We start from the raw sequence: 57,671 nt of genomic DNA on the forward strand, positions 1-57,671 counted from the left end.
GTTCCTGGCTTAAGAATGTAAACTATACCTGTACTATTATCTACATAAATTGTACTGTCTGCATTGATTCCTGAAGCTCCCGGTGTTCCCGGTGCTCCTGTACCTCCGGCTATTCCGTTATTCTCACCTGATACAACAATTCTATTCCATTTATTTTCATACCAATAGTAGTATCCTGGCTTAATGTCAGCTACAGTAGCTGTATTAAAAACCAACAAACTATTTATATTTCCATTGGCAATTGTGGTAACGTCAGTAGTATTCTTTAATTGGATTCTAGGAATTAATACTCCCTTATCTTGGGCTACAACTTCTAATTGAGAAGAAGAATTTGGCATCGTTGTTCCTATACCAACCTGAGAATACGCTGAGTAACTCGATAGTACAAAAAATAATGGTAGTAATTTATTCTTCATAAGGTTTTATTATTATTTTATGAGTTAATTTTTTTATAATCCTTAAAACTTAAATAGTAAGTTCACTATTCTAGTAATTATCAATTAATCACCTACTTACAAACCCGCTTTAAATTTTGACAAAATTACAATCTAAGTCTCTTCACGAGCTACCACATAAACCTCTAAAATCAGCATAAAAAGTCAAAAAAACACAATAAACAAGTACAAACCAATGAATTACACGCTTTTAGAAACTAAAAAAAGTCTAAAAACCAATAAAGACAAATCTTTTATTTAACAAAAAAAGGGCTCGACTTTAATTAATAAGTCAAACCCTTTTTTCTTTCTAATTCAAATTTATCAGTTCTGTTCTTTTATAATAATAATAAATTCTGAACGTCTGTTTAATTCATGCTCTACTTCAGTACATTTTACACCATCACTGCATTTATTAATAAGCTGTGATTCTCCGTACCCATCACCCCTGACTCTATCTCGAGAAATTCCACCTTCTAGAACAATATAATCTGTGGTTGTTTTTGCTCTATTTTTGGATAATTTCATATTATAATCGTCTTTACCCCTACTATCAGTATGCGACCTAACTTCTATAGAGAGACTTGGACGACTCTTCATTAAATTAATTACTTTATCCAATTCTATTTTAGAAGATTTACGTATTATATATCCACCATAATCAAAATAGATAGGATTTAGTCTGAGTTTATTAGTAAGATCATCCCCATCTTTAAGCATTACCACTTTATCATCAACGATGACCGTCAACTCATTAAATAAAGCCACTGCTAGATCTTTTCTTTCTCCCATTTTCAGCCCTTCTACGAACAATTTTTCTAATGTATATCCTTTTTTCTTAAATACAAAGCTATAATTTTTCAATGCTGGTAAGTCAAACAAATACTTTCCAGATATGTCTGTAACTAATGTTTTAACAACTTCGTTAAGATCATTATAAACTGTTATTTCAACATTATCTAAAGGCTTCCCGCTTGCGCTGTCTTTTATTGTTCCAAAATAATCTGGCCTCAATTTAAAAGGAAAAGCTATTGGTTTTATCTCTAAAAACTTATACAAATCATCATCTCCAGTTCCACCTTTTCTATTAGATGAGAAAAATCCTTTTTTGGATTCATTATCAATAACGTAAGCAAAATCATCACTCACGGAGTTAATAGGTTCACCAACATTAACAACTACATATTTACCATCACTTCCCTTTACGGCTGCAAGAACATCTAAACCACCTAGACCAGGATGCCCATCTGAAGAAAAATATAATATTCCGCTATCGTCAACAAAAGGAAATGTTTCACGTCCGTACGTATTTATATCCTCTCCTAAAGATTCTGCTCTAGTAGCAAATCCTCCACTTTTCTTTCTATCTATCACATATAAATCAGTGTCATTCATTTTCTTCTTCCTATTAGACACAAAATACAACTGATCGTCATTTGGACTTAATGCCGGATGTGCCGATGAAGTCCCATCTACATTTATGGGATGAGGAAGCTGTTTTAAATTAGTCCATTTACCATTTACTTTTTGAGCCTGATAGAGCTTTAGCTGTGCAATTGCTTTTTTATTCTTTGCTTTATTTATTATTTTATCATAAGGTACCAATCGTGTGAAATACATCGTTAAACCATCTTTTGTAATTATAGGTGTACTTTGATCGTACTTTGTATTGATATCTCCAGACAGTTTTTTTTCATTCTTTAATTCCCCAGCTTCATCAATTTGTGCTGAATATAGCTTAAGAAAAGGTTTATCATTCCAATTATGTTTTCGCTTAATCAAAAATCCAGAATCCTTGGCTGTAGCATAAATTACTTCTTTGTACTTAGGAAGTTTATCCTCTTTTTTTACTTCGATATCTTCTTTAACAATTTCCTTCTTCTTCTCCGATAACTCCTCTTTTGTACCAAGAATATTACGATTGTCTTTTCTTCTTTTCTCCTCATTTTCTCTTATAGCTCTCGCTTTTTTCCGCTTTTCAAATTTAGCTATCTCAATAGCTTGCTTAATCGCTTCTTCATTAGGTACGAATGCTGTTCCAAAATCTGAAAGCGCTGAATTTATCCCTGCCTCACCCACCTCATCATATCTATCCGATTGTTGTGCAATGGCTTGTAAATATACTATTGGGTCCCATTTTTTAGCTTCCTCTTCTTTTCCTGCCTTCTCATAATGACTAGTAATTATTGAAAGCGCCTCCTCAGGATTGTCAGTTGCTCTAAGACAAACAGAATACCTATAAAAATACTCTGGTAAGCTATATTCCCCATCTTCAAACAACTTTGAATACCATTTTAAAGCATTGGAGTAATCCGAATTAAAAAAATAAGTATCTCCTAAACGAGCATATATTTCTTTAGAATTATATCCTTTTTCAACCAATCGTTCATATAATTTTCCTGCTTTTACAAAAGATAATTCTTCATATTTAGCATTTGCTTTTTCAAGTTCTTTATCTTTCTTTTGAGAAAAACTGATCGTACTGCTTAAACAAAAAAACAAAACAAGCACTTTGTGTATTTTTATTCCCATAATTAATTTAATTAGTTTTATTTAGAAAAATCTTGGCGACATCATTCTTGATTTGGATCTGCCTAATACTTCAAATCTTAAGAAGATTTCATGAGATCCTGAGTTATAATTTGCAAGTTTCGTTGTTTCAGCATCATACGCATAACCTACAAACAATGAATCTGAAACCTGGAATCCTGCAATACCACTTACTGAGGCACTCCAACGATAGGCAAGTCCAGCTGTAAACTTTTCATTAAACAAAAAATTTGCTGAAATATCTGTTTGTAATGGCGCTCCTTCCACAACCTTTGTAAGAAATGACGGTTTGAACTTTAAATTGTAATCTAAGTCAAAAACATATCCTGCGATTAAATAATAATGCATGCGCTCTTTTACAACATAATTTTGTGACTCATCCTTAGCTGATTTATTATAATGGCTATTTTCTAACATATTAGGAATTGAAAGCCCTAAATATGATTTATTTGAATGCAGGTATACTCCTGCTCCAATATTTGGAGAGAATTTATTATCAATATTATATTGAAACCTTGGATCTGCAGGATCATAAATATTCAATTTAGTAAAATCAACATTTAATAAATTTGCCGTTCCTTTTAATCCAAAGGACAGCTTATAAAATGGTGACACATCCAGAGTATAAGCTAAATCTACAGAAATATTATTTTCTGTAGATGGTCCTATATTGTCGTTTATCACCGACATTCCTAATCCCATGTTAGGACTAATCGGTGCATTAATTGATAATGTATTTGTTTTTGGTGCTCCATCTAATCCTACCCATTGTGTTCTATGCAATCCTAAAATGCTAATTGCACCACGAGAGCCTGCATAAGCAGGATTTATATTGATTGTGTTATACATGTATTGTGTGTATTGAGCATCTTGTTGCCCAAACATCACACTTGAATAACTGCACAATATAACTGCTATAAATAATTTTAATCTTTTCATTTTCATTCTATTTATTAAAAATATGGTGCAAAATTATAGCATCAGCCTTTCTAATCACTACCACATAAATTCATAAAATCATCATGAAAAGGTATATGAGGAAATATGGTTATTAAAGAAAATTTTTAATGACTTTAGGCTCCTGAAATAAGCTAGAAGACTGAATTTTGAAAATGAACATTAACTAACTTATTGCATTTATCTTAATTTATTAGCGTCTTTATTCAAACATTACTTAATCATGAAAATTTGGTTATTATTTGTTTATCTATAAATAGAGCAAATACTCTATTTGTTTTTTCTTGTCCTTACTTCTTTGTTTCAATTCTAAAAAACTCAAGATCTTTAATTTTCCAAATAAAAAACCCGACCACTTTACGCAATCGGGAAAAATAAATATAAAAAAATCACAAATATATTACTAATCCGTAGGAGGGTGCAATTATTAAAAATTACTATTAAAATCATTATAAAATCCGTCTTTTAAAGAGGTAAAATCAATATTACTACTTAAAAAATTAGCCAATAACTTATAAGAGATACCTTTTAAATAGTAATCAAAAGAGGCATTAAATATCGATTTTTTTTTCAAAGAAAGAATTAGCATCAAACTATTACTATCTATACAACTATAATAGCAACCATCACTATTGTTGAGTTTTTTATTAATAGATCCATGGTTTAGCATTTTACCTACAAACTCTTGCATTATTTTTTTATCAATAAATAAAATAAAACCAAATATTCTCTCATTTACTGTTGGCTCATAAAGATTTTCAACTTGATTATTAAAAATAGAGAAATCTGAATTTATAATGTTATCCTTTTCATAATTTGCAACATGAACTTCACTCGGATTGTAATGTAAAATATAAAATTCTTCCTTAGATATAAGTTTGTTTAACCTAATCGGGCTTCTTAGAGTATAATCTTTAAAGAGAATCGAAATACCTCGTGTAACCTCTGTAAAATAAATATATCCTGTACCTAGTATTTCTGGAATAATTATTATTTTATTATCAATAATTTCCGCTCCCATTTCTTCCGCAAAACCTTGTTGCCATTGAGGACTTAATGAATAAAAATGTGCTATTTTTTTCATACTATATATTTTACAAAGCATTTCAAACTGCTTCAGAATTTGCATAATTTTTTTAAAACCCACTAAATAATCTGTGGGATAAAATTAATATATACCTATCCTGAAATAGTTCAATTTAAATTAAAAAAACAGCAAAAAAAAACTATAATTACTCTTAAGAGTTTAATTAATACTATCTAAAATATAAGCAATTACGTTAATCTAATTTTGCCTTAAATACAGTATGTGGCAAATCTCCATGGTGTTTTTTATATACCTCAGAAAAATAAGATATTTTATTATATCCTAATTCATAAGCAATATCACTAATTAATTTAAAATTTCTACTTTCTAATAGCTCTTTTGCCAATATTAATTTTTCATTTTTAAAAAAAGATGCTGGACTCATACCAAATACGTTCCTGTATAAATTTCTATATTTTGAAATCGACATATTAGCAATTTCAGATAATAATTTTAAACCTGGAAAAGGCAACAAAAGATTAGATAATAAATATTCTTGGGTCTTCATAATAGCATTTAAATCTTTTTCTAAAAATAACCCTCTACTTTGTGCATTAGAGTTTAATCTTTCAACAAAATATCCAAAGAGTTTATGAACTGTACTTTTTAATAAAAATTCATAATTTGTATCGTTCATACTCTGCTGCTTCAAATTGTATAATGCGACTTTACTCCTACTATCTATATGTCCGTAATAAAACATTCTCCCTTTTTCATCATCAAAAATATTTTTAAAATCTTTTTCCAAAGTAACATCTTGAAAATAACTTTTAACAAACGACTTACGAATACACAGTCGTAAAGAATATACTCTTTCTCCAACTGAAGAAACATACGTGCTTTCATGATGACTATCAATGATCGCAAACCCAAGTTTTGATTTATATCCTGTTTTGTGTTTTACACCGTCAACGAAATGCTTACTATAGTTGTCGCTCATATCATAATAAACAATCCAAAAATCCTCCTCAGATGGCATTCGTGTAAAACGCATTGGTTCATTTAATACTAAATCAACAATAAATACAGATACAGCTCTGGAAATTTTTACAAAATAACCAGAACCACTAGCCATTCGCTCTGGAAAGTCAATTCGCTTATTATCAACCACTGTACAATCCAATCCTTGTATAAAATCTTGTTGCCATTCAGATTTTAATGATATAGTATGTTTAAATTCTGGTATTGTTATATCCATTTGCACTTTTTTAAAATAAATTTTGATACTCTTTAGGATAGATTCCATACATCTCATTAAATCGTTTTGCCAAATAAGAAACATTTGCATAATTTAATTTGTGAGCTACTTCATTAACAGTAAATTTTCCTGTTTCAAGCAATTCTTTGGCTCGATTTAATTTATTATTATAGAAATAAGTTCCAGGGTTTACTCCCGAGATTTTAGCAAAAAGTATTTTATATTTTGAAGGCGACATAGCAACTTGTTCTGCTAAAAAGTTAACTCCAGGAAAAGGTCCTTCTATACTGTTTTGCAGCATCGTTTTTGAAGCTATAATATTCTTTATATCTGCTGTAATTGTTTTATCAATAATAATTTTTTTATTATTTAACTGTTCTAAACAATTACCAATTAATCCATATACAAGACCTTTAAAATATACTTTGTACAAGGAACTATCAGAAGATATTTTTCTAAAATCATTTATCAAAATCAAACTCTCCGTGCCCATTCGATCCAAACGAATGACTGTATTCTTTTGGGCATCAAGAATAATATCAGCAATTGGAGTTATCTTGGAGAAATACTTTTTTAATGCTTCTTTATCAAACAAAATACAAATAACAAATAGTCTAGTTCCTTTTTTAACAATATAATCCAAATCTATTGTACAATCTACGATAGATAAATTATAATTTAATTTCCCTAATAAAGTAACCTCATCATCCAGAATAAAATCAATATCCAAATTAGTAAGGTAAAAATGAAACCCAATAAAATTATTATTCTCGTTACGATATTTTAACAATACTTCTTCTTTATAAGTTGTATCAATCAACATAGCAGTAATACCATCTTCTATTGGCAAGAAAAAATGAGTGCCTTTAAACATTTCATTATCTCCTTTAATGAAATTACCTTCAAGACAACCTCCCGTTGCTTCTGCTAATACATCAACCCAATTGAGTGATGAGTTATAATTATATGTTACTGTTTTCATTTTAAAAATCTGGTTTTTATATCCCTAAATTCATTTTAATAAATGCAATCAACACATATTATATATCATTGATAGTTAATTAATAAATTTTAAAATAAGTTGACAACAAATTGTTTAGAGACAAGATCTCTTTTGTAAAAATAGATGCTGTTTTAAATTGATATTTTATTTAGCAAGTAGTTAATTCTCTACATGCTTAACTGTAAATTTTAAATTCGTAAAGTCGAATATGTAGGTCCCTTTATTCTTTAATATTGGCTTTTTAATAATCAATTCTTCATAAACTCTAAAAGCCTCATGCTCTTTAACTGATAAATCATGCTTACATGCCCAATTTCTGAGTGCATCTTTGTATACTAAATGTCCATTGACTGAATACTGCACATGATCTATAATTGGTATTATTGTTATGCTCATTATTTATCTTTACAAATTAGTTTACCTTCCTTGCAACTTCTAACAAAATCAATACTTTGTTAATTTTTTTAGTAAATAATGTTATTAAAAGTACTTTGCAAAAGTATATTACCGCCGTTCTTTCAAACTACCACACACGACCATAAAATCAACATAAAAAGTTACAGATCCCAAGATAAGAGCTATCTCAAGAAACAAAAAAACCCGATTACGTTACATAATCGGGCAATAATATTATTTTCTGCATTTAAAATTCTTTAAGTACGGTGTTGGGCAAAACACCAAAATAATCTTTATAAATGGAAGAAAAATACGCTGTTTTATTATATCCTAGCTCATAAGCTACATCACTAACAAATTTAAAATCGCCACTTTCCAATAATTCCTTTGCCAATAATAATTTTTCATTCTTAAAATATAGTGCAGGACTCACACCAAATATAGTATTATATAAAGTTCTATATTTTGTAGACGACATGTTCGCATTGTTTGCTAGAAGTTCTATTCCTGGAAACGGAACTAAAAGATTAGATAATAAATGTTGCTGACTCAACATAACAGCCTCGATATCTTTCTCCAAATGCGCAACCATACTAGGCATTTTAGAGTTTAATCTTTCTATTAAATATCCTAATAAGGTAAAGGCAGCTCCTTTTAATATAAATTCATAATTAGGATCATCAATCTTATTTTGTTTCAAACTATGCAATATTACCTTACTTCGACTATCAATATGACCGTAAAAAAACATTTTCTTTTTTTTATCATCGAAAACATCTTTAAAATCTTTTTCAAATTCAGCATCTGTAAAAAATGTTTTAATATATGATTTACGGATAAGAAGTCTTAATGAGTAAAACCGCTCCCCAACTGTAGCCAGATAGGAACTTCCTATCTTATTATCTACAATACCAAAATTAAGTTTAGATTTATAACCTATTTTATGATTTACATCCTCAACAATATGCTTACTAAAACTATCACTCAAATCATAATATACAATCCAAAAATCATCATCAGATGCCATTCGTGTTAACAGAATTGGCCTGTTTACGATTGTATCGATAATAATTACAGATACATCGGGAAGTATTTCTAAAAAGAAAGATGAACCTCTAGACCATTTTTCAGAAAAATACATCTTTTCATCAACGATTGTACCCCCTAAATAATTTATAAAATCTTGCCGCCATTCAGGAGTTAAAGAATAAATATGCTTAAACTCTGGTATTAATTCACTCATAAATACTTTTTATAATAAACTCTGGTATTCCTTTGGAAAAATCCCATATTTACTATTAAACCGTTTGGCCAAATAAGAAATATTAGCATAATTCAATTTATCCGAAACTTCACTAACTGTGTATTTTCCAGTTTCCAGTAATTCTTTGGCAAGTACTAATTTATTACTATAAAAAAACGTACCTGGACTTAACCCTGAAATTTTAGTAAATAATTTTTTATATTTAGATGGTGACATACATGCTTGTTTAGCCAAAAAATCTACCCCTGGAAAAATTCCGTCAACAGATTCCAACAACTTAGTTTTAGATGCAATAATACTCTTTACATCATCATTCATTACCTTACTAATAATAATTTTTTTGGTTAATAATTGTTCCAAATAATTACCAATTAACTTATAAATAAGTCCCTTAAAATAAAGTTCAAATAACGGACTATCGTAGGGTATTTTTCTAAAATCATTTATTAAAATTGAGCTATCCATACTCATACGATCCATACTGATAATTGTATTTTTTTTGGCATTAAAAACATCTTTAGATAGCGATTTTAATATTGGAATTTTATCCATATATTCTTTTAATGCACTTTTATAAATAAATATGCACACAACGTACGTATTTACACCATTATCAACAACATAGTCAAAATCTAATAGACTATCTACGATTAATAAATTGTAATCTTGTCTCCCTACTAAAGTGGATTCATCCTTCTGAATGAAATTAATATCTTCTTTAATAACATGAAAATACATTCCCACGAAATAATCAACCCCAGTCCTATATTCTAATAATGCACTTTCTTTATAAGTAGCATCAACTAACAGGGCAGATACTCTATTATCAAATGGCATAACAAAATGAGTGCCTTCGTACAGCTCATTATTTCCTTTAATAAAATTTCCTTCAATAGAACCTCCCATTGCAGGAGCTAATACCTCTAACAAATTAAATTCGGCACCATAACTATATGTTATTGTTCTCATCTAAAAAAATTTATTATAAAAGTAATTAAATTATAAAAAAAAAAAATATTTTTTATTTTAATTTAACAACTAATAAATCAATCTATTAAAAGTGAGACAAAAGAAGTAATTTTAACAATAAATATCTTAACACACAACTATAATTTCAATACATCATTTAACCTACTAACAATAATCAACTTAAAATAGCTGTAAAAAAAATGCATTTTATCTCTTTACATTTTAATTTATTAAGCAATAACTAAAATATTTTTTATTGTTTAGTTAATGCATTCTTATATATTTTTCCGTCTTTTATAATAATTTTAAAATTGTTATCAGGATCTTCAATCAAATGGATGTTTTCAATTGGGTTACCGTCTACTAAGATTAAATCTGCATAAGCACCTTCAGATATTTCTCCTAATTTCCCATCCTGATAGGGATTTCTTTTTCCGCACATTGTCAATAATTGAGCATTATCATATGTAGCCATTTTAAGCACCTCAAAAGGCGTATACCATCTCGTCATTTTTGAAAGTTGCTTCCCCTGTTTCATAGCCAAAGAAGAATCAAATAAACAATCTGTTCCCCAAGCTGTTTTAATCTTATACTTTTTTGCCAATTTATAAGCATTATCGGTTCCTTGTGTCATTTCTAATTGCTTTTTCCTGTTGCTTGATCCAGCTGGAAAAGGAATTGCTTCTTCATCATCCAAAAAAGGCTGCAAACTCCACCAAATTCCTTTTTCAGCCATCAACTTGGCTGTTTCCTCATCAGCTAACTGCCCATGATCAATACATTTTACCCCCGCTTTTATAGCCGTTTTTATTGCTTCCGGAGTATAAGCATGAACTGTGACATAAGTTCCCCAATTTTCAGCAGCTCCAACAGCAGCCTTAAATTCGGCTTCTGTATACTGGGTCACATCCAAAGGATCATAATTGGAAGCCACTCCACCTCCAGCCATTAATTTTAATTGGGTAGCACCTTGGCGTAATTGTTCACGACTACGAAGCAAAACCTGATCTTCACCATCAGCAATTGCAGCCATTCCGTTTAATTCCGGATATGATAACTCTCCTATTTTTCTAGGAACATCTGTAGGCATTCCGAAATCACCATGCCCTCCAGTTTGAGATATAAAAGCACCACTCGCAAAAATTCGAGGACCAATAACAAAACCTTCATCAATCGCTTTATGTAGTACTAAAGCTCCTCCTCCTAAATCTCTAACTGTAGTGAATCCTCTTAACAATTGTTTTTCAGAACCATGCGCTGCATACAATGCCAGATAAGCAAATTCGGAAGTCATTGCCTTTGCTTGCGAAATAGATTCAATCATCATATGTGAATGCGCATCAATTAAGCCTGGAATAACATATTTATCTTGGCCGTCAATGATTTTAGTTTGTCCTCTTTTATCTGTCGCTATAGTTTGCTCAGAAATAGTTTTAATCAAATTATTTTCAATCAAGATATTGCCTTTCTTAATTTTGTTATCTTTTCCGTTGAAAATATTCACATTATTAATCAAAATTTTTGAAGTTTGTGAATTGTTTTGTGCATTTGCAAAAAGCGTAACAGCTATCAATAAGGGGCTTAATATTTTTTTCATACTTAGAGTTTTAAATGAGTTGTAAAAACTTAAAAGCTAATTTAAAATATTTTCCTGAATATCTCTCAAGTAAATTTCATACTCAAACTTGTAAAATATTTTTTATAATCAACTACATATACCTCTACAGAGATACAGTACAGAAACAGATCACATCATTTGAAATACTATAGATTTTGCCCTGATTTTATCAATCAAGAAAAAAAACCATAATTATAGATTTAACAAAACTTACTCTACTGAAATATTAATTACCAAAAACCTATGCATTAATAAATGGTCACTCTCTTTCCAAAGCCTTTTCGCTGCTGCGTTTATCATCAAATAAAAATGTATCGGTAGTCTTTTCAATATTCTCATTAGATTCATATATAAAAATTATAAATTAGGAACCAATGTTTTTCCAATTTCTTTAATAGAGGCTCCATCATTCTCATCAAGCTCAAATATTTTCAACCATACTGACACATAATATGAACCATTATGATCATTAATAATCTGACTTGCTTTTTGCTTTTCCCAGTTATCAATTTGCTCCCATTGAGGCATACGAACTCTATTGTTTTTAACTAAAAGTTTTAACAGCTTTAAGTACTTCTTTTCCCTTTCATTTAAATTACTTTTTGATTGCACACCCCATATTAGATGATTCACGAGCAATTACTCTACAAAAAAGATTTATCATATTGTTTTTTGACCTTAATTAGGTCTTACCTCGAGTATATTCAAAATAAATTTGCACAGTTATTTATATGATATAACCGAGTCTATCAATCATATGTTTTTTTCATAAAATTATTTAATTTGAAAAAATTTACCTACTACTTTTTTTATTACAAAGTAGTAAGAATGGGCATTACAATCTAATTTGTAATTTTTAGTGTTTTATCAGACCATAACAAAAAACTGAATCTATAATTTCTGCGCTGTAAAAATTAGACAGTTCAACATTAGTTTTTAATTACATCTAAACAAAAGATTCTTTTAGCGGTACTAAGCTATTTATTTTAAGCTGTATACTACTTTAAAAAAATGTTATCAAAAGACATAATCATTACATAGTTATTATATGAAAATTAAACTTATCACTACACAAATAGTTGCTTTTATAGTATTTACATCATTTAATTTATATGGTCAGGGTGCCGCTCCATCTAGTCACTTAAATTATTCCGGCGGAAATATGAATTCTGATATATGGATGAATTCAGTAAATGTACCAATCACATCTACTTACACTTACTATTCGGTTATGGGATGGAACACGGGGCAAGAAGGTGGAGGATACTGTGGAATTCAGGACCATCCAGGTGGGAAAGCATTCATTTTTTCTATATGGGATCCTTCCAATCATTTACCAATTGTTGGAGCATATGCTGGTCCTGGCACTAAAATTGAAAACTTTGGAGGAGAAGGAACAGGTCTTAAATCAATGAATTTCGCTTTAGGATGGTCACCAAATACTTGGTATAATTTAGTATCAAGAGTATGGCAATATAATGCACATACTTTTTTTGGATTTTGGTCACAAGATACAAATACAGGCATATGGACACATTTAGTAACAATGGATTATCCTGTTGCGGATGTTTACTTTCGATATAATAATGATGCCTTTATTGAAGACTGGGTTGGAACAGGTGCAAATGTTAGGAAAGTATTACTTAAAGATGCTTGGCAACGAGCTGACTCAGGAACTTGGATACTACAAAAATCAGCTGCTTTTGATTCCAATTATGGTGATGAAATACGAAACGGTATTTATGATCAGGCATTTAATTCAGGCACCGAAGCGGATGCCTTTTTTATGCAAACTGGAGGAAATACTACCCATAGCTTTCCTGAGAGGTTTATCAATTTAAGTATCGAGTCTTCTGCCGAAGCGCCTGATTTGACTATTGGTTCAGTTTCTTCATATGATGCAACTTATCAACCATCAAATCAAACAATCAATATGAATTGGGCCATCTCTCAAACACAAAGCCCTCAATTTTCCTACACTATAGATGTTTTTAATAATTCTTCCTATAAAGGAGATCCAATTTTGACAACCACTGATAAAATTCCTCAACAAAGAACTGCATCAATTAATGCTTCATCCTTAGACAATGGCACATACTATACGCGATTAATAATTAATGACATATATGATCAACCAAGTACGCCCGTTTATTCAACTGTAACTAAAATTGCAGGACCAACTATCGCATTAACATCGCCTATTAATAATGCCTTTTTTTCCTCACCTGCAAGCATCACAATTAATGCTATCGCAGGAGATATTTCTAATACAATTGACAACGTAGAATTTTATAATGGAACTACTTTATTAGGAAGTGTGAATACAGCACCTTATTCATTTACGTGGTCAAATGTAAAATTTGGCAGTTATGCCATTACAGCAAAGGTCATAAATAATATAGGAGTAAGCAGCACTTCCCTACCCGTGACAATCAAAGTAAATAGTACATGTAATACAGAAGGTGTTGCATTCGGAACTTCTCCTGCATATCAAAACGGAACTAGTACTTACGATAAAGTATTTGATGGAAACACAGACACCTTCTTTGATTATGCTATAGGCAATGATGGTTATGCAGGTCTAGATTTTGGAGTAGAGAAAAAAATATTCGTCAATACTATTAGTTTTTTTCCAAGAAGCAGTCACGCTGACCGCATGATAGGCGGTAAATTTCAAGGTTCAAATACTTCGGACTTTTCTTCAGATGTAGCGGATCTTTATACCATTACAACACAACCAACGGATAATACATGGGAAACCGTAAACATCTCTTCTACCAAAGGATATCGTTATGTTCGATATTTGTCACCAAAAGGAGGGTACTGTAACATTACAGAGGTGAAATTTTGTGGAGATTTCTTATTTCCTAAAACAACGCCAACTGTTAGCATGTTAGCTCCTTTGGAGCAAAACATAGTGGCAAATACAGGAAATAATATCCCTTTTAATTTCACTGTGACTGATCCAGATCGCGCATTGTCATCAATTACTATTAAAGATAATGGACAAATCATTGCCACTATAACAAAGGCACCCTATACATTTATTCTTAATAATTTGACCACTGGAAATCACAATATAAAAGTAATTACAACACTCGAAGATAATACTTCATCAACACTCACTAATTTTGACATAATAGGTCTAAATTGTAATAGTACTCTATGGAACAATTCTACAAACTATCTAGTGGGTGATCAAGTAAGCTATCAGAATACTATTTACTGTGCGTTAGCACCTACTACTAGCAAACAGCCAAATTTAAATACAGCCCTTTGGAGAAACATCGGAACCTGTCCTACTTTGTCTATTGAAGATTTTAAACTTAACCCTGAATTTAGTGTATATCCAAATCCATCCGATACACATTTCAATGTCAAACTTACAAAATCTGAAGGAAAGAAGTTCTACTATAGCCTCATAGACATTACTGGTAAAAAAATTATAGAAAAATCTGTGGGCTATATTGGGGATGCTACATTTGAACAAAAAGTGAACGTTGAAAAATTACCTTCAGGAATGTACATATTAATTCTTCATCTTGACGATCAGATAGTCAGAAAAAAAGTTATTGTGAATAAAAAAAACTATTTACATTAAAATAAAAACTATTTTGAACTCTTTTTATGGAGTTTACAAATATACAATCTGAATATTAGGCTCAATCTAATATATCGATTATGCATTTGGTAGCAGTATGTCTTGCTGCACAAGATACATACAAATCTATCCTTAATTATTTCGAAATAGAATACAAGTAATAAATATAAAATCAAAAATTTTTCGATTTATCGTGAAAAATTAGTTAATTTTTATTTTTAAAAAACGAATTATATCGATCATTTTAAACAAGTTAAAACATAAAAATCAGTAAAAAATTGGTATTTTAATTTCGTGCAAAATCGTGGCACAGTAGTTTTGGAATGGGTACCATTTTTGCCACAAAAACTTAAGGCAGTTTTTAAAGCTATTTCACCAGTATCAATTTTGTGGCTAAATCGCAGCACTTGGCTTTTGGAGTTACCCTCTAATTTACCATAAACTTAAGACGCTTCATCTTGACAATATTGAAAAACTATATTCAAGTCTTTAAATAATTTTTATTTGATATTTTTGTTATCGGCAAAAATTAAAAATTTTCATACTATATTTGATTGTATATTTGCCGATAACGGAACTTGTATAAAACATGAAATACCTTTCAGTAGTAGAATTTGCAAAAAAGCTGGAACTGTCCGAAAGGACGGTTCGCAATTATTGTGCTTTAGGGAAATTAAAAGGAGCTTTCTTAACTGGTAAAACCTGGAGTATTCCAGAGGATGCTGTAATTCCTCAAAAAGGAAATAAAAAAGTAAGTAAAAATATTTTACTGAATAATCTGAAAGAGCAAAAGAATATGAAACTGAAAGGTGGTATCTACCACCGAACGCAGATTGACTTGACTTATAACTCAAATAAAATCGAAGGAAGCCGGCTTACACACGATCAAACGAGATATATTTTTGAAACCAATACAGTTGGAGCATCCAAAGAAATTTTAAACGTCGATGACATTATTGAAACCTCTAATCACTTTCGCTGCATCGATTTTATTATTGAAAAAGCAAATGCTAAGCTTACCGAATCCATTATTAAAGAGCTTCATTTTTTATTAAAGTCTGGTACTTCTGACAGTGGAAAAGATTGGTTTAATGTTGGTGAATATAAAAAGATGCCAAATGAAGTTGGAGGTAATGAGACTTGTACCCCTAGTCAAGTTGCTCAAAAAATGAAAGAACTTCTCACTACTTATCATACTATTAAAATTAAAACTATAGAAGACATCATCGATTTTCATTATAAATTTGAAATCATACATCCTTTTCAAGATGGAAACGGTCGTGTGGGTCGGTTAATTATTTTCAAAGAATGCCTTGCAAACAATATTGTTCCATTTATCATTGATGAACAACTTAAACTTTTTTACTATAGAGGACTTCAGGAATGGAACAATGTAAAAGAATATCTTATGGATACTTGTCTTACTGCACAAGATAATTACAAATCAGTTTTGGATTATTTCGAGATTGGATACAAGTAAAAAAAGGACAAATCAATCCATATTCTTTAAATTTACACCAGAAAGAATTACAGCAGAATAAAACAAGTTAAAATACTGAATACAAGCAAATTAAATACTAAAAATTAACAATTTTATTTTCGTGGCAACATCGTGGCAAAGCAGATTGAAAAAACTTAAAAACGCATGATAAATGCGGGTTCTGAGCTCAAAGTTGGAATCCTGCTCTCCTTGAAACAGTTGAAATCGTGTCAAAGCAATGAATATTGAAAGGATTTTGTGTTTTTATTTAGATAACTTATCACTTTGTACTAAATCTTGTTTGATAATGTAAAGGAGTGATATAAGTATTCCTGCTGGCTATTATCCATCTATTTATTTCGATTATGATTATATTTTAATACTTCTGATTCGATTTCCTGTATTGTTTTCTTTTTACCTTTAGAAATCCATTCTAAAAGTTCTTCTTCAAAAAAATACAGCTTTTTACCATATTTATAACACGGAATTTTTCTCTGCCTTACAAGAGCGTAAATTGTAGGCTTTGCTTTTCCGATTAACCGGCTTGCTTCTTCGACACCAATAGGAATACTTTTTTCTTTAGATTCATATACCTGCACATTCTGAATCATAAGTTTAATCTCGGCAATTTCTTTCACTAAATGTGCTACTGCTTTGGGCAGGTTCTCAAAAGAGATTTCATTTACATCCATACCAATTGTTTTTAATAGTTATGGTGCAAATGAAAAAAGTGTTTCTGCTGTGTCTTTCTTCACAGCAAAAACACTTGACAAACACAGTGCTTTATACCTATTGGCATTTAAAAATCTGTAAAATCTTCCATAATCTTTATAAGACCTTTCTGTTCATCATCTTTAAGATGCGTTTTAATACTGTTCTGCTCAACATCTTTTAAAGCCTCAGCAAAAGTCAGCTTTAAAAATTGTACGGCTCTGTCCTGCCTGCTGACTTTAAAGCAATTCCAGATATTCCAGCCAAAATGATACAAATCGAGATTGGACAAATCCTTTACTTTTACCGGCTTAATATTTTCGAAATCTATTTCTTCAGCATATATGATTATATTCTTACCCAATTGTTTCAAATCATCGTCCGATGTATACATCGCAAACTCTTGCTGTGTATAACGGATGGCTATATCAATTCTGGCTTGTTTTTGATTTTTTATCATATTTTGCTGCTCCTCTCTTATCTGCTGAATATCTCTGGCTGATTTTTTATTTTCAGACAATTCGGGCTTAATTAAAATATCCTGCCCCTCCTCTTCCATTTTTTCAAGGTCTTCACTTGGAATCCGGTTTTCAGGCGATTCATTTTTTTTTGCCTTCAAAAAACGATTCAGTAATCTCTCAGCCAAATCGTTAAGAAATAAACTTAGAATTGCAAACATTAAAATTCCAAATCCAGTGCTAATCCAGAAAAAAACGCCGGCTGTATATTCATCAGCACCTTTTTCCAGCAGCATCATTCTTCCGATTATGCCAACAAAAACGCAGACTAAAAAAACAGATAGATAAACTGTGATATATTCAAAGTATTTAATTTTCATTGCGCTTATTTCTTTAAAGATTCCAATTGTATTGCCTGCGAGGCTCTGTTTTTTTTCTCATCTATTACTTTGGCATAGATTTCAGTAGTTTTTACATTGGTATGCCCCAGCATTTTACTGACCGTATATATGTCTGTCCCGCTCGACAGCTGTAGTGTTGCAAATGTATGGCGGAAGCAGTGGAAGGTAATATTTTTTTTAATGCCCGCCAATTCAACCCATTTTTTCAGAGGGCGTGAAATCCACGATGGGTCCGGCAGATCCTCAAAGACAAGCTGTCCGGGAAGCCTCGGTTCTCCACAGAGATCTAAAGCCTGCTCAGAAATAGGCATGTATTCGACACCCTTTGTCTTTTTCTGCGTGAAATGCAGTTTGGCCCTGCCGTCTTCAAGACTTATCTCTTTCCAGCGGAGCTTCTGAATGTCGGAATGCCTCAGACCTGTAAGCGCCGAGAAAAGCGCGGCTCTTTTAAGGACATCTTTTTCGCAGGGCGTTTCGGCCAATGCATTCAATTCTTCAATAGTAAGATATTCGCGTCTTGATTCCTGCTCAGGTATGCCTCTTATCTTTGAAGATAAATCAACGTTTAAATATCCATCAATAAAAGCCTGTTTCAAAGCCGCTTTAAATATGGAAAAATACGTTCCCGCAGTGTTGCGGGAAATGATTCCTTTTTTGCCTCCTCCGAGCGGCGCAGCCAGCAGAAACAGTTTAAAATCTTCCGCCATTCTGCTGTCAATCTGGGAAAACATCAGGCTACCTTTGGAATAGCTCTTTAAAAACTCTCTGGTTCGCTGCCAAGTGATCTGAATGGATTTTGAACTTCGGGCGTGCCTTTTAGCCGCCGTAGCAGCAATGTATTTAATAAAATCCTCTTTTGCTTTTTCTTTCTGCTGAGCCAATAGGTTCTCAGCATCACTGTACAGATCTGTATTATCGTATTCTTTCTGCCGGATATTACGCACTGCGTCAGCATAGAGCATGATCTCACGGTCACTTTCGCTTCTGCAGATTATAATTCCGTTATCGCTGCGTCTGGGTTTATAGGATCTTATACCCTCTGCATCTGTACGGGCAGTTCTTTTCTTGTCCCATTCCACTGTTGTTATGGATCTGTTTAAATATTCACGGATTCTCTGGGGTGTTTTCTTTCCACAAACCTCTACAGGATAGCTCTCTATGTAAACATACCATTCTTTTCGGTCTTCTGCTTTTCGAAGACGCACAGTCACCTTGGTTTTTGCTAATTGTTTCATATAAACTCATTTCCGTTATACAAATTATCAATTTCCATTTTTGGCGCATATACATGCTTTCCAATCTGTCTGGTCGGGATGGAATATTTCCTGATATGATTGTAGACAGAACCTTCAGATATTTGAAATCTCTCAGCTATTTCACCGATGGAATAGCAGTCTTCTTTTTCAAGGTTGTATAATTTTTTCTTTGGTGCGCTTTGAGGCTGTGGCAGGCTGCGGGCTGAACCATACATCCCTTCCATGACGTTGCGCTCTATCCTTACAAGGCGGGTTCCCAGATTAACTGAAGGAATCTTTCCCTGACCAACAAGCCGGTAAAGGGTCCTTTTGGCAATGCCAAAAAGCATGCCAGCTTCAGGGACAGAAATAAATGCCCTAGTCTGGGGTATTTTATCTGCAAGCGCATTAATCTCCGCTTCATTCTTCAGCCGTATCATCTTCTGTTTGTATGCCTTTTTACTGCATATATGTGAGCAGTAAACAGAAGCCACGGTTTTAGGCAGAAATTCCTCCCCGCAGTTAAGACATTGTTTATTTATTCTTTTCATCATCTTTGTCTCCTCATTAAGGTACCATAAGTAGACATAAGTGCCACTTCGTCTCCTTTTAAGTGCCGGTACAAATATGGTACAAATATATGGCAAAAAACGATTAAAAAAGAGCAGAAACGAAAAAGAACAAAAAAGAAAAAACCGCTGTAAACATTTCGTTTACAGCGGCTTAACACTTATTATTAACTGATGTTAATCAGTAATTATTTGACTTCTTCGAATTCAACGTCTTCAACATTGTCTCCTTGAGCTTGCTCTTGTTGTGGAGCTGCTTGTTGACCTTGTTCACCTTGAGCGTACATTGCTTCTGTAGCTGTTTTCCAAGCTGCATTAATGTTGTCAAGAGCAGTTTGAATAGCTGGAATGTCTTGAGATTGGTGAGCCATTCTCAATTCAGTTAAAGCGTACTCAACAGCAACTTTATGATCGTCAGCTAATTTGCTACCTAACTCTTTTAATTGAGTTTCAGTTTGGAAAATCATGCTGTCAGCTTCGTTTAATTTCTCAGCTCTTTCTTTTGCAATTTTATCAGCATCAGCATTAGCTTCTGCATCTTTTTTCATTTTTTCGATTTCTTCAGCTGTTAATCCAGAAGAAGCTTCGATACGGATATCGTGAGATTTTCCTGTTCCTTTATCAGTTGCAGAAACTTTGATGATACCATTAGCATCGATATCAAAAGTAACCTCGATTTGAGGAACTCCTCTTGGTGCTGGTGGAATACCATCTAAGTGGAAACGACCGATAGTTTTGTTATCAGCAGCCATCGCTCTTTCTCCTTGCAATACGTGAATTTCAACAGATGGTTGAGAATCAGCAGCAGTTGAGAAAACTTGTGATTTTTTAGTTGGAATAGTTGTGTTAGACTCAATTAATTTAGTCAATACACCACCCATAGTTTCGATACCTAAAGATAAAGGTGTAACGTCAAGTAACAATACATCTTTTACATCTCCAGATAAAACTCCACCTTGAATAGCTGCTCCAATTGCAACAACCTCATCAGGGTTAACTCCTTTAGATGCTTTTTTACCGAAGAATTTTTCAACTTCCTCAGCAATTCTTGGCATACGAGTAGAACCTCCAACAAGAATAACTTCGTCAATATCAGATGTAGTTAAACCAGCATCTTTTAATGCTTTAGCAACAGGCTCCATAGAACGTTTTACTAAAGAATCAGTTAATTTTTCGAATTGAGCTCTAGACAATTTTTTCACTAAGTGTTTTGGTCCAGAAGCCGTAGCTGTAACGTATGGCAAGTTGATTTCAGTTTCTGAAGCAGAAGACAATTCAATTTTTGCTTTCTCTGCAGCTTCTTTCAAACGTTGTAATGACATTGGGTCAAGACGTAAGTCGATACCTTCTTCAGCTTTAAAATCGTCAGCTAACCAGTCAATAATTTCGTGGTCAAAATCATCTCCACCTAAGTGAGTATCACCGTTTGTAGACAATACTTCGAAAACTCCATCTCCTAATTCAAGAACAGAAATATCAAATGTACCTCCACCTAAATCGTAAACAGCAATTTTTTGATCAGTTCCTTTTTTGTCTAATCCGTAAGCAAGTGCAGCTGCAGTTGGCTCATTGATTATACGCATAACTTTAAGACCTGCAATTTCACCAGCTTCTTTTGTAGCTTGACGTTGCGCATCATTAAAGTAAGCAGGAACAGTAATAACTGCTTCAGTTACAGTTTGACCTAAATAGTCTTCAGCAGTTTTTTTCATTTTTTGAAGAGTCATTGCAGACAATTCTTGAGCAGTATATAAACGACCATCAATATCCACACGTGGAGTATTGTTGTCACCTTTTACTACTTTGTAAGATACTCTTTTTGCTTCATTTGTAGTTTCAGCAAAAGTGTGTCCCATAAAACGTTTAATAGAAGCAATCGTTTTTGTAGGATTCGTTACTGCTTGTCTTTTTGCAGGATCTCCTACTTTAATTTCTCCACCTTCAACAAAAGCGATGATAGATGGTGTAGTTCTTTTTCCTTCTGCGTTAGGAATAACAACTGCTTCGTTACCTTCCATTACAGAAACACAAGAGTTCGTAGTCCCTAAATCAATTCCGATTATTTTACCCATTTTTTTATATATTTAATTTTGATGTATACTTATTTTAACAACTCATGGTGCATAAGTCAATCTTTGTGCCAATACAAAAAATACATATAAATTGTCAGTTTTCAGTATTGACACAGCCTAAACCATATGACAATATGACATTTTTACACCCTGACATCTGCGTCATAACTCAATCTAAGATGTCATTATCAAAAAACTATTCCTGCATTTCTATAGGTTTCGTGACAATGCCAGGAATTTTGTACCAATTCATATATTTTAATTAATTTAGACAAAGAGTTTAAATTTGTAATCAACTACCTTAGCAAGAAAATAATAAATGGTAAAGCTTAACTATAAAAATTATCAAATTGAAGTAATTAACGACAGCAATTATACGATAAACTCAATTGATAATTTAAAAGTTTACGATACTGTTTTCTTTCAAGCCAATGAAGATAAAGATAAGCTTTATTCTACAAGTAAATGTGTAATTATTGTTAAGAAATCTGATACTAAAATTGCAAGCGCTATAATTTGTGAAAGTGGTGGCGTTACTGCAATAACCCAAAAATCATTTATAATCGAAGATGACAGAATCTGGATTTGCGTTTGTAACAAAGTGTATTGTCTCGAAATACCAAGCCTAGATTTAGTATGGCGCAAAGAAATAGATTTTATAACCAATTTTTCAATTCATAAAGTCGAAGAAGATTTTATTATCCACGGAGAACTCGACATTAAGAGAATAACCAAAAGCGGAGAAATAATATGGAGTTTTGGAGGGAGAAATATCTGGGTAAATCCCGAAGGTAAAACTGAATTTAATATAGAAAATAATACCATTCATCTATTCGATTTTGAATCAAATGAATATATCTTAGATTTTAATGGAAATGTGCTTTTAGACAACCCAAAACCAAGTACAGAAAAAAACTGGATGGATGTTCTTAAAATAGCACAAGAAATCAAGAAAAATAAACCACTATAATTTCCTTTTACAAAACCAATGAAAAATACTACCTACCTATTAATACTATCATTACTACTCTGTTCTTGTAACCAAACTACAAAAGAAAAAGTAACCGATAAATCAGAAAAGAATATTGATTCGATTCAAATAGAAAAAAACAAAACAGATTCAATAAAAAAACATCAAACTTTTAATGACTCAATCGATAGTTTAGATCAAGATTTAAAAGCATTTGTACCAAAAGACTATAGCGTAATAAGCATTGAATCTGGAGATCTTAATCTTGATGAATACACCGATGCCATTTTAGTTTTACGAAAAACCAGTGAAGAATCAACATCTAACTATGCCGAAAATAAACCCGACAAAAGACCTATGCTCCTTTTAATAGGACAAAAAGATGGCACTTATAAACTGGCTTATAAAAATAATAATGCAATATATTGTATTGATTGTGGAGGCTTATTTGGAGATCCTTTTACTGGAATAACAATAAAAAACGGTTATTTCTCTATAGAACATGGCGTATCAGGAGGTCATCATTGGGAACATGTTATTACATTTAAATATAATAAATCCAAAAACAATTGGTTTCTCTACAAAGATAATTACATAAACTATAAATTTAATGATAGTGCCGACGAAAATGCCGAAGCCTTAGTTATTGATTATGAGAAACTAAAAACAGTAAAAGACTTTGGAGAAATTTCGTTCGAAAAATTCAATATCTATAATGACAAAGGATATTAAAAATAGTATTAAATTCGAATTACTAAAAGTCAAGTTTTATATTTAATTATTACCCAATGAAACAAACCCTATTCCTATTCTTAAGCTCGATACTATTATTATCTTGCTCAGATAAACAAAAAAAACAAGCAGAAGCAGAAGAAAAAGAAACTACATCTTCAACTACAGAAAACAGAACTACTAGTGGTAAAACTGCCATTTTTAAATGGGATACTGAATTATGCTCAAATACAGGCGAATACGATCCTGAAAAATACTCTGAAGAGGAGCTTAAAAACACATATAATGCATGGGGTATGCATTCAAGTGCTTATTTAAATACAAATACTAACCCAACTTCTGCAGCCGATGCTGAGAAATTAACTCGTGAATTAACTGCAGAATACAACGAAAGAAAAGCTTCTTACAACCAAAAAGTTGTCTCCAATCCGTATTGGGAAAAAGTAAAAGCAGACAAAATGCATGAGTTAGAAGACATATATGAGCTAAAAAAGATAGCTATCGAAGCCTATTCCAATCCTTCAGTTTTACTAAACAACCGATTCTCTAAAAACTGTACCGAATATGCAAAAGCATTAATTTCAAATGATACTATCTTACTGTTAAAAACCTGGAATAATTTAGCCGAAAAACAAAAAAAGAATAATGGTAGCCCAGAAAAATTCATGGAACGTCATTTAGAAAAATACAACTCTAAGGACAGAATACAAAATGCTAGACAAGAAATAATGACATATGGCTGGTGGAATTGTGCCAATGCAGAAGTTTACAGAGTAAACGATGATGGCACAATGGAAAAAGAATTCAATAAACTATTTACAAACGTAGCATTTGAGTGTGACGAACCATAATAATTCAATAATGTTTTAGACCGCTGATATAATTCGCAAAAATCTATCTAACACATAGAAACATAGATATTATACATAAAAAGAATTCAAAAAGAACTACATTTCTTTCGCATAGCTAGCTTTGTGTACTTTAATAAATGAAACGCCTTTTTTGAAAATAAAAACCCTATATTTCTATGTATTAAATCAATTACATCCAACGATTTTTTACAATAAAATCTTTCTACAAAACACAATGAATAAAGCAATATTATTCCTTTTAGTTTTTATCACCTCGTCTTTAATTGCGCAAAAAAACAACCAAAAAGACAAATTTGTTGTTCAAATAAAAAAAGTAAAAGGAGACTTAAATAAAGATAATTTAGCCGATTTGGTTGTAGTAACTCAAGATACTATAAACGAAAAAGCACCATATAAAGTAGAAGTGTTTTTTGCACAGCCTAATGGTGCATTCAAACAAATTGTTTCAACAACAAAAGCTATAGACAATCAATATCCAGAAGGAAAAAATGGCTACTACAACGGAAATTCCTTTTATGACATTACTATCGAAAAAGGGATTCTAACTATTAAAAACGAATTAACAAGAGGCAATTTTGAGCATAAATTTCGCTATCAGAATAATAATTTCGAATTAATTGGTTTTTCAGAAGTATATTCAGATGGACAGGGAACAATGGGAATGGTTGATTTTAATTTATCAACCGGAATACGAGTAAGCTCAACTGAACGTTATGATGATAGTAATGAAAAACCAACCAAAACCCAAAAGAAAATTTTAATACGACCATTACCTAAATTGCAGAATTTCGCACCATTTACAACCGAGTTTTACTAAAAAACAACATCCTAAAATCCATTTATGTTAGTTATACTTTAACTACCGTAGCAATAGCTTTCCAATTTTTATTCGTATTTTCGATTCTTAAAAAAAAATATTTCCCCAAATAATCAATTGATTATTTGCAATACATTGAAAATAACTATAAAATAGAATAAAAATGGTTTCATTTAGTAAAGAATTATCTTTCCGTTGGTCTGATCTAGACCCTAATTTTCACTTGCGTCATAGTGCCTATTATGATTTTGGAGCACAACACCGTATCGAAATTCTAGAACAACTAGGCTTGACTTTAAGAGTAATGCAGGAACAAAACTTTGGTCCTGTACTTTTTAGAGAAGAATGTATTTTCAGAAAAGAAATAAAACTTTCAGATAAAATATTCATCCATACCAAAACATCAAAGATGAAACCTGATGGATCACGTTGGTCAATTATACATGAATTTATCAATGAAGAAGGCAAACTTTGCGCAACCATTACTGTCGATGGTGCATGGATGGATACAAAACTAAGAAAGCTAGCTTCTCCTACTCCAGCGATCGCAATAGAAGCGTTGAGTATCTTTCCTAAAAGTGAAGATTTTGTAGGGCTATAAACCCTAGTAATACCTCATCAATACATATAGGTAAGTCCATATTTTGTGTGGAATTATTATAAGGTTCTTTCTACAATAGTAACAATTTAAAAAACATAATTATGAAAAAAATAATAATCGTTCTAATAACAATTGTATCATTAATATCATGTAATAACCCAAACCCACAAAATATGGATTCTAAAAACACCGAATTAGTCAAACAGTATTTTACCCATTTCAACAATCACGATTGGAAAAAAATGTCCGAAATGTATATTCCAACTGCCGAGTTTAAAGATCCATCCTTAGGCCCCGGAATAGTAAAACAAAGTCGTGCCGAAATAGAAAAAAAATACAGCGAGTTAAACCAAATCTTCCCCGATTTAAAAGATAAAGTAATACAAATATATCCATCAGGAGAAAACCACGTAATTGTAGAGTTTGTTTCTAGCGGAACTGCAGAAGATGATTCGACTTTCGAATTACCAATTTGTACCATCTTTACTATCGAAAACGGATTGATAACAAAGGATTTTACTTACTACGACAATTTCGAAGAACAAGAATAAAACAAATCAATATTACATTCGAAAATGATAAACCTTTTAAAAGACTTTAGATTAATTGTTGCTATTGTAATAATACTAATTATAACAATCGTATTAGCTACTATTATCGATAAGCTTTTTATGCGCTTTATTCGTCGTAGACTAGGCATTAACGATTTTGATAGTACTGGATACAAGTTCTTAAAGCATTTAGTCATTACTATAATATACATACTAGGAATTGCTTTTGCTTTAATTCAAATTCCAGAATTTAAAGTTATCGGGCATTCATTACTTGCTGGTGCAGGAGTAATTTCAGTCATTGCTGGTCTTGCTTCTCAACAAGCATTAAGTAATATTATGAGCGGGATTTTCTTAGTGATTTTTAAACCTTTCAGAATAAACGATAAAATCACAATCAATAATTTTAGTGGTATTGTTGAAGATATTAATTTAAGACAAGTTGTTCTAAAAGACATGGAAAATAACCGTATTATTATTCCAAATTCAGTTATAAGCAATCAGATTATTCTAAATACAAATATGAATGACTCTAAATGCTGTAAAATAATCGAAATTGGTATTGGTTATGATTCAGATATCGATAAAGCATTAGATATAATGAAAGAAGAGGTTGCAAAACATCCTCTTTTTATTGATACCCGGACTGCTGCGAACAAGAAAAATAATGCACCACTTGTTGTAGCACGAGTTGTAGCACTTAAAGATTCGAGCGTAAACCTAAAAGTTTGGGCTTGGGCCAAAGATGCAACCGATGGTTTTGTTATGTATTGCGATTTATTGCACAGTATAAAAAAACGTTTTGATACCGAAAAAATAGAAATTCCGTTTCCTCAACAAGTCATTACATTAAAAAAAGAAGATTAATTTTCAGAATAACAAATAAGCCCTTTTCTCTTTCATTCAAAAAAACAAAAAAACTATGTTTACAATAGAACAAATTAAAGAAGCACACTCAAAAGTAAAAACTGGAGCCGATTTTCCAAATTATATACAAGACTTAATAATTCTAGGCGTAAAAGGATACGATACCAATGTAAAAGATGGTACTGTAGCATATTATGGCGTTAACAATTACAGCGTTGCTACAACTGACAAATACGATGAGATTAAAGTAACTTCAGCTGTCAATAAAGAGCGTTTCTTAGAATGCCTCTTACAACATCAGGATGGACAAACCGATTACATGACATTTTGCAACCAAGCAGGACAATGCGGTATAGCAAAATGGAGAGTAGATATTGTAGAAATGACTTGTACCTACTATGACAAATCTGGAAATGAAATAGTAATAGAAAAAATTTCAGAATAAATTTCCAATTCTTAATCCATAAAAAATGTCAAAGCGATTGTCTCCAATCATAAATCCTGAAGAATTAATAACATTACAAAGATCAGAAATTGTAATTATCGATGCCAGAGCAGGAATTAATGCCAAAGAAAACTATATCACATCTCATTTACAAGGTGCTCGATATGTTGATTTAAATCATGACTTAGCAACTATTTCTCCAGATGCAGCAATTGGAGGGAGACATCCCTTGCCTTCATTCAAAAAGTTTTCAGAAGTTTTATCAAAACTTGGCATAACACCATCAAGCCATATAATTATATATGATGATAAAAATGGTTCAAATGCTGCTGCCCGCTTCTGGTGGATGTTAAGAGCAATTGGTCATGAAAAAGTACAAGTTGTAAATGGCGGATTACAAACAGCTATCAAAGCAGGTTTCCCGATAAACTCGGGAGTTGAAACTTTTACAACTACAACATTATATCCAATTACAAAATGGGAATTAGCTCAAGCAGATATTACCGAAATTGATATAGCGAGTAATGATTCAGATACCATAATCATCGATGTAAGAGACAAAGATCGTTTTGATGGTTTAACTGAACCTATCGATTTAATTGCAGGACATATTCCCGGAGCTACAAATGTTCCATTTAGCAGTAATTTAAATGAAGATGGTACTTATTTATCTCCAGAGATTTTAAAAACAAAATACCAAGATGCAATACGTAATACCAAACCTGAAAGTGTAATTGTGCATTGCGGTTCGGGCGTAACAGCCTGTCATACTATACTTGCTTTCGATTATGCAGGATTACCAATTCCAAAACTTTATGTAGGCTCTTGGAGCGAATGGTCCAGAAATAATAGACCAATGATTACTGCACAAACAAAATAGATTTCTTAAATTGCTCAAATGAATACAATCGAACATTGGGACATACTTTTATCCAATACTGTTAATAAAAAAGCTTTTATTGATACTGTACTTGACGGAAACGCTGAAGGAGAATTAGCTGCTTTTAATTCTTTAAATGGAATTCTGTTTTCTGACATTGCAATTGATAAATTTATCGAAAAAGAATACCAATATGATTTAATTGAAGCCGCTACAGAATCAAATCGAAAACTACGAACGTTTTCCTCTGGCGAACGAAAAAAAGAGTTTTTGAACTATTGCGTAAAGCAAAATCCAGATTATATTATTTTCGATAATCCACTCGATCACTTAGATCATGCCTCACGTATTACATTGGCAAATTCGTTAGAACAATTGGCTAAATCAGTACGAATCATTCAATTGGTAAATCGAGCAGCCGATTTGTTTCCTTTCATTCACAATAAAGCTCAAATTACAGACAATACATTTATTTTAAACGAAATAAAAAGCACTCAAGCAAAATCAAATTCAGTAAAAGTAACTATTCCAGAACCTGCTGAGCCAACAGATTATGATGAAGAGGTGTTAATACACATGAATGGGGTTTCGGTAAGTTATGACGAAAGAAAAATTGTTGACGCCATTACATGGACAATCAAAAAAAATGAATTTTGGCAACTTATTGGTCCAAATGGCTCAGGAAAAAGTACAATTCTGTCATTAATTTCTGGGGATAACCCTAAAGGATATGGCCAAGATTTATTCCTTTTTGGAAAGAAAAAAGGAAGTGGAGAAAGTGTTTGGGATATCAAAAAAAGAATCGGATATTTTTCGACTTCTATGACCGATTTATTTCAAAAAAAACACAGTCTGGAACACATGATTCTATCTGGTTTTTTTGACTCAATTGGCTTATATACCGAACCAACCTCGTTACAAAGACAAATTGTATCGCAATGGCTTGATGTAATTAAAATGAGTCATTTAAAGAACAAAACATTTACACAACTTTCTATCGGGCAGCAACGAGTTGCATTAATAGTTAGAGCAGTTTTAAAACATCCTCCTTTGGTTATTTTAGATGAACCTGTAGAAGGTCTTGATGATGAAAATGTAGCTTTAGTTATCGAACTCGTTAACCTTTTAGTCAAAGAAACAAACATGACCATCTTGTACGTTTCTCATCGTATAGAACCAGGTCTTACTCCTACCTCAATATTCGAATTAATTCCATCGGAAACTGGTTCAATTGGAAATATAAAACTTAATTCATAAAATTTTCACTAACACATAGAAACATGATTTTGTAATCTAAAAAAGCGTTTCACTTATTAAAAATCAAAGCGCAAGCTATGTGAAAGAAATAAGTTTCTTTTTGCGCTCTTTTTTACACATAAATCCTATGTGTCTATGTGCTCAGATTAATAAAAAACAACGGGTTAATCAGCAGTAATTTTATAAGTAGGATCTTCTAGAATATCTACAATAATATTAGCGTTTTTAAGCAACAATCGGCAATCATCACTTAAATGATATAACCGAACCGTTTTATTGACTTTAGCATATCGTTCTGTAATTTTATTTACGGCATCAATTGCACTCATATCAACAATCTTACTTTCTTTAAAATCTATAATTATTTCATTAGGATCATCGTTAACATCAAATTTCTCCGTGAAAGCCATTGCAGAACCAAAAAAAAGAGGCCCGAATATCTCGTAATGTTTAACCCCATTATCATCAACATATTTTCTGGCACGAATGCGTTTGGCACTTTCCCATGCAAAAACCAATGCCGAAATAATAACACCTATTAAAACAGCCAAAGCCAGATTGTGCATAAAAATAGTAATCACAGCTACAACGATTCCAACAAAAATATCATGTTTAGGCATTTTATTAATGATCCGAAAACTAGCCCATTCAAACGTTCCTATCGCAACCATAAACATAACACCAACCAAAGCAGCCATTGGTAATTTTTCGATTACAGGTGCTCCAAACAAGATAATAACAAGAATAGTTAGTGATGCAATAATCCCAGATAAACGAGCTCTAGATCCTGCAGAAATATTTACCAGCGTTTGGGCAATCATAGGGCAACCACCCATCCCGAAGAAAAACCCATTTACAATATTGGCACTTCCTTGAGCAATACATTCACGATTCCCGTTTCCTTTAGTTCCCGTAAGCTCATCAACCAAGTTTAATGTTAACAACCCCTCCGTTAAACCTACAGAAGCCATAATCAAAGAATATGGAAAAATTAGTTGTAGCGTTTCCAAATTCCAATTAATATTAGGCAAATGAAAAGAGGGGAAACCACCGCTTATCGAAGCAATATCGGCAACGGTTTTTGTCTGAATACCTAAACCAAAAACCAAACCAAAGACAACAATAATAGCTACCAAAGAAGCTGGAATAGCTTTAGTTACTTTAGGAAACAAAATTACGATTGCTATAGTTAAAGCAACCAATCCCAACATAATAAACATTGGGCTTCCCGAAAGCCAAACAGTTTCACCATTAACAACAGTTTTAAATTGTTTTAATTGCGACATAAAAATCACAACAGCCAAACCATTTACAAAACCATACATTACAGGTTGAGGAACCAACCGAATGAATTTACCCCATTTAAAAAAACCTACCAAAATTTGCAAAACCCCAGCTAAAGCTACAGCAGCAAAAATATATTCTAAGCCATGAGAATTCATCAAAGCAATCAATACAATTACCGTTGCTCCTGCTCCACCCGAAACCATCCCCGGACGACCTCCAAAAACTGCTGTAATCAATCCCATGATAAATGCAGCATATAAACCAACCAAAGGAGGAAAACCAGCCAGTATAGCAAACGAAAGCGATTCAGGAATCATAGTCATTGCCACAGTTAAACCAGCTAGGATTTCTGTTTTATAATTTACTTTTTGTGTAAAGTCAAATAAGTTAAAATACTGCTTCATTAAATATAAATCTGAAAGATGGGAACTAAAAAATATTATTTTCTACTATTACTATTTTAATAATTAGAAGATATCTTTTTTATAAACCCGACAAAAGTAACTATTTTACAGTGTATATCATCACTAATTCAACTTTACAAATAAGATAAAAACTAGCATTTCTTTTATAAAAGCTATGATTTATTAATGCTATTTGGTAAATTACATCAATCTTTTCAGCCATGTCACATACCAACAATAGCTAAGAGCAATTTTATAAAAAAAACAAAATGAAAATTAAATATTTCACATTATTCTTATTCTCTCTTTTAATTATTTCGTGCTCAACTACAATTGCAACCGTAAAAAAAGAATATAGAATATTGCCCGTTTCTCAACTAAAACCTCATTGGAATTTTGACTCAAAAGAATGGTTTCTAGAAAAAGATACTTTAACCGGAATTGGAGGTTATATGCATTGGGGCGTAATAGAGTCTAAAAAGAATCTTCCTGAAAATTATGAAATCACTTTTAAAGCAAATATGACAAAAGGATCTTTGTTTGAGATTATGCTAAACATTGATAAAGAAAAGTATATTAGAACCTATCTATATCAAATCGAACAAAATATGGTTATCGGAAGAGGTGTTTACCATAAAAAAAGTGATGAATACGACAAACGTGGCGGGAAAAGTTTATTTACCAAACCAATTGAATTACAAAACAACAAATGGTACACCGTAAAAATTAAAGTTCAAAACAATCAATTACTATTCTCAGTAGATAACAACACAATACTGGAATGTGCTCTTGAAAAAAATAATTTGAGCCAACAAGGAAAAGTTGGGCTAATAACAAATGGAGAAGTCAAAATAACAGATTTTGTAATTAAAAATCTATAAACAAAGATTATAAAAACATTAAGAGCCTGTTTAAAATTTAAACAGGCTCTTAGATATTAAGCTTTACACTTAACTTAATTTTCCTCTTCGCTATCAGTATTATGCGATTTAGAGTAATTTCTCCATTTTTCAATACAATCAAGAAAATCCTGCGGAAGTTCAGTATCAAAACGCATCAGTTCACCTGTTGTAGGATGAACAAAGCCTAATGTTTTGGCATGTAATGCTTGTCTAGGCAAAGCTTTAAAACAATTATCAATAAACTGTTTGTATTTCGTAAACGTAGTACCCTTTAAAATCAAATGACCACCATAACGCTCATCATTAAAAAGTGGATGACCTATATGTTTCATATGAGCACGAATCTGGTGTGTTCTACCTGTTTCAAGCTGACATGAAATTAAAGTAACATATCCAAAACGCTCTAGAACTTTATAATGCGTCACAGCAGGCTTTCCTATTTCTGGATCAGCAAAAACAGCCATTTGCATTCTGTCTTTCAAGTGTCTTGCCAGATTTCCTTCAATAGTTCCCTGCTCCTCGGTAACATTTCCCCAAACCAAAGCAATATATTCTCTTTCCGAAGTTTTAGCTTCAAATTGCTTGGCAAGATGCGTCATAGCAGCTTCAGTTTTGGCAATAACCAAAAGTCCCGAAGTATCCTTATCAATTCTATGAACCAATCCTGGACGTTCACTGCTGTTCATTGGCAGGTTATCAAAATGATGCGCCAAAGCATGAACCAAAGTTCCTGTATAATTTCCGTGTCCCGGATGTACAACCATTCCTGGCTCTTTATTAATTAACAATAAAGCGTCATCTTCGTAAACAATGTTTAACGGAATATCCTCTGGAATAATATGGTTTTCATACGGAGGATGTGATAACATTACCGTAACTACATCAAACGCTTTTACTTTGTAATTTGACTTTACAATAACGTCATTTACAAAGATATTACCCTCTGTAGCAGCATTCTGAATCTTATTTCTGGTCGCATTTTGTATTAAGCCCATTAAGTATTTGTCGATTCGTAAAGGCGCTTGTCCTTTAGGAACTTCAAATCTAAAATGCTCATATAACTCTTCTTCTAAATCTAAACTATCGGTATTATTATTGCTCATTTGCTGTTTTTTCATCTTCAGGCACTGCTAGAGAATCTGCCGGTTGACTATCATCTAAATAACTTGCTTTTCCATCGCCCAAAACCAAATCAATTTTTGATGATTTCAGTACACGATCTCCCACTTTTAAATTTCTTCCTTTGTAACGCATCTCCAAAACCATGTCTTTTCCAAGGTTCGGAATATATGTAATTGTACCTTCTTGAAGTCCTAATGCTTTTAAAGTTGGTACAGCCTCACGATATGTCTTTTCAATCAAATCCGGAATACGAACTGATGAAAAACCTGAAGAATTTATTTTAATATAAATCTTTCTTCCCACTTTTACTTTCGTTCCTGGCAAAGGATCTTGCTCAACAACACTATATTTAGGGAAATCACTTTTGTAATCTACACTATCCAAAAGCACGTAATCCAAATCCAGACCGTCCAATTTTGCCTCGACTTGCTCTTCCGTCAATTTTTTCAAATCAGGTACTTCAATTTCATGTCCGTGATCAGTGGTAAATGTCAGCCAATGCATAAACAAATAACCCAAAACTGCAATAATTGCAACAGCAATTAGTATTTGCGTAAAAAATACTCGGCTAGTTAGATACTTACGTAAACTCATAAATTTATTTTTATTTGTGGCAAAGATAAAGATTTCGTTCCAAAAAAAATGATAATTTTGTTTAATAGAAGAAAGCGCCTTAATTGTCATCCTTAAGCCCTCTCTATGATATCCTAAGCGGAGTCAAAGAGTATTATTAGATGAGTAAATCATATATTTTGTCACTCTGAGCAGAGTCAAAGAATCAGGAGCTATTTCCCGCTGTTCGCTATATCTTTTTCCATGCAAAAAAGCATAAAAAAAGGATGCCGCTACCATCGGGGCTAAAAACAAACGTTTTCATAACAACATGCTTTAAAAAATAAGTCCTCTGGAAAAAACTTTAAACCAGAAAAACTTTAAACTAAAATATTTAAAACTTTAAACTAAAATTTAAAATGAAAAACATTGCCATTATCATGGGTGGATATTCTAGCGAATATCAAATATCACTAATCAGCGGAAACGTAGTATATCAATACCTTGATAAAACTAAATACAACGGTTTCCGAATTCATATTTTCAAAGAAAAATGGGTTTATGTAGATGAAAAAGATACCGAATTTCCGATAGATAAAAATGATTTTTCGGTTACAGTAAACGGAAGTAAAATTACTTTCGATTGTGTATTCAATGCCATTCACGGAACACCAGGAGAAGACGGACTAATGCAAGCTTATTTTGAATTATTGCACATTCCGCAAACCTCATGCGATTATTACCAAGCAGCCCTAACGTTTAACAAACGTGATTTACTTTCTGTTTTAAAACCATACGGAATAAAAACAGCTATTTCTTACTATCTAAACAAAGGAGATATTATCAATACTGATGAGATTGTAAAAAAAGTAGGCTTGCCATGTTTCGTAAAGCCAAATAAAGCGGGTTCAAGCTTCGGAATTTCAAAAGTAAAAACTGCAGCCGAATTACCGATTGCAATAGAAGTTGCTTACAAAGAAGACAACGAAATCATCATCGAAAGCTTCCTTGACGGAACAGAAGTTTCTGTTGGAGTAATTAATTACCAAGGTAAAGTTATCGTACTACCAATTACCGAAATAGTTTCAGATAATGACTTCTTCGATTATGAAGCTAAATACGAAGGTAAATCACAAGAAATCACACCAGCTAGAATCTCAGACGAAATGACGCAAAAAGTAAGTGAAGTTGCAAAACGTGCTTACGAAGTCTTAAAAATGAAAGGATTCTCAAGAAGCGAATTTATCATCGTTGACAACGAACCATATATGCTAGAAATGAACACCATTCCTGGTTTAACAACCGAAAGTTTGATTCCGCAACAAGCCAAAGCAGCTGGAATTTCATTAGAAGATTTATTCACAAATTCAATAGAGTTGGCTTTGGCGTAACCAAAAAAGGTTCTGAGATTCTAAGTTGCTAAGGCACTAAGATTAGAAACTCAGAATCTTAGAGCCTTAAAAAAACCTTTGAACCTTTGCCACTCTGAACCTCTGAACCTTAAAAGAAATGAGAAAAGCTATATTCCCTGGATCATTTGATCCAATTACACTTGGACACGAAGATATTATCAAACGAGGGATTTCTCTATTTGATGAAATCGTAATTGCAATTGGTGTAAATGCCGAAAAAAAATACATGTTCTCACTCGAAGAAAGAAAGCACTTTATCGAAGAAACATTCAAAGATGAACCAAAGATAACCGTAATTACTTATGAAGGACTTACTATAGATTTGGCCAAAAAACAAAAAGCTCATTTTATTTTAAGAGGTCTTCGCAATCCTGCCGATTTCGAATTTGAAAAAGCCATTGCACATACTAATAGAAAACTTTCTAAAATAGAAACCGTGTTTTTATTAACCGCTGCCAGCACTTCATATATCAGCTCAAGTATCGTTCGCGATGTATTACGAAATGGCGGAGAATACGAAATGTTAGTTCCCGATGCTGTTAGAGTTCAAAAGTAATACAGTTTAAAAACTATCAAAAAATATAAATTTGCCACCCTCCTAAATTATAAGTAATTTCGCATTTTCAAATAAACTATTAAAAAATGAGCATAGAAAGAGAATTAAGCAAACGTAGTGGATCAAAATGTGAACTTTGTGGTGCAACCGATAACCTAAAAGTATATCAAGTTTTACCTACCAAAAAAGGCGGAATTGATGAAAGTGTAATGGCTTGTAGTACTTGTATAGATCAAATAGAAAACCCAGATAACGTAGATTTAAATCATTGGAGATGTTTAAACGACAGCATGTGGAACGAGAATGTTGCAGTACAAGTTGTAGCTTGGAGAATGCTAAGCAGATTGCGTGCAGCTGGATGGCCACAAGAATTACTTGACATGATGTATTTAGACGAAGATACCCTAGCATGGGCACAAGCAACTGGAGAAGGTGAAGATGATGAAAACAAAATTATTCACCGTGATAGTAACGGAGTAATCCTAGAACACGGAGATTCTGTAGTTTTAATTAAAGACTTAAAAGTAAAAGGATCTAGTATGGTTGCCAAACAAGGAACTGCTGTGCGTAACATCCGTTTAGATCATGAAAACGCCGAATACATTGAAGGTAAAGTAGATGGTCAGCAAATTGTAATTATCACACAATACGTGAAGAAAATATAATTATTTTTTAAGTTACAAAGGTTCAAAGAAGCTAAGGAACAAAGGCTTGTAGCCTCCTCTCAAAAACTTAAAACCCTAAAACTAAACAAAAAAGGCTATTCAAATGAATAGCCTTTTTTAGTATATAGATTTTAAAAAATCTAATTATTTTTGAAACAATTTACTTACTTGGTCTTTAGTTAAAGCTTCAGAAACATTGTTTGCGTTACCTTCTTTATTCGAAACCATAAATTGAACTGTAGGTTTATCAACACTCGCAGTATAATGCAACCAAACGTAATTGTTAGGTAATTCTAATTTGATATCATACAAAGGAGTTGCTGTAAATCCGTTTACGATGATATTGTAAAGATTAAGGTAATCATTATCAATATTTTTAAAAGTAAACTTTCTTAAAGTATTATTTTCATCATCACTTTGAATACAGTTATAAAACACAGTGTATTCATCTCCAATTTTTTGGATATAATTATTGTTTACTTTACCTAATTTTTCAACTGGTACAGTTTCAATAACTTTAATTTGAGCAAAAGATGCAAAACTTAAAAACAAAACAGTAATAGTAATAATTTTTCTCATAATATTCTTTGGGGTTTATTTATTTGATGGCGCAAACATAATAATAAAAATTTTTAACTCCTTTCTTACACAGTTAATTTATTGGCATTAAATCCAAATTAATCTTTATAATTATCCCTTTCCCTCAAAAAACAAACAAGTAACTATTTGTTATTAAACAAATTACTCCTCTTCCTTCTTAATTACTTTTCTTGCTACTTCAATTTTAAATTTTTTGCCTTTCATCTTCTCATCTTTGATGTTTTTAAGCAAATCTTTTACTTTATTGAATTTTACAGCAGCAAACGAAATAAAATCCTTTACCTCAATTAATCCCAAATCACCTTTTTCAAGTTGTCCTTTTTGAGAAAAGAAACCAACAATATCTATTTTGTTCAATTTGGTTTTCTTTCCACCACTAATATATATTGTCTGAAATTCTGGAGGTTTAGGCAAAGTCGTAGCATTATCGACCTTTAAAACATCCATATCATAATTAATATAGTCTAGTTTTTTCTCACTTTCGTGAACGATAATATAAGCTGTTCCCGATGCAAGCATACGAGCAGTACGACCGTTACGGTGTGTAAACTCATCTTCCTTTAATGGCAAATGATAATGGATAACATGATTCATCTCAGGAATATCAAGACCACGAGCAGCTAAATCGGTTGTGATTAAATAACTCACACTTCCGTTTCTAAACTGAATCAAAGCACGCTCACGCTCATCTTGATCCATTCCACCATGATAATATGTCGCGTAAATTCCTTTTTCGTTTAGCGTATCACTAATACGTTCGGCAGCATCACGATGGTTACAAAAAATAATAGCCGATTGCGATTTTAAAGAACAAATCAGGTTAAATAAACTTCCAATTTTATCTTTGGATGGAGAAACCACCATTTTCATCGAAAGATTCGATTTCTCTTCTTCCTCTGGAATAAAATCCAAAATAGTTGGATTAATTACCCTAGTATATTTTGGAATCTCAATGTCAGATGTAGCCGAAACTAACACACGTTTATTTAATTTAGGTAGTTTACCAATAATAAAAGACATTTGCTCATGAAACCCTAATTGCAATGATTTATCAAATTCATCCAAGATTAAAGTCTGAACTTTATCTAAACGGAAAGTACCTCTGTCGATATGATCTGCAATTCTTCCCGGAGTTCCTATTAAAACTGCAGGCGGATTACTTAAATTCTTAATTTCAGTATCGATAGAGTGGCCTCCGTAACAAATATTAACTTTGTAATCGGTTCCCATTTTTTTCCAAACCTGTTCAATTTGCAATCCTAATTCTCTTGAAGGAACTAGAATTAAACATTGTACAGAAAGGATTTCGGGTTGTAATAATTCTAAAACTGGCAGTAAAAAAGCTAGTGTTTTTCCTGATCCAGTTGGAGAAAGTAATAAAACATTATTGTCGTTCAGGATAGCGTCCTGAGCTACTTCTTGCATTTCGTTTAGGCTTTCGATACCTAAATTCAAAAGTATATTATTCGAATGGTGTTTCTTATTCATTTTGCAAAAGTAACTAAAATAGTTGGCAGTGTACAATTTTTAGTTTTCAGTTGCAGTATTCAGTCACAGTTTCTCGTTGCAAAAAAGCTTTGCAGTAAAAAACAACTTAGTTTTAAAATTAACCACAAAACACACAAAAATTTTACGCAAAGAGCGCAAAGCTAATAAAACATAAAGCTTTGCAAACTTTGCGTTTTGTTACATCTTATTTATAAACTCTTTGCGCCCTTTGCGGTAAATCTTTTGCGGTTAAACAACTTAATCTAATTCCTTAAAAATCAACTCTAATTCAGCTATTTCAGTTTCAGTTAATGGCTTCAACGGACTTCTTAAGAAACCTCCATCAATCCCTTTAATTTTCAAACCAGCTTTAATCGTTCTTGGCAAACCTTTGTTTACAATAAATTTCAAAAGATTCAATTGCTTATAAAATACCTTTTGGGCTTCCTTCAAATCATTTTTCTGGATAGCATTATATAAATCAACATTCAGTTCTGGAATTAAATTTGGTGCTGCTGTACACCAGCCAGTTGCTCCAGCCGAAAACGCTGCCAATGCCAACGGATTTGATCCATTAAAAAAGGCAACATCATCTCCTAGTTCTCTTTTTAAATAATGCATTCTTTGCACGTCTCCACTACTTTCCTTAATCATAGTAACATTCGGAATCTCCAACAATCTTTTTAATAATGCTGGCGACATATCTACTCCACCCGTTGCAGGATTATTATACGCCATTATAGGTATCGAAATTTGCTTAGCAACTGCATCATAATGTTGTACAATTTCATCATCAGTCAATTTCCAATAACTCATCGGAATAATCATAACTGCATCTGCACCTGCTTTTTCGGCAAACTTAGCATGATAAATTGTTTTTTCGGTTGTTAGGTTTGATACACCTACCAAAACAGGAACTCTGCCATTAACTTGTTCTATTGTCGCTTCAGTAATTGCTTCTTTTTCTTCATCTGTCAAATACGGCATAACACCAGTACTTCCTAATGGAGCAACGCCATGAGAACCAGAAACAATCAATCTTTCTAATAGCTTTTTATACAATACAATATCTACTTTTTCGTCTTTATCAAACGGGGTAATCGGATAGGCAATAATACCTTTAAACAATGTGTTTTTCATTTATTTTTCTTTTAAATTAAAGATCTCTTCCTTCTTCTTCACGTAATGCAACACCCAAATTTTGAAGCTGAGGGGCATTTTCACAAGCAATATATTTAGCCGATACTTCATTACTTAAATTCTTATGTCTGTGCCAAGCCCAACTCGGGATGTAAACCGCATCACCTGCCTTCCACTCTACTTTTACGTCTTCAACCTCAGTATATCCATGCCCTTCGATTACATACAATACCGTTTCATACGTGTGTCTATGTCTGTTTGTCATTTGGTCTGGCAATAAACCACCAATTGTCATACTTACGTTTTTACTCGGAAGATCTATAAAGAAAACTGGATGCTTTCTTTCGGTAGAAAATTGATTATGAACTCCCTCTTGTTCTACATTTTTGTGTATTAATTTTTCTGGCATCACAAAAGTTGGTCGCGCAAATGTTTCGTGAAAATCTTTTGATGAAAATTGTTTTTTAGTTTCCATAATTATATAATTTATTTGTTTTTGCATTATTGCTTTACAAAATTACCGTAACTTTGGACTACCTGTATAGTACAGTTTAAACACAAATACCTAGTCCAGATGTTAAGACCTTGGCAATTAGAAATTCAGATAAATAATAATTCAGATAAAGCGATTTATCTACAAATCGCCGATGCTATCATAGAAGCCATAAAAACTGGAATACTTAATAGCGGAAATGCTTTGCCAGGAAGCAGACAACTTGCTGGACTACTCAAAGTAAACAGAAATACAGTTATTGAAGCGCTAGATGTTCTCATAGCCGAAGGTTGGCTCGTTACAATGGAAAGAAAAGGAACTTTTGTAGCCGATATACTGCCTATTATTACTGAGGCTACAAATCATAAAAGGAAGATTGAATCTATAACTAAAGAAATAAAACCACTTTTAGTTTTTGATGATGGTATTCCCGACAGCCGAATTGCACCAATGAATGAACTAGCAAGAGCATACAGACAGATTTTTAATCGAAAATCACGTTGGCAAATAATGGGTTATAGCAACGAACTTGGCAATTTAGAATTCAGAAAAGCTATTGTTCAAATGCTAAATTTTAAAAGAGGAATGAATATTACTCCTGATGAAATATGCATTACCCGAGGAAGCCAAATGGCAATGTACCTTGCCTCACATTGTTTGTTTACCAAAGGAGATTATATAATGGTCGAAAATCCAGGATACAAACCCGCTTGGGAAACATTTGAAAATGCAGGAGCTCAATTACTCCCAATATCAGTTGATAAAAACGGATTAGTAATTGATGAGGTCGAAGAATACTTAACGAAATACAAGAATATTAAAGCCATTTACGTTACACCACATCATCAATTCCCTACAACTGCAACACTGAGTTTAAAAAGAAGATTAAGGCTCATAGAACTATCCAATACATACGGATTTACTATTATTGAAGATGATTATGACAACGAATTCCATTTCGGACAAAGACCAATACTACCAATTTCGAGTTATAGCAATGCCAAAAACACGATTTATATAGGTACATTAAGCAAAATCGTTGCACCAGCATTAAGAATTGGCTATTTGGTAAGCAATCCTGAAACCGTAGAAAAAGTAGCGAAACACCGAAAAATAATCGATGTACAAGGTGACAATATAATGGAAGAGGCTGTTTTACAACTTATAAACGAAGGCGAAATAAAAAGACATCTCAAACGAACAACTATCATTTACAAAGCCAAAAGAGATTATTTTGAAACCATTTGCAACAAATACCTAAAAGCCAAAACAATATTTATAAAACCCGAAGGAGGCTTAGCATTCTGGATTGTACCTAATTCTCCTGTAAATATCTTCGAAATTGCAGATAAGCTCCTTTTAAAAGGCATAAAAATCATGACTCCCGAAAAATTTAGTTATGGTAAACCAATATCAGGTTTTAGGCTTGGCTACGCTTCCCTCACTGAACAACAAATCGAAGAAGGAATTATAGAATTGGCTAAGTATTTATGATACGTTTTTAGTGGCAGTCATAAAAAAACTTTGTGCTCTTTGCGTAAAATATTGCGTCCTTGGCGGTTAATTTCAAACTAAATCTTAGTTTTTTTTATCGCAAAGGACGCAAAGCTTTTTATTAAATCCAAAGTAAAGGCGAAGCCTACCGACTTCAGAAGTAGGATATACCTAAATTGATTGTTATTTTTTGTCAATCTTATAAAGTCTTCCGCCATCAGTAACAGCGTATAATGCTCCGTCTTTTCCTTGAGTAACATCTCTAAAACGTTGGTTTTCCGAAGCCAAAAGTCTTTCTTCTCCAACAACTTTATTGTCTTTTATGGCAAGACGTACGATATGCATTCCGCTTAAAGCTCCTATGAAAAGATTATTTTGCCATTCCGGAACACGATTTCCTGTATAAAAAGTCATTCCGCTTGGTGAAACCACTGGATCCCAATAGTAAACCGGTTGCTCTAAACCATCTTGTTGCTGAATTCCCGCTCCAACTTTTTCTCCGCTGTATTCTATTCCGTATGTAATGGTTGGCCATCCGTAATTCGCACCTGCTTTTATACGATTGATTTCATCTCCTCCACGTGGTCCGTGTTCAGCAACCCAAATTTCATTAGTAACAGGATTAAGTGCTAAACCCTGTGGATTTCTATGACCAATACTATATAATTCCGGTAAAGCTCCTGTTTGCGTAAAAATAGGATTTCCAGTTGCGGGTTGTCCCTCTTTTGTTATTCTGACCACTTTACCCAAACCCGTTGCAACTGATTGCGCTAATGGTCTGGTTTCAAGCACAGATCTTTCTCCTGTAGTTACAACAAGAAAACCTGTTTTGTCAAAAAGAATACGCCCGCCATAATGAAGTGGACTTGCATTGGCTGGTTTGGCTCTGTAAATAATGGTTGCACCTTCGATTGTTTTTTCATCAGCTGACAATTTTCCTTTGGCTACTGCTGTATTGTTCCCACCAGTTGTAGCTTCTGCAAAAACCCAGTAAATCATACGATTAGTTACAAATTCAGGATCAATACATAGTCCTAATAAACCACCCTGCCCTGCAGAATTAACAGCAGGAATACCTGTAATTGCGCTACTTACAACTCCAGCCGTTGTAGCGATACGCATTGTTCCTGTTTTTTCGGTGATTAATAATCTACCATCAGGAAGGCTTGTAATTCCCCACGGGCTTGTTAATGTTGTAGCAATAACAACTCCCCCATAAGGTGTATTGGTTTGCACACCGCTAATTCGGGTTTGCCCTTCAAATGCTGGTTTGTAAGTTGTATTGGCAGCATTCCCTTCTACAGGATTTGTTGTTGTACCTGGATTTACATCGACATCTTTATCACTAGAGCAGCTTAATAAACTTATTAGCACACTCGAAACAATAGCAATTTGGTTAATATTTCTCATGATTTTTTGGGGTTTAATAGTTAGAACATATCAAAAGTCTTAATTATAAAATAAAAAAAGTTATATAATTTATGGGAAAGGTTATACGATTATAAGTTTCAAAGTACTGGTTTTATTTTAATGTCAAGTTATTTTACCACAAAGTTCGCAAAGCTTTTTGCATTTGATCTCGAAATACCGCTAAAAAACTAAACTTTAAGGCTTTGCGAAAAATAAGTTAATGTGTTTTTACTGTAAATATGTCAAAGTAACGTTACTCTCATTTCAACTTGAAACTTGAAACAAATAAAACTTTATATTTGATTTTTCTATTAAAACCAAAACCATGAGAATTATTACTTTATGCTTTTTATTCCTAACCTGCGCAACATTTGCTCAGAAAAGCAATAAATACGACACTTATTTCGAAAAAGGAAACGGAAACCAATCGGCTAATTACCAAGAAACCATAAAATACTATACGCTGCTTGCACATGATTTTCCGACTATCAAAATGCAGGAAATGGGACTGACAGACAGTGGTTATCCACTGCACATGATAACTTTTAATCCTGACAAACAATTTGATTTTGAGACAATCAAAAAGAACAAAGCGGTAATTCTTCTTAATAATGGTATTCATGCTGGTGAACCAGACGGAATTGATGCCACAATGCAATTGTTCAGAGATTTGGCTTTAGGAAAAATAAAAGCGCCAAAAAATACAGTAATAGTAACAATTCCAGTTTATAATATTGGTGGCGCTTTAAACAGAAACTCAACAACCAGAGCTAATCAGGATGGTCCAGAAGAATATGGCTTTCGCGGAAATGCCAGAAACTATGACTTAAATCGTGATCTAATTAAATCGGACACTCGCAACACAAAAAGTTTTGTTGAAATTTTTCATAAAACAAATCCAGATATTTTTATCGATAATCACGTGAGTAATGGTTCTGATTACCAATACAAACTGACTTATATTATGACACAACATAATAAATTAGGTACCGTTTTAGGCGATTATCTAAATCAGGAAATGATGCCAGCATTGGTAAAAGATTTACAGAAAAAGAATCTGGAAACAACTCCTTATGTCAATGCCTTTGAAGAAACTCCCGACAATGGTTTTATTCAGTTTTCGGATAGTCCGCGCTACACAACAGGTTATACATCTCTTTTTAATACCATTGGTTTTGTAGTCGAAACACATATGCTTAAAAATTATGCTGATCGTGTAAAAGCCACCTACGAATACATGACATCTACAATTGATTTTACAGATGCCAATTATAAGAAAATAAAGGAAATGCGTTTGAAAAACGAAGCACAATACGCTCCTAAAAAACCATATACCATTAAATGGGAAATTGACAGCACAAAAATGACAACCTTTTCATTTCTGGGATATGAAGCAAGCCACAAAAAGAGTGAAGCTACAACAGGAGACAGATTATTCTATGACAGAACAAAACCATACAAAAAAGACATTCCGTATATAAAAGAATTCAAATCGGTTAAGGACATTACTGTTCCTACTGCCTATATTATTCCCAAAGGATTCTGGAATGTTATCGATTTACTCAAAAGTAATGGCGTTACCTTCACGCAACTAAAAAAAGACACTATCATAGACGTTGAAAGCTACAGAATTGCCGATTTTAAAACGACAAATTCCGCTTACGAAGGACATTATTTACACCGAAATACCAAAGTTACTTCTCAAATAACTAAAGTTCCTTTTTACAAAGGCGATTACGTATTCTCAACCCAACAAAAAGCAATTAAATACTTATTAGAAACATTAGAACCTGAAGGTGTTGACTCGTTCTTTAACTGGAATTTCTTCGATACGATGCTACAGCAAAAAGAAGGTTATTCGGAATATGTTTTTGAAGATACTGCGGCTAAACTTCTAAAAGATAACCCGAAATTAAAAGCCGATTTGGAACAAGCAAAACTCAACGACCCAAAATTTGCAAAAAACCCCGAAGCACAATTAGACTGGATTTACAAACATTCTGCGTATTATGAGAAAGCGCATTTGCAATATCCAGTTTATAGATTGTTGTGAGTTTAACCGCAAAGAACGCTAAGTTTTTTTTATTTCCTTGAAATACGCAAAGGTCGCAAAGCAGTTTCGAAAAACCTTTGTCAAAGTTTAAAACCAAGGATGGAAGGAACTTTAGTTTTACACAAAATAACACAAACTTGTCATTTCGACGAAGGAGAAATCTTCGTGAGTAGCTCTACAAAGCTAAGACTCTCGTTGCGAAGTTTCTTGTGGAGATTTCTGCTTAGTCGAAATGACAAAACAGTATGGATAATTGATGTTTATAAAAATTTTGCGCCTTTACAATAAATTCATTCGATACAATATTATAGTTTTTCCCTTAACTTAATGACATTGCGCTAATGTTAGCGAAAGAACAGGACACTCGTAACTGAGACTGAGTACCAGTTAACCACAAACAAAATCCTGCGTGAGGGATAGCAGCAAGCTACCAAAGTAGCGCGTATAGCCCGACAGCATATAAAAAAAGACCCGATGAACGCAATGCTCATTGGGTCTTTTTTTATATGGTGGCACGCCATCATTAAGGTAATAAGTAACTAAGTTTCTGTGATACTAAGTTTTTTTCATTTCACATTTTCCGAAAAATATCTCACATCTTTACTCTTTTACAATAACCTTATTCTCTTCTTCGAATAATAACTTGATGTTTTCGTAAGAGTTTTTTAGTGCTTCTTTTATTTGTACGGGATTTAACCAAGCTACTTTTTCAATTCCTTCTTCTAATTGTCCTTGTGGGGTTCCTTTAAAATCAGATTGCATTTCGAACCAATGCGTAATTTTTAATTTATACTTACCATTGCGTTTAAAAACGTGATAAGTCTTCTGTAATTTGTTAGTAATTGTTAATTTTCCAACTCCAGTTTCCTCTTCTACCTCACGCATAGCAGTCTCTTCGATTGCTTCGCCTTTTTCAATTCCACCTTTTGGCAAGTCCCATTTTCCATTTCTGAAGATGAATAACACCTCTCCTTTTTTATTATAAACTAGCCCTCCTCCTGCTTTATTGACAGGGATTTTTGACTTTAACGTTTTCATAATCTCCTTCTCATCAGGATGATATAAATAGGCTGCTTGAATTTTATTTTGGAACATTTTGACTATAATTTGCTCTATGTCAATACTTTCCAACAAGAACAATTGAAAATTAGTCTCTTTTGAGATTTCATTTGTCAAAAAAAGTGGTTTGTCGTTCACAAAAACTTTATACATTTGTACTATGATTTTTAATAAAGATACTGCCGAAAAAACAGCCGAATTGCTTTTGCAAATAAATGCAATTAAATTGAATCCAGGAAATCCTTTTACATGGGCTTCGGGATGGAAATCACCTATTTATTGTGATAACAGGCTAATTCTCTCATTTCCAAGCATCAGAAATTATGTTAGAGATGAGTTTGCTAAGAACATTGAAAAACAATTTGGTAAGCCAGATGTAATCGCCGGAGTCGCTACAGGAGCCATAGGTATTGGTATTCTTGTTGCAGAAAGCTTAGGATTACCGTTTGTATATGTTAGACCAGAACCTAAAAAACACGGAAGACAAAATCAAGTTGAAGGTTTTTTACAAAAGGGACAAAATGTTGTTGTAGTTGAAGATTTAATAAGCACAGGAAATAGTAGCTTACTTGCAGTTGAGGCTTTGCGTAATGCAGGAGCCAATATTAAAGGGATGGCTGCAATATTTACCTATGGTTTTGATGTTGCAGAAAAAAACTTTAAAGATGCAAATGTCGACTTATACACATTGAGTAACTATTCGAATTTATTAAACCTTGCTGTTGCTAAAAAATACATTCCTGAAGAAGATTTAATTACCTTACAGGAATGGAACATAAACCCAGCTGCTTGGAAACAAGAATAATTTTTTAAATTTTTAAAATAAAATTTTCTGATTTTTCAGAATAAAAACACAAATAAATATGAACTTAGAAAGTCCAAAAGTTACTGTTCAGAAATCGGCTCAAGAATTATTTGATTTATTGAGTGATGTGAAAAATTTTGAAAAATTAATGCCCGATAACATTGCTAAATTTGAAGTAATTGGCGAAGATGCTTTTATTTTTGGTTTAAAAGGAATGCCGGAAATAAAATTAAAAATGAAAGAAAAAACAGCTCCTAGCAAAATTGTTTTAGGTGCTGCAAGCGACAAATTACCATTTACATTGGTATCTAACATCGAAACGGTTTCAGACACTTCTAGTGCTGTAAAACTTGATTTTGAAGGAGAATTCAATCCAATGATGGCAATGATGATAAAAGGGCCTATCGGAAAGTTTATCGAAACTCTTGCCAATAACATGACAAAACTTTAATTATCGATTCTTAATTGTTAATTACAAAAAAATTATAAAGTCCGATTAGAAATTCTAGTCGGACTTTTTGTTTTTTCTGCCATTCTCGATAGCTATAATTAAAGTGATTTTTTAAAATAGTTTCTCGCAGATTAGGCAGATTAAGCCGATTTTTTTCTAAAAGAATCCAAAAGACTAAGAAAAGACTAAAATTTAACCCGTTGGGTGTAATTACTTCGTCTATTCTCTTTGCTCGGGTCATAAAAGCTTAATTAAACACATAGAAACATAGATTTTATGTGTAAAAAAGAATACAAAAAGAAATACATTTCTTTTGTATAGCTAGCTATGTGTGCTTTAAATAAGTGAAACGCCTTATTTTTAGCTAAAAAAACTATGTTTCTATGTGTTAAAAATAATTATACCCAACAGGTTAAACTTTATTCTTTGCAAAATATTACACAATCTAAAAAACCTCTGTTCCGATAGCTATCGGAACTTTATAAATAAAAACCTTAGCGCCTTAGTTTCTTTACATCTCTGAACCTTTGTCTCTCAAGCCTTAGTACCTCCTAATAAAGCATCTGTATTTCCTTAATCTCAAATTCCGACACTGAATCATCTTCTAATAAGACTTGTAGTTTTCCTATTGGAGAAACTCCTTGGATAATTCCCATGAAATTTTGATTATCTAAGTTTCTGAAAGGCATTGGAACTCCTTTTCTAAACAATTTATTAAAATATTCATCCCAAAATATATCAGATTGCTCTTTCCATAGAAGAATTTTCTCTTTCATTTTCTCTACAATCAAAATAACAAGCTCATCTTTGTTAAATTCGGCGTTACAAATAACAGCAAGCGAAGAAGCATTTGGCAGATTTTGAAAATTTATTTGATTTACATTTAATCCTAATCCAACTACTGACACGATGGTACCATCGCTTTTGAGAGTATTTTCTATCAAAATACCACCTAACTTCTTATTGTATGACATAATGTCGTTTGGCCACTTAATACTTAATTCAGGAATATTTAATTCTTCTAAAGTTTTTATTACCGACAGCGAAATAATAATATTTAAATTAAAAAACTGTTCATTATTAAGCAAGAAATCCTTAACCAACACACTCATTATTAAATTCTTACCTACATCAGAGCGCCATACTGCTCCCATCTGTCCTTTACCTTTTGTTTGGTTTTCAGCAGTAACAACTGTGAAGTTCTCAGGTTCCTGTTGACTACTTAATGATTTTAAGAACTCATTCGTTGAATCTATGGCATCGAGTTTGATTAGTTTCATTTAAATAATTTATATAACTTAATTTAATATTTTGTTAAGGTTCAAAAATAATCACAAAAATTGGTAACTTTACAAACTCATATAAAATAATTCATGGCGAAAAAGACTGTTAATAATGATGTTCTGTTAGCGAACATAATCAAAGGAATCGAAGAAGTAAAAGGAAATGATATTAGTATCTTGGACTTAAGGGAAATAGACGCAGCAGTTTGCGATTATTTCATCATTTGCAACGGAAATTCGAATACCCAAGTTAACGCCATCGTAGGCTCAATTCAAAAAACTGTATCAAAAGAACTAAAAGACAAACCTTGGCATGTAGAAGGAACCGATAACGCAGAATGGGTTCTTATAGATTACGTGCACATTGTTGTTCACGTATTTCAAAAACACATTCGAGAATATTATAATATCGAGAGTCTTTGGGGAGATGCCAAAATAACTACAATCGAAAACAAATACTAAAGAAACTTTCTTCAAATGGCTAAAGATAATAATCCAACCCCGAGTAAATTTAAAATAAGTCCTTGGTTAATTTATACCGCAATACTTTTAATATTTTTATTTATCAGTTTTGCAACCGGAGGATCAAGTTTACAAGAGCCGGCACAATTAACTTCTTCTAAATTTAATGATTTTTTAGAAAAAGGACAAATTGAAAAAGTAATTGTATACAATAAAGCTGAAGCTGAAGTGTATCTTAATGCTGCTGCACTTAAGGATCCAGCGCAAAAAAAAGTATCTAAAGATATATTTGACAGACCAAACAAAGGTCCTCACTATACTTTGGAAATTGGTAACGATCAAATTTTTCAAACTAAATTAGAAAAAGCAGTAACCGAAGGGAAACTGAAAGATTATAATTTTGTACAAAAAAATAACTGGACCGATATTTTAGTCGGCTTACTTCCAATAATTATTCTTATTGGAGTTTGGATTTTCATTATGAGAAAAATGTCAGGCGGCGCTGGTGGCGGTGGCGGACAAATTTTTAATATTGGAAAATCGAAAGCTAAACTTTTTGATGAAAAAACAGATATTAAAACTACATTTAAAGATGTAGCTGGTTTAGAAGGTGCAAAAGAAGAAATACAAGAAATTGTAGAATTCTTGAAAAACCCTGAAAAGTACACTAACTTAGGAGGTAAAATCCCTAAAGGTGCATTACTTGTAGGGCCTCCTGGAACAGGAAAAACATTATTAGCCAAAGCTGTAGCTGGCGAAGCACAAGTACCATTTTTCTCATTATCAGGTTCTGATTTTGTTGAAATGTTTGTAGGTGTTGGAGCTTCACGAGTACGTGATTTGTTTAAACAAGCTAAAGAGAAATCTCCTGCAATTATTTTTATTGATGAAATAGATGCCGTAGGTAGAGCACGTGGAAAAAGCAACATGTCAGGTGGTAATGACGAAAGAGAAAACACATTAAACCAATTACTAACCGAAATGGATGGTTTTGGAACCAACTCAAACGTAATTGTATTAGCTGCAACAAACAGAGCCGACGTTTTAGACAAAGCCTTAATGCGTGCAGGTCGTTTTGACAGACAAATCTTTGTTGACTTACCAGACATTCGTGAAAGAGCAGAAATCTTCCAAGTACACTTAGCTCCTTTGAAAAAAGTAGAAGGTTTAGATTTAGATTTCCTTGCAAAACAAACTCCAGGATTTTCAGGAGCAGATATTGCAAACGTATGTAACGAAGCTGCATTAATTGCTGCAAGAAACAACAAAACGGCTGTAGATAGACAAGATTTCCTTGATGCAGTAGATAGAATTGTAGGTGGTTTAGAAAAGAAAAATAAAATCATTACTCCTGACGAGAAAAAAGCAATTGCAATTCACGAAGCAGGACATGCAACTGTAAGCTGGATGCTAGAACATGCTGCACCACTTATTAAGGTAACCATTGTACCTCGTGGACAAAGTTTAGGAGCTGCTTGGTATCTACCAGAAGAGAGACAAATCGTTAGAACAGACCAAATGCTAGACGAAATGTGTGCTACTATGGGCGGAAGAGCTGCTGAAAAAGTAACTTTTGACAGAATTTCGACTGGTGCATTAAGCGATTTAGAAAAAGTTACACGTCAGGCTCGTGCTATGGTAACCATTTACGGATTGAATGAAAAAATCGGAAATGTTACCTATTACGATTCAACAGGACAAAGTGAATATAACTTTTCAAAACCGTATTCTGATGAGACTGCAAAAATTATTGACCAAGAGATTTCAGAACTAATTGAAGGTCAATACCAAAGAGCAATTAAAATATTAGAAGAAAACAAAGACAAGCTAAATCAGCTTGCTGAAATCTTGATTGAAAAAGAGGTAATTTTCAAAGATGACCTTGAAGCAATTTTCGGAAAACGTACATTTGATAAAAATCTGGAAGAAGTAGTTTCGTAATACTACCCAGAATAATATAATTATTTTTAAAATCTTAATTCAAAAGCCACTTTTGAATTAAGATTTTTTTATCTTTGAACGTTTTCAATTAACACGTAAAGCATTTCAACAACAATGAGTTTTTTCAAAAAATTATTTGGTTCTAGCCATGACGCGTCTGATGAAGAGAATCAAAGTGAATATAGCAATTCACTTTCTGATAATACTCTTTCTATAGATGAGCAATTCATTTTTAATTTTAAAAAAAATGGAGGTAAATTTTTATATTGCGAAAACACTCAGGAAGTAACTGAACAATTTGAAAACATCTTAGAAGAAAATGATTGGTTTGAAAGTGAAGTTTCATGTTTTGAACCAGCCTTATTTCATTTACTTGATGAAAATAAATTAATTTATCAAAGCCCAGCTAACCCTAAATTTTTATTAGCCAGCTGCGAAAACTTAATCGCAGAAGAAGGGTCCATATTATTTTCATCTAAACAAATTAAACAAAACAAACCAAACGAGTTGCCTGTTAACATTGTTATCATTGCAACTACAAGTCAAATTCTTACTGCAAAAAGTGATGGACTAAGTGCCATAAAACGTAAGTATGAAAGAGACTACCCTACCAATATTACCACTATAAAATATTTCGAAAAAGCAAAAGAAGAAGATTTTACGCAATACGGAAGTGTAGCTAAGAACTTATACCTATTGCTCTTAGAAGATCTATAATATGAATGAAACCCTCAAGAGAGCTCTTTCAGGTGCCGTTTATATAGTACTACTATTAACGTCTATCCTGTTTTCAACGGAAAGTTTCATCATACTTTTCGGTGTTTTCCTAGTAATTGCTACTTACGAATTTTGCAATCTAGCCAACATCAATAAAACATTTTCACTTTTATTTGTTTCGCTTTTTTATTCAGCTGTTGCATTAATTAGCTTTTACAAAAATGAAACTGAAAACTATATCAATAAATTTATAAAAGAAGATATTAAATTCACTATTAATATAGACCAACTAAACACTGTATTACTAGTAATTACATTGCTAATATCTGTAAAATGTATTGTCTTCTTATTTGATGATACACAAACTATAAGCAGGACATCTAAATATATCTACTTATTAGGATACATTACGTTGCCCTTTATTTTCATTACCAAAATTTCATTTGGAGTTAAAGATTATAATCCTAAAATCATTATAGGATTATTTATTCTTATATGGACAAATGATACCTTTGCCTATTTGGTCGGAAAATCTATTGGAAAACATAAATTATTTGAACGTATTTCACCCAAAAAAACTATAGAAGGATTTCTTGGTGGAGTTGTTTTTGCTTGTTTTGCAGGCTTTTTAATTTCAAAATTATATATCAAGCCAAATCCTAATTTTAGTGATAAATCTATTTTAATATGGACTATTATCGCTTTAATAGTTGGTGTTTTTGGCACAATCGGCGATTTAATTGAATCAAAGTTTAAAAGAATAGCCGGAGTTAAAGATAGCGGAACAATAATGCCTGGTCATGGAGGTGTTTTAGATCGATTAGATAGTGTTATATTTGTAGCACCAATTGTATTTTTATTTTATCAAATTTTAAATTATGTTTCATAAAGAAGGAACCCAATCCATTTTATTAGGCACTATATTCGTTAGTGTTGTACTTTTATTAACTGATCATTTTATTGATACCCATTGGATCAAAATATTTATTCAGATTAGTGCCCTATTATTTCTAATCATCATATTACAATTTTTTAGAAATCCTAAAAGAACTGTAATCAAAGACATCAATCAAATTATCGCTCCAGTTGACGGTAAAGTTGTTGTGATTGAAGAAGTTTATGAAGGAGAATATTTTAAAGACAAACGTCTTCAAATTTCAATCTTCATGTCACCAATAAATGTACACGTAACTCGCTATGCATTAGATGGAATTGTAAAGTTTAGTAAATACCATCCAGGTAAATTCTTAGTTGCTTGGCATCCAAAAGCAAGTGAAGAAAACGAAAGAACAACTGTTGTAATCGAAAATAAATCTTTCGGAGAAGTTCTATACAGACAAATTGCTGGAGCTTTGGCTCGTCGAATTGTAAATTACGCACAAGAAGGAATGCAAGTAGAACAAGGTACTGATGCTGGTTTTATTAAATTTGGATCAAGAGTAGATATTTTCTTACCTTTGGGTACTCCTATTAATGTAGTATTAAACCAAAAAGCAATTGGTGGTAAAACAATTATTGCTACAAAAGCTTAATGACAGAAAAAGATTTAGACATACGATTTTTAGAGGCTGTCGAAATTGCTTCCAAAATGACGCAAGCCTCACTGCCACAAGATGTGCAATTGAGGCTGTATGCTTTTTATAAACAAGCAACTTTTGGAACTGCAAAATATAGCCAATCTGAAAATTTTGATCTACGAAATGCTTTTAAAACAAATGCATGGATTCAAATTAGCCATTTAAGTATAGATGAAGCTAAAGAAAATTATATAGAAATCATTAATTCACTAATAACTAAATAGATATTTTATGAAAAAATATGGTATTCAATTTTCGTTTTTTATCTTAATTTCGCTTACGATTCTTTCGTGCAATGACAACAATAAGCTTACTGAAGTAGTAGAAGTTCCGTTGCCTTCGAAAGATGAAAAAATAATAATTGGCAGCCCAGATGAAGTAAAAGCAAACCCTGGAGCTTTTCTGCTTGAAAAACTTCCGTATGCTTATAATGCTTTAGCTCCAAATATAAGATCATTAACACTAGAAACACATTACTCAAAACATTATTTAACTTATACAAATAATCTAAATAAAGCCATTGCTAATACAGATTATGTTAATATGACGATTGAGCAAATCTTAGGCAAACTAGATTTAAATGATGCTAAGCTTCGTAATAATGCTGGTGGATACTACAATCATTCCCTTTATTGGAAATGTATGATTCCAAAACCAGAATCTGAGCAAGCTACTGATACATTGGCAAGTGCTATGAATAAAGAATTTGGCTCGTATGCAAATTTTAAATCATTATTTAAAAACGAAGCAAGCAAACAATTTGGCTCAGGATGGGTTTGGCTAGTTGTTGATAAAGCTGGGAAACTTCAGATAACAACAACTGAAAACCAAGATAATCCATTGATGAAAAATGCATTAATTCCTGGAACTCCAATTTTAGCTTTAGATTTATGGGAACATGCCTATTATCTAGATTATCAAAATAGAAAAAATAGCTATGTCGATGCTTTCTTCAATGTCATCAATTGGGAAAAGATAAACGAAAATTATAAAACAGCACTAACCAAAGTTGGTAGAGTCTAAAAAAAAAGTTGATACAAAAATGTATCAACTTTTTTTTTGCTTAAATTTTCTAATTTACCCATTATTTGCAAATCCTTTTTTAAGAATTTAAATTTATAGATTTCATATCTTAACCTATTCCATTTTTAAATTATAATCAATAAAAAAACCTTGCTTATGAATTCGTTCACAAAACAAGGTTTATCTAATTACAGGCTTCATCAAACAGGCTTTAAAACCTATCTGTCAATTTATTACTTCACTTCATAAATAAACGATTCAGATGGCGCTATTTTAACCTTAGCATATCCTTCACCTTTTACCACCTTCAGTTTTATTTTGTCTTTTAAATACAATTGATCCGTTAACATATACATGCCATCTTTCAAATTCCATTTTGAGATAACGTCAGCAGGAATTTTTAACTCAAATACACTCGTTTTATTAGCAGAAAAATTAACAGCAATAATTAGTTTTTGATTATCTGACCAGCGTACATAAGAATAAACATCTGTATCATATCCGGCTGTTTCTTTTCGGTTTACAGTTTGAATTTCTTGAAATCGCCCCATTAACGCTGGACTTTTTATAGAAAAATTCAATAGTCGTTTGTAAAAATCACGCAAATTCTTTTCAGATTGAGTAAGTTGTCCTCCATCAAACTTACCATTATTCATCCATCGCTGATGATTAGGCACCCCAATATAATCAAAAATAGATGTTCTGGAAGGCTTGCCAAATCCAGCATCTTCATTTCCAGCCTCTCCTACTTCTTGCCCAAAATAAACCATCGTTGGCGAAGTACTTATTGTAGTAGAAACAACCATCAACGGTTTTCCTTTCTCTGGCGTTCCTGCAAACTCAGAATTAGCCAATCGTTGTTCATCATGATTATCTAAAAAATGCAACATATTATGTTCGATATCAGACATATTACGCTGAATTCCTGAAAGTTCATCAGGAGACGATTTACCTTTAATTATGTCTTTCAGTTTATCATACGTTTCAACCTTATCATATAAATAATCCATTTTACCCAAATGAATATAGTTACGGTATTCATTTGGATTATACACCTCGGCAAGTAAAAAAGCATTTGGATTCTTAGTTTTTACAGCAGAATTCATGTAACTCCAAAATTCGTATGGAACCATTTCGGCCATATCATAACGAAAGCCGTCAACTCCTTTTGAAATCCAGTATAATGCAATTGATTTAAATTTTTTCCAAGAATCAGGAACGTCTTTATCCTTCCAAAAATCATAATGTTCCTGAAATGATTTCTTATCAAAACCAGCAGGCAATTCAGGAAAGTCTTTAGCCCCATCAGGACGAATACCATAATTTACTTTAACCGTTTCATACCAGTCATTTTGATCTGGTTTTGCCTTACTTGCACCATTACCAGTCCATTTTGCAGGATTTTCGTTAAATTTACCATCTACAAGCAAGTTTCTCTCTCCGTTTAACGGAACAACATTATCTGGAATTTGAAATGGAGTATTTGGTATATAATAAAAATTGTTATCTCGCTTATACACAACAGTTACATCGTCATTAGCACCAAAATCATTTACACCCTCAGGATTATTTTTACCTTCATACTTACGAGCAATATGGTTCGGGACGATATCAATAATAACTTTTAGACCTGCCTTATGGGTACGGGCAATCAAAGCTTCGAATTCCTGTAAGCGATTCGCAGGATTTACTGCCAAATCAGGATTTACATTATAATAATCCTTTACAGCGTATGGTGATCCTGCTCTACCTTTAATCACTTCGGGATCATCATTTGAAATTCCATATGCAGTATAATCACGAACCAAAGCATGATGAGGAACACCTGTATACCAAATATAGGTAACACCTAAATCTTTAATTTCATGTAGTGCTTTATCAGTAAAATCATTAAACTTACCTACTCCATTCTCTTCGATAGTTCCCCAAGGTTTGTTAGTCGTATTTTTATTTCCAAACAAACGGGTGAAAACTTGATATACAACAACTTTATTTTCAGAAACTACCTCTTTTTTGTCTGTATTTAGTTTTATATCCTTTGTTTTACATGCAGTAACCAAAACCATTGCGGTAATCCCTGCCACAAGAACTCGTGCTTTTATCATATTTTTTATAATCTGATTTTATTAATTTTTAATGCTAAAATGCATTATTGATTTTTTAAATTTAATCTATTTTTTAAGACCTAAAATCCGAGATTAAAATTTAACTAAAAAAATGCTTCTACTTTAAACACTACAACGTGTTAGTATGATTATTTGTTGATAACTTAAAAATAGCAACATCTCGAATTTAAGTGTACTTTTGAATTATAAATAAATCCTAATATCTATTAAGGTTGTTTCCTTTTTCATAAATTTGACAAAAATTTAATCAATTGAAGAAATCTCTCTTTTTCATATATAGTTGCTTGCTGATTTTAAGTGTAAATTTAGGAATAGCACAAGCTCCAAAAATTATCAACATCGAACATTCTGATTTTGTAGATAGGAATGAGATCGAAATGCCAGGCGCCATTTTACTTACTGGAAATGTAAAGGTAAACCACGATGGTGTAGTTTTAACATGTAATAAAGCCTATTTGTTTCAGGGAGAAAATTACTTAAAAGCATTTGGAAATGTACAAATAGTACAAGGAGATACTTTATTTCTAAATAGTAAATATGCTGAGTATAGCGGTAATTCAAAAAAAGCATTTGCAACAGGAAATCCTGTTATGAGTTCTCCAGACGCAACATTACAAACAGATACTATTAACTTCGACAGAAACGTTCAGGAAG

Annotated in this window: 53 protein-coding genes and 1 pseudogene (1 of these 54 running past the window's edge); 28 read left to right on the plus strand and 26 right to left on the minus strand. The window is 32.5% G+C overall.

The genetic code is table 11. The features are described 5' to 3' along the window. The 10 genes and pseudogenes from OIU80_RS04665 to OIU80_RS04710 form a co-directional block, all read right to left on the minus strand. Positions 1 to 416, minus strand: a pseudogene (locus tag OIU80_RS04665) (hypothetical protein); the annotation flags it as partial. 342 nt (positions 417 to 758) lie between these two features. Beyond that, complete coding sequence (locus tag OIU80_RS04670; RefSeq protein ID WP_264285893.1) at positions 759 to 2,966, minus strand: OmpA family protein; 2,208 nt, start codon at positions 2,964 to 2,966, stop codon at positions 759 to 761. A 21-nt stretch (positions 2,967 to 2,987) separates the two neighbouring features. Continuing rightward, on the minus strand, positions 2,988 to 3,923 hold the full coding sequence (locus OIU80_RS04675) for a PorP/SprF family type IX secretion system membrane protein (protein WP_264285894.1): 936 nt from the start codon (positions 3,921 to 3,923) through the stop codon (positions 2,988 to 2,990). A 445-nt stretch (positions 3,924 to 4,368) separates the two neighbouring features. Next, the gene (locus tag OIU80_RS04680; RefSeq protein WP_264285895.1) at positions 4,369 to 5,025 is read right to left on the minus strand and encodes a hypothetical protein; all 657 of its coding nucleotides are present in this window, start codon (positions 5,023 to 5,025) and stop codon (positions 4,369 to 4,371) included. Positions 5,026 to 5,221: 196 nt separating this feature from the next. Next, positions 5,222 to 6,226, minus strand: a complete 1,005-nt coding sequence (locus tag OIU80_RS04685) for a helix-turn-helix domain-containing protein (RefSeq protein ID WP_264285896.1) — start codon at positions 6,224 to 6,226, stop codon at positions 5,222 to 5,224. Between the two features lie 10 nt (positions 6,227 to 6,236). After that, positions 6,237 to 7,208: a helix-turn-helix transcriptional regulator gene (locus OIU80_RS04690; RefSeq protein ID WP_264285897.1), complete on the minus strand. Its 972-nt coding sequence runs from the start codon at positions 7,206 to 7,208 to the stop codon at positions 6,237 to 6,239. A 664-nt stretch (positions 7,209 to 7,872) separates the two neighbouring features. Then, positions 7,873 to 8,868, minus strand: coding sequence for a helix-turn-helix domain-containing protein (locus tag OIU80_RS04695; RefSeq protein WP_264285898.1), 996 nt, complete (start codon positions 8,866 to 8,868; stop codon positions 7,873 to 7,875). A gap of 9 nt (positions 8,869 to 8,877) precedes the next feature. Further along, a complete protein-coding gene (locus OIU80_RS04700; RefSeq protein WP_264285899.1) occupies positions 8,878 to 9,858 on the minus strand; it encodes a helix-turn-helix transcriptional regulator in 981 nt (326 codons plus the stop codon). Positions 9,859 to 10,111: 253 nt separating this feature from the next. Continuing rightward, entirely contained in the window at positions 10,112 to 11,455 is a 1,344-nt protein-coding gene (locus tag OIU80_RS04705) for a metal-dependent hydrolase family protein (protein WP_264285900.1), read from the minus strand. Positions 11,456 to 11,833: 378 nt separating this feature from the next. After that, positions 11,834 to 12,109 (minus strand): hypothetical protein, encoded by a 276-nt coding sequence (locus OIU80_RS04710; protein ID WP_264285901.1) that lies wholly within the window; start codon positions 12,107 to 12,109, stop codon positions 11,834 to 11,836. Positions 12,110 to 12,524: 415 nt separating this feature from the next. Between OIU80_RS04710 and OIU80_RS04715 the strand changes: the two genes are divergently transcribed. Both OIU80_RS04715 and OIU80_RS04720 read left to right on the plus strand, forming a co-directional pair. After that, positions 12,525 to 15,077: a DUF3472 domain-containing protein gene (locus tag OIU80_RS04715; RefSeq protein ID WP_264285902.1), complete on the plus strand. Its 2,553-nt coding sequence runs from the start codon at positions 12,525 to 12,527 to the stop codon at positions 15,075 to 15,077. 589 nt (positions 15,078 to 15,666) lie between these two features. After that, complete coding sequence (locus OIU80_RS04720) at positions 15,667 to 16,557, plus strand: Fic family protein (protein ID WP_264285903.1); 891 nt, start codon at positions 15,667 to 15,669, stop codon at positions 16,555 to 16,557. A 350-nt stretch (positions 16,558 to 16,907) separates the two neighbouring features. Here the strand turns inward: OIU80_RS04720 and OIU80_RS04725 are convergent, their stop codons facing one another. The 5 genes from OIU80_RS04725 to dnaK form a co-directional block, all read right to left on the minus strand. Beyond that, positions 16,908 to 17,249, minus strand: a complete 342-nt coding sequence (locus OIU80_RS04725) for a helix-turn-helix domain-containing protein (RefSeq protein ID WP_264285904.1) — start codon at positions 17,247 to 17,249, stop codon at positions 16,908 to 16,910. 107 nt (positions 17,250 to 17,356) lie between these two features. Further along, entirely contained in the window at positions 17,357 to 18,106 is a 750-nt protein-coding gene (locus OIU80_RS04730) for a hypothetical protein (RefSeq protein ID WP_264285905.1), read from the minus strand. Positions 18,107 to 18,111: 5 nt separating this feature from the next. Beyond that, complete coding sequence (locus OIU80_RS04735) at positions 18,112 to 19,362, minus strand: site-specific integrase (protein ID WP_264285906.1); 1,251 nt, start codon at positions 19,360 to 19,362, stop codon at positions 18,112 to 18,114. After that, complete coding sequence (locus OIU80_RS04740; RefSeq protein WP_264285907.1) at positions 19,359 to 19,916, minus strand: helix-turn-helix domain-containing protein; 558 nt, start codon at positions 19,914 to 19,916, stop codon at positions 19,359 to 19,361. The genes OIU80_RS04735 and OIU80_RS04740 overlap by 4 nt, the downstream gene beginning before the upstream one ends. Positions 19,917 to 20,119: 203 nt before the next feature. Next, positions 20,120 to 22,003, minus strand: coding sequence for a molecular chaperone DnaK (dnaK, locus tag OIU80_RS04745; RefSeq protein WP_264285908.1), 1,884 nt, complete (start codon positions 22,001 to 22,003; stop codon positions 20,120 to 20,122). A gap of 319 nt (positions 22,004 to 22,322) precedes the next feature. Between dnaK and OIU80_RS04750 the strand changes: the two genes are divergently transcribed. The 10 genes from OIU80_RS04750 to OIU80_RS04795 all read left to right on the plus strand — a co-directional run bounded on the left by OIU80_RS04750 (position 22,323) and on the right by OIU80_RS04795 (position 29,995). Further along, a complete protein-coding gene (locus OIU80_RS04750; protein WP_264285909.1) occupies positions 22,323 to 22,973 on the plus strand; it encodes a hypothetical protein in 651 nt (216 codons plus the stop codon). Between the two features lie 18 nt (positions 22,974 to 22,991). Continuing rightward, positions 22,992 to 23,705 carry a hypothetical protein gene (locus OIU80_RS04755; RefSeq protein WP_264285910.1) on the plus strand — a complete coding sequence of 238 codons (714 nt, stop codon included), beginning with the start codon at positions 22,992 to 22,994 and terminating at the stop codon, positions 23,703 to 23,705. Positions 23,706 to 23,761: 56 nt separating this feature from the next. Continuing rightward, complete coding sequence (locus OIU80_RS04760; protein ID WP_264285911.1) at positions 23,762 to 24,556, plus strand: hypothetical protein; 795 nt, start codon at positions 23,762 to 23,764, stop codon at positions 24,554 to 24,556. Positions 24,557 to 24,791: 235 nt separating this feature from the next. Continuing rightward, the gene (locus tag OIU80_RS04765) at positions 24,792 to 25,394 is read left to right on the plus strand and encodes a hypothetical protein (protein ID WP_264285912.1); all 603 of its coding nucleotides are present in this window, start codon (positions 24,792 to 24,794) and stop codon (positions 25,392 to 25,394) included. Between the two features lie 163 nt (positions 25,395 to 25,557). Further along, complete coding sequence (locus tag OIU80_RS04770; protein WP_264285913.1) at positions 25,558 to 25,995, plus strand: acyl-CoA thioesterase; 438 nt, start codon at positions 25,558 to 25,560, stop codon at positions 25,993 to 25,995. Between the two features lie 101 nt (positions 25,996 to 26,096). Next, the gene (locus OIU80_RS04775; RefSeq protein ID WP_264285914.1) at positions 26,097 to 26,546 is read left to right on the plus strand and encodes a nuclear transport factor 2 family protein; all 450 of its coding nucleotides are present in this window, start codon (positions 26,097 to 26,099) and stop codon (positions 26,544 to 26,546) included. Between the two features lie 24 nt (positions 26,547 to 26,570). Next, positions 26,571 to 27,413 (plus strand): mechanosensitive ion channel family protein, encoded by an 843-nt coding sequence (locus OIU80_RS04780; RefSeq protein WP_264285915.1) that lies wholly within the window; start codon positions 26,571 to 26,573, stop codon positions 27,411 to 27,413. A gap of 55 nt (positions 27,414 to 27,468) precedes the next feature. After that, a complete protein-coding gene (locus tag OIU80_RS04785) occupies positions 27,469 to 27,858 on the plus strand; it encodes a DUF1398 domain-containing protein (RefSeq protein WP_264285916.1) in 390 nt (129 codons plus the stop codon). Between the two features lie 25 nt (positions 27,859 to 27,883). Then, positions 27,884 to 28,738 (plus strand): sulfurtransferase, encoded by an 855-nt coding sequence (locus OIU80_RS04790; protein WP_264285917.1) that lies wholly within the window; start codon positions 27,884 to 27,886, stop codon positions 28,736 to 28,738. Between the two features lie 18 nt (positions 28,739 to 28,756). After that, complete coding sequence (locus OIU80_RS04795; protein ID WP_264285918.1) at positions 28,757 to 29,995, plus strand: ATP-binding cassette domain-containing protein; 1,239 nt, start codon at positions 28,757 to 28,759, stop codon at positions 29,993 to 29,995. A 164-nt stretch (positions 29,996 to 30,159) separates the two neighbouring features. Here OIU80_RS04795 and OIU80_RS04800 read toward each other — a convergent pair whose 3' ends face one another. Further along, positions 30,160 to 31,686: a SulP family inorganic anion transporter gene (locus tag OIU80_RS04800; protein WP_264285919.1), complete on the minus strand. Its 1,527-nt coding sequence runs from the start codon at positions 31,684 to 31,686 to the stop codon at positions 30,160 to 30,162. Positions 31,687 to 31,955: 269 nt separating this feature from the next. On the opposite strand from OIU80_RS04800, the gene OIU80_RS04805 reads away from it, so the two are divergent. Further along, entirely contained in the window at positions 31,956 to 32,567 is a 612-nt protein-coding gene (locus OIU80_RS04805; RefSeq protein WP_264285920.1) for a LamG domain-containing protein, read from the plus strand. A gap of 74 nt (positions 32,568 to 32,641) precedes the next feature. Here the strand turns inward: OIU80_RS04805 and OIU80_RS04810 are convergent, their stop codons facing one another. Next, the gene (locus OIU80_RS04810; RefSeq protein WP_264285921.1) at positions 32,642 to 33,691 is read right to left on the minus strand and encodes an RluA family pseudouridine synthase; all 1,050 of its coding nucleotides are present in this window, start codon (positions 33,689 to 33,691) and stop codon (positions 32,642 to 32,644) included. Next, positions 33,681 to 34,304 (minus strand): PASTA domain-containing protein, encoded by a 624-nt coding sequence (locus OIU80_RS04815; RefSeq protein WP_264285922.1) that lies wholly within the window; start codon positions 34,302 to 34,304, stop codon positions 33,681 to 33,683. Before OIU80_RS04815 ends, OIU80_RS04810 begins: the two co-directional genes overlap by 11 nt. Before the next feature lie 377 nt (positions 34,305 to 34,681). Here OIU80_RS04815 and OIU80_RS04820 point away from each other — a divergent pair, with 377 nt between their 5' ends. From OIU80_RS04820 to OIU80_RS04830, 3 genes are all read left to right on the plus strand, one after another. Further along, positions 34,682 to 35,653 (plus strand): D-alanine--D-alanine ligase, encoded by a 972-nt coding sequence (locus OIU80_RS04820; RefSeq protein ID WP_264285923.1) that lies wholly within the window; start codon positions 34,682 to 34,684, stop codon positions 35,651 to 35,653. Positions 35,654 to 35,771: 118 nt separating this feature from the next. Then, positions 35,772 to 36,230 carry a pantetheine-phosphate adenylyltransferase gene (gene coaD, locus OIU80_RS04825; protein ID WP_264285924.1) on the plus strand — a complete coding sequence of 153 codons (459 nt, stop codon included), beginning with the start codon at positions 35,772 to 35,774 and terminating at the stop codon, positions 36,228 to 36,230. 86 nt (positions 36,231 to 36,316) lie between these two features. Beyond that, complete coding sequence (locus OIU80_RS04830; RefSeq protein ID WP_264285925.1) at positions 36,317 to 36,895, plus strand: PhnA domain-containing protein; 579 nt, start codon at positions 36,317 to 36,319, stop codon at positions 36,893 to 36,895. A gap of 144 nt (positions 36,896 to 37,039) precedes the next feature. Here OIU80_RS04830 and OIU80_RS04835 read toward each other — a convergent pair whose 3' ends face one another. The 4 genes from OIU80_RS04835 to OIU80_RS04850 all read right to left on the minus strand — a co-directional run bounded on the left by OIU80_RS04835 (position 37,040) and on the right by OIU80_RS04850 (position 40,598). Then, entirely contained in the window at positions 37,040 to 37,474 is a 435-nt protein-coding gene (locus OIU80_RS04835) for a hypothetical protein (protein WP_264285926.1), read from the minus strand. Between the two features lie 162 nt (positions 37,475 to 37,636). Continuing rightward, a complete protein-coding gene (locus OIU80_RS04840) occupies positions 37,637 to 38,983 on the minus strand; it encodes a DEAD/DEAH box helicase (RefSeq protein WP_264285927.1) in 1,347 nt (448 codons plus the stop codon). A gap of 258 nt (positions 38,984 to 39,241) precedes the next feature. After that, entirely contained in the window at positions 39,242 to 40,123 is an 882-nt protein-coding gene (locus tag OIU80_RS04845) for a dihydrodipicolinate synthase family protein (protein WP_264285928.1), read from the minus strand. A gap of 16 nt (positions 40,124 to 40,139) precedes the next feature. Continuing rightward, positions 40,140 to 40,598: a cupin domain-containing protein gene (locus tag OIU80_RS04850; protein WP_264285929.1), complete on the minus strand. Its 459-nt coding sequence runs from the start codon at positions 40,596 to 40,598 to the stop codon at positions 40,140 to 40,142. Between the two features lie 99 nt (positions 40,599 to 40,697). Here OIU80_RS04850 and pdxR point away from each other — a divergent pair, with 99 nt between their 5' ends. After that, positions 40,698 to 42,110, plus strand: coding sequence for a MocR-like pyridoxine biosynthesis transcription factor PdxR (pdxR, locus tag OIU80_RS04855; protein ID WP_264285930.1), 1,413 nt, complete (start codon positions 40,698 to 40,700; stop codon positions 42,108 to 42,110). A gap of 183 nt (positions 42,111 to 42,293) precedes the next feature. On the opposite strand, the gene OIU80_RS04860 is transcribed toward pdxR, so the two are convergent. Beyond that, positions 42,294 to 43,520 (minus strand): PQQ-dependent sugar dehydrogenase, encoded by a 1,227-nt coding sequence (locus OIU80_RS04860; protein ID WP_264285931.1) that lies wholly within the window; start codon positions 43,518 to 43,520, stop codon positions 42,294 to 42,296. A gap of 325 nt (positions 43,521 to 43,845) precedes the next feature. Here OIU80_RS04860 and OIU80_RS04865 point away from each other — a divergent pair, with 325 nt between their 5' ends. Beyond that, positions 43,846 to 45,573, plus strand: a complete 1,728-nt coding sequence (locus OIU80_RS04865; RefSeq protein WP_264285932.1) for a M14 family metallopeptidase — start codon at positions 43,846 to 43,848, stop codon at positions 45,571 to 45,573. 600 nt (positions 45,574 to 46,173) lie between these two features. Here the strand turns inward: OIU80_RS04865 and OIU80_RS04870 are convergent. Then, the gene (locus OIU80_RS04870) at positions 46,174 to 46,785 is read right to left on the minus strand and encodes an NUDIX hydrolase (protein WP_264285933.1); all 612 of its coding nucleotides are present in this window, start codon (positions 46,783 to 46,785) and stop codon (positions 46,174 to 46,176) included. Positions 46,786 to 46,792: 7 nt separating this feature from the next. Here OIU80_RS04870 and pyrE point away from each other — a divergent pair, with 7 nt between their 5' ends. Together pyrE and OIU80_RS04880 are read left to right on the plus strand one after the other, a co-directional pair. Next, positions 46,793 to 47,437, plus strand: a complete 645-nt coding sequence (gene pyrE / locus OIU80_RS04875; RefSeq protein ID WP_264285934.1) for an orotate phosphoribosyltransferase — start codon at positions 46,793 to 46,795, stop codon at positions 47,435 to 47,437. A 58-nt stretch (positions 47,438 to 47,495) separates the two neighbouring features. Then, positions 47,496 to 47,888: an SRPBCC family protein gene (locus tag OIU80_RS04880; RefSeq protein WP_039112984.1), complete on the plus strand. Its 393-nt coding sequence runs from the start codon at positions 47,496 to 47,498 to the stop codon at positions 47,886 to 47,888. Positions 47,889 to 48,439: 551 nt separating this feature from the next. On the opposite strand, the gene OIU80_RS04885 is transcribed toward OIU80_RS04880, so the two are convergent. After that, positions 48,440 to 49,168, minus strand: coding sequence for a biotin--[acetyl-CoA-carboxylase] ligase (locus OIU80_RS04885; RefSeq protein ID WP_264285935.1), 729 nt, complete (start codon positions 49,166 to 49,168; stop codon positions 48,440 to 48,442). Positions 49,169 to 49,261: 93 nt separating this feature from the next. Here OIU80_RS04885 and rsfS point away from each other — a divergent pair, with 93 nt between their 5' ends. The 7 genes from rsfS to OIU80_RS04920 all read left to right on the plus strand — a co-directional run bounded on the left by rsfS (position 49,262) and on the right by OIU80_RS04920 (position 54,891). After that, complete coding sequence (rsfS, locus tag OIU80_RS04890) at positions 49,262 to 49,633, plus strand: ribosome silencing factor (RefSeq protein ID WP_129538068.1); 372 nt, start codon at positions 49,262 to 49,264, stop codon at positions 49,631 to 49,633. A 15-nt stretch (positions 49,634 to 49,648) separates the two neighbouring features. Further along, positions 49,649 to 51,574 carry an ATP-dependent zinc metalloprotease FtsH gene (gene ftsH / locus OIU80_RS04895; RefSeq protein ID WP_264285936.1) on the plus strand — a complete coding sequence of 642 codons (1,926 nt, stop codon included), beginning with the start codon at positions 49,649 to 49,651 and terminating at the stop codon, positions 51,572 to 51,574. 114 nt (positions 51,575 to 51,688) lie between these two features. Beyond that, positions 51,689 to 52,291: a lactate utilization protein gene (locus OIU80_RS04900; protein ID WP_264285937.1), complete on the plus strand. Its 603-nt coding sequence runs from the start codon at positions 51,689 to 51,691 to the stop codon at positions 52,289 to 52,291. Position 52,292: 1 nt separating this feature from the next. Continuing rightward, entirely contained in the window at positions 52,293 to 53,180 is an 888-nt protein-coding gene (locus OIU80_RS04905; protein ID WP_264285938.1) for a phosphatidate cytidylyltransferase, read from the plus strand. Continuing rightward, positions 53,170 to 53,823: a phosphatidylserine decarboxylase family protein gene (locus OIU80_RS04910; RefSeq protein ID WP_264285939.1), complete on the plus strand. Its 654-nt coding sequence runs from the start codon at positions 53,170 to 53,172 to the stop codon at positions 53,821 to 53,823. Before OIU80_RS04905 ends, OIU80_RS04910 begins: the two co-directional genes overlap by 11 nt. Continuing rightward, positions 53,823 to 54,092, plus strand: a complete 270-nt coding sequence (locus tag OIU80_RS04915) for an acyl-CoA-binding protein (protein WP_264285940.1) — start codon at positions 53,823 to 53,825, stop codon at positions 54,090 to 54,092. The genes OIU80_RS04910 and OIU80_RS04915 overlap by 1 nt, the downstream gene beginning before the upstream one ends. 7 nt (positions 54,093 to 54,099) lie before the next feature. After that, entirely contained in the window at positions 54,100 to 54,891 is a 792-nt protein-coding gene (locus OIU80_RS04920; RefSeq protein WP_264285941.1) for a superoxide dismutase, read from the plus strand. Between the two features lie 233 nt (positions 54,892 to 55,124). Here the strand turns inward: OIU80_RS04920 and OIU80_RS04925 are convergent, their stop codons facing one another. Next, complete coding sequence (locus OIU80_RS04925) at positions 55,125 to 56,996, minus strand: alpha-amylase family glycosyl hydrolase (protein ID WP_264285942.1); 1,872 nt, start codon at positions 56,994 to 56,996, stop codon at positions 55,125 to 55,127. Positions 56,997 to 57,268: 272 nt separating this feature from the next. Between OIU80_RS04925 and OIU80_RS04930 the strand changes: the two genes are divergently transcribed. Further along, a protein-coding gene (locus OIU80_RS04930; protein WP_404827354.1) for an OstA-like protein crosses the window boundary here: on the plus strand, positions 57,269 to 57,671 show its start. It continues 1,259 nt past the right edge of the window; 403 of the gene's 1,662 nt are visible here — the first part of the coding sequence; its start codon is at positions 57,269 to 57,271; its stop codon lies off the right edge, out of view.

The sequence above is a fragment of the Flavobacterium frigoritolerans genome (genome assembly GCF_025847275.1).
Lineage (GTDB): Bacteria > Bacteroidota > Bacteroidia > Flavobacteriales > Flavobacteriaceae > Flavobacterium > Flavobacterium frigoritolerans.

Coding starts and splice junctions, on each gene's coding strand:
- OIU80_RS04865 (WP_264285932.1), top strand. CDS start 43,846: ATGAGAATTATTACTTTATGCTTTTTATTCCTAACCTGCGCAACATTT.
- OIU80_RS04675 (WP_264285894.1), bottom strand. CDS start 3,923: ATGAAAAGATTAAAATTATTTATAGCAGTTATATTGTGCAGTTATTCA.
- OIU80_RS04735 (WP_264285906.1), bottom strand. CDS start 19,362: ATGAAACAATTAGCAAAAACCAAGGTGACTGTGCGTCTTCGAAAAGCA.
- OIU80_RS04730 (WP_264285905.1), bottom strand. CDS start 18,106: ATGAAAATTAAATACTTTGAATATATCACAGTTTATCTATCTGTTTTT.
- OIU80_RS04685 (WP_264285896.1), bottom strand. CDS start 6,226: ATGGATATAACAATACCAGAATTTAAACATACTATATCATTAAAATCT.
- OIU80_RS04795 (WP_264285918.1), top strand. CDS start 28,757: ATGAATACAATCGAACATTGGGACATACTTTTATCCAATACTGTTAAT.
- OIU80_RS04810 (WP_264285921.1), bottom strand. CDS start 33,691: ATGAGCAATAATAATACCGATAGTTTAGATTTAGAAGAAGAGTTATAT.
- OIU80_RS04805 (WP_264285920.1), top strand. CDS start 31,956: ATGAAAATTAAATATTTCACATTATTCTTATTCTCTCTTTTAATTATT.
- OIU80_RS04830 (WP_264285925.1), top strand. CDS start 36,317: ATGAGCATAGAAAGAGAATTAAGCAAACGTAGTGGATCAAAATGTGAA.
- OIU80_RS04820 (WP_264285923.1), top strand. CDS start 34,682: ATGAAAAACATTGCCATTATCATGGGTGGATATTCTAGCGAATATCAA.
- OIU80_RS04920 (WP_264285941.1), top strand. CDS start 54,100: ATGAAAAAATATGGTATTCAATTTTCGTTTTTTATCTTAATTTCGCTT.
- OIU80_RS04915 (WP_264285940.1), top strand. CDS start 53,823: ATGACAGAAAAAGATTTAGACATACGATTTTTAGAGGCTGTCGAAATT.
- OIU80_RS04760 (WP_264285911.1), top strand. CDS start 23,762: ATGAAACAAACCCTATTCCTATTCTTAAGCTCGATACTATTATTATCT.
- OIU80_RS04800 (WP_264285919.1), bottom strand. CDS start 31,686: ATGAAGCAGTATTTTAACTTATTTGACTTTACACAAAAAGTAAATTAT.
- OIU80_RS04755 (WP_264285910.1), top strand. CDS start 22,992: ATGAAAAATACTACCTACCTATTAATACTATCATTACTACTCTGTTCT.
- OIU80_RS04845 (WP_264285928.1), bottom strand. CDS start 40,123: ATGAAAAACACATTGTTTAAAGGTATTATTGCCTATCCGATTACCCCG.
- OIU80_RS04765 (WP_264285912.1), top strand. CDS start 24,792: ATGAATAAAGCAATATTATTCCTTTTAGTTTTTATCACCTCGTCTTTA.
- OIU80_RS04925 (WP_264285942.1), bottom strand. CDS start 56,996: ATGATAAAAGCACGAGTTCTTGTGGCAGGGATTACCGCAATGGTTTTG.
- ftsH (WP_264285936.1), top strand. CDS start 49,649: ATGGCTAAAGATAATAATCCAACCCCGAGTAAATTTAAAATAAGTCCT.
- OIU80_RS04670 (WP_264285893.1), bottom strand. CDS start 2,966: ATGGGAATAAAAATACACAAAGTGCTTGTTTTGTTTTTTTGTTTAAGC.
- OIU80_RS04770 (WP_264285913.1), top strand. CDS start 25,558: ATGGTTTCATTTAGTAAAGAATTATCTTTCCGTTGGTCTGATCTAGAC.
- OIU80_RS04840 (WP_264285927.1), bottom strand. CDS start 38,983: ATGAATAAGAAACACCATTCGAATAATATACTTTTGAATTTAGGTATC.
- OIU80_RS04690 (WP_264285897.1), bottom strand. CDS start 7,208: ATGAAAACAGTAACATATAATTATAACTCATCACTCAATTGGGTTGAT.
- OIU80_RS04695 (WP_264285898.1), bottom strand. CDS start 8,868: ATGAGTGAATTAATACCAGAGTTTAAGCATATTTATTCTTTAACTCCT.
- dnaK (WP_264285908.1), bottom strand. CDS start 22,003: ATGGGTAAAATAATCGGAATTGATTTAGGGACTACGAACTCTTGTGTT.
- OIU80_RS04680 (WP_264285895.1), bottom strand. CDS start 5,025: ATGAAAAAAATAGCACATTTTTATTCATTAAGTCCTCAATGGCAACAA.
- OIU80_RS04835 (WP_264285926.1), bottom strand. CDS start 37,474: ATGAGAAAAATTATTACTATTACTGTTTTGTTTTTAAGTTTTGCATCT.
- coaD (WP_264285924.1), top strand. CDS start 35,772: ATGAGAAAAGCTATATTCCCTGGATCATTTGATCCAATTACACTTGGA.
- rsfS (WP_129538068.1), top strand. CDS start 49,262: ATGGCGAAAAAGACTGTTAATAATGATGTTCTGTTAGCGAACATAATC.
- OIU80_RS04815 (WP_264285922.1), bottom strand. CDS start 34,304: ATGAGTTTACGTAAGTATCTAACTAGCCGAGTATTTTTTACGCAAATA.
- OIU80_RS04720 (WP_264285903.1), top strand. CDS start 15,667: ATGAAATACCTTTCAGTAGTAGAATTTGCAAAAAAGCTGGAACTGTCC.
- pdxR (WP_264285930.1), top strand. CDS start 40,698: ATGTTAAGACCTTGGCAATTAGAAATTCAGATAAATAATAATTCAGAT.
- OIU80_RS04900 (WP_264285937.1), top strand. CDS start 51,689: ATGAGTTTTTTCAAAAAATTATTTGGTTCTAGCCATGACGCGTCTGAT.
- OIU80_RS04785 (WP_264285916.1), top strand. CDS start 27,469: ATGTTTACAATAGAACAAATTAAAGAAGCACACTCAAAAGTAAAAACT.
- OIU80_RS04885 (WP_264285935.1), bottom strand. CDS start 49,168: ATGAAACTAATCAAACTCGATGCCATAGATTCAACGAATGAGTTCTTA.
- OIU80_RS04750 (WP_264285909.1), top strand. CDS start 22,323: ATGGTAAAGCTTAACTATAAAAATTATCAAATTGAAGTAATTAACGAC.
- OIU80_RS04880 (WP_039112984.1), top strand. CDS start 47,496: ATGAACTTAGAAAGTCCAAAAGTTACTGTTCAGAAATCGGCTCAAGAA.
- OIU80_RS04780 (WP_264285915.1), top strand. CDS start 26,571: ATGATAAACCTTTTAAAAGACTTTAGATTAATTGTTGCTATTGTAATA.
- OIU80_RS04790 (WP_264285917.1), top strand. CDS start 27,884: ATGTCAAAGCGATTGTCTCCAATCATAAATCCTGAAGAATTAATAACA.
- OIU80_RS04905 (WP_264285938.1), top strand. CDS start 52,293: ATGAATGAAACCCTCAAGAGAGCTCTTTCAGGTGCCGTTTATATAGTA.
- OIU80_RS04860 (WP_264285931.1), bottom strand. CDS start 43,520: ATGAGAAATATTAACCAAATTGCTATTGTTTCGAGTGTGCTAATAAGT.
- pyrE (WP_264285934.1), top strand. CDS start 46,793: ATGATTTTTAATAAAGATACTGCCGAAAAAACAGCCGAATTGCTTTTG.
- OIU80_RS04715 (WP_264285902.1), top strand. CDS start 12,525: ATGAAAATTAAACTTATCACTACACAAATAGTTGCTTTTATAGTATTT.
- OIU80_RS04870 (WP_264285933.1), bottom strand. CDS start 46,785: ATGTATAAAGTTTTTGTGAACGACAAACCACTTTTTTTGACAAATGAA.
- OIU80_RS04775 (WP_264285914.1), top strand. CDS start 26,097: ATGAAAAAAATAATAATCGTTCTAATAACAATTGTATCATTAATATCA.
- OIU80_RS04740 (WP_264285907.1), bottom strand. CDS start 19,916: ATGATGAAAAGAATAAATAAACAATGTCTTAACTGCGGGGAGGAATTT.
- OIU80_RS04700 (WP_264285899.1), bottom strand. CDS start 9,858: ATGAGAACAATAACATATAGTTATGGTGCCGAATTTAATTTGTTAGAG.
- OIU80_RS04910 (WP_264285939.1), top strand. CDS start 53,170: ATGTTTCATAAAGAAGGAACCCAATCCATTTTATTAGGCACTATATTC.
- OIU80_RS04705 (WP_264285900.1), bottom strand. CDS start 11,455: ATGAAAAAAATATTAAGCCCCTTATTGATAGCTGTTACGCTTTTTGCA.
- OIU80_RS04850 (WP_264285929.1), bottom strand. CDS start 40,598: ATGGAAACTAAAAAACAATTTTCATCAAAAGATTTTCACGAAACATTT.
- OIU80_RS04725 (WP_264285904.1), bottom strand. CDS start 17,249: ATGGATGTAAATGAAATCTCTTTTGAGAACCTGCCCAAAGCAGTAGCA.